The following is a 57,671-nucleotide window of genomic DNA, read 5'->3' on the forward strand; positions in this document are numbered from 1 at the left end:
AACATTTCATCCACGGAAGTGGAAGGGGTGATCTACAAGCATCCGGATGTCCTGGAAGTGGCCGTGATTGCCGTTCCGGATGACAAATGGGGAGAGGTGCCCAAGGCGCTGGTGGTGCGGAAAGAAGAATCAACCCTGACAGAGGAAGAACTGATCCGGTTTTGCCGGGACAACATGGCGCATTATAAAGCGCCCAAATCGGTGGAATTCGTGTCTTCTCTGCCGCGGACAGCCACCGGAAAACTGCAAAAGTACAAGTTGCGTGAAACCTATTGGGCGGGAAGGAAAAAGCGGGTGCAATGACGCGTGGAACTGGCGGAATGATTGCCTCCTTTTTTCACTCGGCTTATAATAAAAATAATGACGTGAAATGATCGCTGAAACAGATAAAGGAACGACGACGGCTATACAGGGGACTGGAACGGTCCGGAAAGACGGCGTTCCCCTCTTTTTTGCCCAATCATTTAGGGGAACGAAATGTTGAACCGGCATGTGGTGAGGAGTGCGGTGGATGGAACAGTGGAAGCGAAACCTGGGGATTCTCTGGGTCGCACAGTTTTTTGTCATGGCTTCGATGAGCATGATCATTCCTTTTCTCCCTCTGTACGTTCAGGAACTGGGAGTGCGTGATCCGGCTGCTGTTACACGATGGGCCGGGTTTATTTTTGGCGCCAATTTTTTTTCTGCTTTTCTGTTTGCTCCTTTTTGGGGTGCATTGGCTGACCGGCATGGAAGAAAGATTATGTTGCTCCGTTCCGGGTTTGGAATGGCGATCACGATTTCCTTGATGGGATTGGCTGCCACGCCGTTGCAACTGTTGCTGCTGCGTTTTCTCAATGGGATGATTTCCGGGTTCATTCCAGCGGCAACCTCGCTGATGGCTGTGAACACGCCGAAGGATAAAACGGGTCAGGCTCTCGGGATTCTCCAGTCAGGAACGGTGGCCGGGACGATTATGGGGCCGTTCCTTGGCGGGCTTTTGGCGGAGTGGATCGGCTTTCGCCAGATGTTTCACTATACGGGCATGGTCATTTTGGCGATGGCGGTTCTGGTATGGATCGGCGTAAGGGAGGATTTTGTCAAACCGACAGAGGGACAGCAGAAGGCGATGAAGGGAAGCTTTTCCGCGGTGATGCGCACGCAGCCTCTGCTGGCTTTGTTTGCCGTGGGATTTATGATCCAATTTGCGATTATGAGCGCGCAGCCGTTGTTGCCGCTTTTTGTCCAGGAAGTGCATCCAACCACACAATATGTGGCATTTTACGCGGGGCTGGTGCCGGCAGTGACCGGTATGGCCAATATGTTGGCGTCGCCGTTTTTGGGACGATTGGGAGACCGGAAGGGAACCCAGTACGTCCTGTTTTACTCATTGCTCGGGGCGACCCTGTTTTGTATTCCCCAGGCATTTGTCCACTCGATCGGCGCGTTATTGGTGACCCGGTTTTTACTGGGGTTGTGTATTGGCGGGCTTTTGCCTTCGGTCAATGCTTTGATTCGAAAATTTTCTCCCCCCGGGCAGGAAAGCACGACATACGGATACTGCAACAGCGCGCTCTTTATGGGCAACATGTTGGGGCCCATCCTGGGAGGGGTGCTGGCTGGAGTCATCGGCATCCGCGGTGTCTTTTTGTTGGGCGCGGTCCTGTTTGCGATCAATACGATGTGGGTCAAATATGTGTTTGAGCACCGGGTAGATGAATCACGGCGGCTTCGCTTGCGGAAAAACCTGCTGCCCAGATAGCGCCGATGAACGCGCTTTTTTTGATGTGACAGCATGCCTGGCGGAAGGATGGCGGGTGAAAAATTTTGTATTCTCACTTGATCACTTGGATTAATATGAATAAAATGTATCTCAAGTTCGTTTTCCCGCCGTTGTCTATGTCTATTTGAGTCAAGGATTGGTTTTAGCAAAAGAAGGAATAACACTGCGGGAACGGCGGAGGGGGGGGATTGCGTTTCAAGAAGCGGATGAGATGGTTTTGGTGCGGCATGCGCGGGTACTATCCTGTTACTATACCTAACCAGCATGGAACATGCGGTACAACATACTGGACACAAGCGGCTGGGAGGCGAGGAGATTGATCCAAAACAAAATTGATCAGGAATGGCTCGAACGGATCATCCGTTCACTGGAAGGCTTGGAATACGGATCGGTACAAATTATCGTGCATGATTCTCAGATTACGCAAATCGAGAGGCTGGAAAAATTTCGTTATCCTCTTGAGAAAAAAACATTCCCCTTAAAGGAGGGAAGCCGAAAAGTAAAATAGTCATGAAAAGATACAGAAATTGCCGATCGGTTCACCGAAGGCTCCTTTCATCTTGCTTGTGCATGCATTGAGATGAAGGAGCCTTTTTGACATCTGTTTGTCATGACGGGGTTGACGCGCTGGGTGCTGAAATTTATAATCAAAATACCTATTATTTTTATAAGAAATATAAGGAATGCCGACCGTTCAAACGGAGGCCCCTGTTCCTGCGTGCTGCAGGAATCGGGGCTCATTTTTTTCGAGGGAGGAGTAGCGATGAGCCGCGTGGTAGCCATTTCCGGGAGTCCGTCCCGTATTTCAAGGACTGCGCACGTTTTGGAGCATGCGGGAAAATTGCTGGAAGACAGGGACATTTCGGTGTCTATTGTGAATGTGTTGGACATTCCTGCCGAAGATTTGGTGCTGGGCTCTTACGACAGCGAGGCAGTACAATCTGTGTCCAAACAGATCCAATCGGCTGATGGCGTTATTTTCGGAACACCGGTGTACAAGGCGTCCTATACAGGCGTTTTGAAGTCCTTGCTCGATCTTCTGGACAGGGATGCGCTGGCGGAAAAGGTGATTTTGCCGATCGCATTGGGAGGCTCGCCCGCCCATTTTCTGATGATCGATTATGCCTTGAAACCTGTATTGAACGCCTTGGGGGCACGGAATATTTTAGGTGGCGTGTATATTCTGGACACGCAGGTGAGTTTGGAAGAAGGGAAGCAGGTGAAGCTGGCGGATGAGGCCGAAGTCCGGTTGCGCAAGTCGCTCTACGAGTTCAGCAGTATTTTGGAGCGAAAAGATGTCTCATTATCGGGTATCCGGTGAGAGAAAGGGGCGTGCAGGATGATGCGGGTCTAAACGAATGACCTTCCGCATTTGCCCTGAGCAAATGTCGCTGCTGCATGTCGCTGCACGGAAGGTGAATCTGTCATAGGGGCCTTTTGGCGAGGTGGCGGCCAGCGATCATCTGCCGGAAAGAAAGGAGAGTGTTTGGATGAAAAAAGCCATCTTTCTCGACCAGGCGGCCAAAAGGCTGGTCCCCTGGTTGTTGCCGGTCCTGTTCATTCTTGCGTGGCAGTGGTTATCCAAGCATGGACTGCTCTCGAACAAGATTCTTCCGGCGCCGACAGATGTCCTGCGGGCGGCCGCGGAGCTGATCCTTTCTGGGGAGTTGTTTCGGCATCTCTTCATCAGTTTTCAACGGTCCATCATTGGCTTTCTTATCGGCGGAAGCATTGGCTTTCTTTTGGGATTGGCCAACGGCTTGTTTCCCGTTGCCGAGAAGTTGTTTGACACGACGATCCAAATGATTAGGAATATTCCCCATCTCGCGATGATTCCGCTGGTGATTTTGTGGTTTGGCATCGGGGAAGAAGCGAAAGTGTTTTTGGTGACGATTGGGGTGTTGTTTCCGGTATACGTGAATACACTTCACGGTATCCGTTCGGTCGACCAGGGGCTGATGGAAATGGGCAGAGTATATGGACTGCGCTCATGGTCGCTGTTCTGGCAGGTGGTTTTGCCGGGAGCGCTGCCTTCGATTTTGGTGGGCGTGCGTTATGCGTTGGGGATCATGTGGTTGACGTTGATCGTGGCCGAGACGATTGCGGCTGATGCGGGAATCGGCTACATGGCAATGAACGCGCGAGAATTTATGCAAACCGATGTGGTGCTGCTCAGCATCCTGCTTTATGCATTGTTTGGAAAGCTGGCCGATTCGATGGCGAGATCGTTGGAAAAAAGATGGTTACAGTGGAATCCCAACTACCAAAACTTGTAAACGGTATTCTTCATACTTATGGACGCGGAAACAAGGAGGAGAAGCGAAATGTCAAGCAGCAAGAAAATTGTGTTGTGGAGCCGGAAAGGATGTCAGGCCTGTCAAGAATTGAAGGCTTTTTTGGCGGAAAAGGGTTATTCTTACGAAAATGTGGATGTGGAGGGCAGGGATTACCTGCGGGACATTCTGGAATTGAAGTATGGCGTACGTCATGTGCCTGTGGTGGAAATTGGCAGTCATGGGATTTATGAAGGGATCACCGATTCGGACTTTGCGCGGATTGAGCGTTTGTTAAGCGGCAGTGAAAGAAGCGGCGGTGAATCCTAGCATCGGGTCGCCGGACGTACGAAGACTGACGGGAGGGGAAGCGAATGGTTGAATTTATTACGATGGCGCCGACGTCGGGGGATGGACGGTACGTAGGAGCCGGAAATTACAATTCCCAGAGGATGGACGGGTGGTCGGCCAGCACAGAACGACAACCGTCGCTCGAGTATATTTCACGCATCGCCCAGGCGGCAGAGAGAGGCGGTTTTTCCACTTTATTGTTGCCCACTGGGGGGAATTGCCTGGATTCGCTGGTTGTGGCTTCTTCGTTGATCCACTATACCGAAACGTTGAAATTCCTGTTTGCGGTAAGGCCCGGGTTTACTGCGCCGGCGCTGTTCGCCAGGCAATTCGCCACCGTCGATTATTGGTCAGGCGGGCGGGCGTTGATCAATATTGTCACAGGCGGCTCGCCGACAGAATTGGCCAGCGATGGGGATTTTTTGGATCATGACACCCGTTATCGCCGAACCAAGGAATTTATCCAGGTGTTGAAACGGTTTTTCGTGGAGGAATCTTTTGATCACGAAGGAGAATTCTATCGCCTGAAAAACGCGTCGCTGTCGCTCAAGCGGGTGAATCAAACGTGCCCGCCCATCTATTTTGGGGGGGCCTCGGAAGCGGCAAAAAGGGTGGCCGCGGAAGAAGCGGATGTTTATATGCTTTGGGGTGAAACGTTGCATCATACGCAGGAGCGAATTGAAGAAATGAAGGCACTGGCGGCGGAGCAAAATCGTTGGTTGAGCTATAGCGTTTCCTTTCAGGTGGTCCTAGGCGAGACGGAGGAACAAGCTTGGGAAAATGCCAGAGAACTTGTGAGCAAGGCAGATCCGATAGCCATCCAAAAGAAGGAAGAGGAGAGCTTGAAAGGGGAGTCGGTGGGGATGAAACGGCTTCACCAGTTGATGGAATCCTCACGCGACCGTGATTTTCGCATTGGACCGAACCTTTGGGCCGGTCTCACCCAGGTGTTGAGCGGCAACTCCATTGCCCTCGTGGGCACCCCGGATCAAGTTGCAGACCGGATTGTTGAGTATGTCAACATTGGCTTCGATAAGGTGTTGTTGCGCGGTTTTCCCCATCTGGAGGTCATTGAGGCGGTAGGGCGCGATGTGATTCCCCGGGTGCGTGCCAAATTAAGGGAGAAAGTCCGGCAATGATGAGCGAACGTGCGACACGAAAGGCGGTTTTCCTTTTCTTGTGCATGGCTTTTTTGGTATTGCCTTTCGTGGGATGCAATCAAAGTCGCCCAACCGCCCAACAGCAAAGCGGTTCCGCTGTTCAAAAGGAACCAGTGAACAATAAAGGGGTCTTGCGCATCGGCTATCAAAAAACAGGGGCGCTTTTGTTGCTCAAGCACCGCAAAACGCTGGAGGAAATTCTGGAGCCTTTAGGTTATACCGTAGCGTGGTCGGAATTTAATACAGGTTTGGCGGTTGTGGAAGCATTAAGTGCTGGAAACATAGATTTTGGCAATGTGGGGGATGCGCCTTCGCTTTTCGGGTTGGCCAGAGGGTTGGATTTTGTCTATGTGGCAAGTGAGCCGTCGGCGCCTCAGGCCGAGGGGATATTGGTCAAAGAAGATTCTCCGATTCAAACCGTTGCCGATTTGAAAGGGAAAAAAGTGGCTTTCAACAAGGCGTCGATTTCGCAGTATCTGCTGACGAAGGCGTTGGCTTCCGCCGGAATGAGCATGAGCGATGTTGAGCCGGTATATTTGGCGCCTTCGGATGCGAGCATTGCTTTTGCTCAGGGAGAAGTGGACGCCTGGGTGGTGTGGGATCCGTATTTCACTGTCGCCGCGGAAAACGGGAATCGGATTTTGACGGATGGAAAGGGATTGGTCCCGTACCGTACGTTTTATTTGAGCCGAAAGGAATATGTGGACCAACATCCAGACGTGATCAAACAAGTGGTTGAAGAACTGCAAAAGGCGGGCAAACAGATTAACGAGAACCCGCGCGAGGCTGCTGATTTGCTGTCGAAAGCGACAAAAATACCTGTTTCGGTGTGGGAGAAGGTGTTGCATAAAAAGCGGTCGGATGCGAATTTTATGGATCAACAAGCGGTGGATGATTTAGAGGTGCAGGCGGATGATTTTTTGAACATAGGCTTGATAGACAAAAAAGTTCAAGTGGCGGATGCGGTATGGAGACCGTGAATGGTGAATCCGTTCTCCGAAATCATGCGTTCTCCAGTTAAAGAATGATAGTTCCGCTTCGGAGGGAAGACTTCATGACAAGTTTGAAAGAAGATGCGCCGCTTGTGGGCCTCAAGGTGATTGAATTGGGGCAAATTGCCGCGGGTCCTTTTGCGGGAATGTTGTTGGCCGATCTGGGGGCGGACGTCGTCAAAGTGGAGCGTCCTGATGGAGGCGATGGCATGCGGGGATGGCCGCCATTGATGGAGAATGAGGATGGGGAGGTATTTAGCGGAAACTTTGCTTCCCTCAATCGAAACAAGCGGAGCATCGCCATTGACCTGAAAGACCCCAATCAGGTGGCCGACTTGAAGGCATTGTGCGCACAAGCGGATGTCTTGATCGAAAATTACAGGCCGGGGGTGTTGCGCCGGCTGGGGCTGGGATATGAAGACTTAAAACACATCAATCCCCGGTTAGTGTATTGTTCCATATCCGGATATGGGCAAACCGGACCATATGCGGGAAAAGGCGCTTTCGACGTGACGGTTCAAGCGATGAGCGGCCTGATGAGCGTCACGGGCGAAGAAAAGGGATTGCCCGTAAAGTGCGGGGTACCGGTCGGCGACTTTGTCGCTGGGTTGTATGCGGCATACACCATCTTAGCCGCCTTGAGCAGGGTAAACAGAGACGGGCAAGGGACCTATATTGACTGTTCGATGTTAGGCGGGTTGCTTGGCATCTCTGCATTGCAAACAAGTGAATATTATGGAACGGGCCAGCCGCCCAGGCGCTTGGGCACGGCTCATCCGCGAAATGCGCCGTATCAAGGGTATGAGGCGAAAGACCGGATGTTCGTCATCGCTGCGGGAAACGACAAGTTATGGCGCAGTGTCTGCCAAGTGATTGGGAGGCCCGAATTGGCGGACGACGAACGGTTTGCGACCCAGGTGCTGCGCGCCAAGAACCAAAAGGAATTGACAGCCATCCTCCAGCCCATTTTTGCCACGCGGACGGCAGAGGAGTGGATGGCTGAATTGGAACGCCTTGGCGTTCCTTGCGCGCCTGTGAATGATTACCATGAGATTCTGCACGATCCGCATGTTCAAAGCATGGGCATCATTGGGGAACTACACTTGCCGAATGGTGTGGCCACCAAATACGTGGGCTTTCCAGTCTTGATGAACAACTATACATTTTCGGTATACCGGAACCCGCCCAAACTGGGTGAACATCAGGAAGAAGTATTTCGGGAATGGCTGAAAAAAGCAGAGCATTCCTGAATTTATCGTTCTGAATGGGTTGACGGAGAGAGAGGAATCATTTAAGATTCACTATAAACATAGTAATTAAATCGGAATAGTGATATGACCGGCAGCGCTGACCGGAAAACCGGAGGCCAAATCTTGCTTCATTCGTAAGATTTGGCCGTTTTTATTTCAATTTACGGATGTGAATGGATGATGAACAAAAAGGGGTGAAGCATGGGTGGCGATCGTCTTGCATGAAAAAAGGTTGTCACAGGAAAGGTTGTCACGGGAGAAAATATTGGCCTCAAACTTGACGTTTACATACGGCCAACAGGACATTTTACGAGATATCAGCCTGACTGTACGGGAAGGGGAATTTCTCGTCGTGATGGGACCGAGTGGATGCGGGAAGAGCACCTTGCTGCGTCTGTTTTCGGGACTCTCGCGGCCACACAAGGGGAAGTTGCTGATTGACGGCCAGCCTGTTACGAGTCCTTCCATAGACAGGGCGATCGTTTTTCAAGATTATTCTTTGTTTCCCTGGCTGACTGCAAGGGAAAACATTGTGGTTTCACTCAAACAGGTGGTACGGCATGCGAGAAAGAAAAGGGAACTGGCAGCCTTGGCCGAGGAATATCTTGAACTGGTGCAACTTGGCCACGCGGCCGATCAATATCCTGGACAGCTGTCAGGTGGAATGAAGCAGCGTGTAGCCATTGCACGCGCCCTGTCCCAACAACCGGACATCCTGCTCATGGATGAGCCGTTCGGAGCCTTGGATCCGATGACGAGGGTTCATTTGCAGGATTTGCTATGCCGGATCTGGGAAGAACGGCGTCAAACCATTGTTTTTGTGACGCATGATGTGGAAGAAGCGATTTACCTGGCCGATCGCATTGTTTTGTTCACGCCAGGCCCTCCCGGCGAAATTGCTGCGGTTTTGGACATTCCGTTTCCTCGGCCGAGAAACCGGAAAAAGTTGTACCTGACATCCGAATTCGGGAAACTTCGTGACCAGCTTCTTTCGATGATGAATGAGGCACTATTCTCCAAGCTGGAAGAACCGCCATCGGTTTCCGGGGAGGAATCCATATAAAAATCCTGAAAGGCAGGAGTGATGGCATTGAAAGGCAGAATCCTCGTTGCATGGTTTGTCTTGTCACTGATTGGCTTTGTTTTAACAGGATGTGGAGGCAACACGGAACGCACAACGACGGGCGAAGAGACGCCGGCAGGTCATGAACATGCCGCGCATCCGTCCGACTCCGGTGACCAGGGAGAAAAGAACGGCGCGCCGTATCAATTGCGAGTGGGTTATGCCACATCGTTGGGTACACAGCTGGGCTTTATTGCCGAACATGAAGGTTTTTTCAAAGAGGAAAATCTGCAAGTTGATTTTATCCCTTTTCAGACGACGGCAGATGGGCTGAATGCCTTGCAGGCAGGCAAGATTGATATCGGCATATCCTTCGGCACGGCCGGGCCTTTGACGTTTATTTCCAAAGGAGCTGATTTCGTCATTTTCGGCGGGCACTTGGAAGGCGGAAGTCCGATATTTTCACGTCCTGAAGATCAGGAAAAATATAAAGATATTCAATCTTTCAAGGGGAAAAAGATCGGAACCATTCGTTTATATACTGGTGACATCGTGTTCCGTGCGGCGCTGGCTGATGCCGGAATTGACTGGAAAAAGGATGTGGAAATCATCGAATTTAAAAATCCGTCGATGTTGATTGAAGCGATCAAAGCGCGAAAAGTGGATGTGGGGGTCGGGGCTCCGTCTAATCTGGGGATGGCCGAAGAGGCTGGCTTGGTTGCGGTGAACTGGAGCAACAATCTCTCCCCCGGACATGTATGTTGCCGTGTCGTGACGCGGGGATCGGAATTAAACGAAAAACAGGAGGCGTACAAACGGTTTGTCAAGGCGCTGATTAAGGCAGAGCGGGCAAAGGAACTGCAGCCTGAGGTTACGGTGACCGCAAGCCAACCGTATCTGAAAATGGATGAGGACAAGATCAGGGACATCGTCTTAGAGCCCCACCAAAACAATGATTCCGATCCAAACAAAAAAGAAGTGGAAAAAATGTGGAGCGCGATGCGACAGATCGGTTATATTCCGGCGGATGTGTCTGTGCAGCTGGAAAACCACATCAATACCGACTTGTACGCAAAAGCTTTGGATGAATTGCTGAAAGAAAATCCCGGCGATCCTTTCTACCAAAAGGCAAAAGAACGCTTTGAAAAACAGAATTTGTGACGGGGGCAAGTGTTATGGCACAGGCTATGGGGAGATATACATGGACTGGCTTGATCATTGTGCTTTTGTTTGTATTGTGGGAGGTCATGACGCATTTCGGCAAAATTCTAAATCCTGTTCTTTTTCCACGGCCGGTGGAAGTGTTTCGCGCGTTATGGGACAGCCGGATAGATTTGATGTCTGGTTTTTTGAGCTCGATGAAACTTTTTTTGCCCGCTTTTCTGCTCGCGCTGCTGCTAGGCGTTGCCGGAGGATTATATTTCGGGATGCACGATAAGGTCAGAGAGATTTTCATGCCGTTTTTTCATACGCTGAGCCCGATTCCTCCAACTATGTACATTCCGTACGCCATCGTATTGCTGCCCACATTCCAGACGGCATCCATTTTTCTGATCTTTGTCGGGGCTTTTTGGCCCATCTTTTTGGGAACGATTCAAGGGGTCCTGGTTATTGATGGGCGGTACCTGGACAATGCGCGCGCTTTGGAATTGCGCGGGAAAGAACTGATCCGGACAGTGGTCTTGCCGGCAAGTATGCCTTTCATTTTGAATGGCACAGGGATTGCGTTGGGATTCGCGTTCATCGTTCTGACCATCGCAGAAATGTTTGGGGCGAAAGAAGGGATGGGGTACTTCATTCAATATTATTCCGATTTCTCGGATTACAAAAATGTAATAGCCGGAATTTTTTTCAACTGCGCTGTGATTCTGTCCATCATGCTTTTGTTTGATCGGATCAAGAGACGATTGCTTTTTTGGACCGGCGATAAATCCTAACTATCTCAAACAATGGAGGGTGATGCACATGTCAGGCCATGATGCGTTCCGTGAATTTGATCAATCCTTGCGGGAAGTGCTCCGGAACGCAACGGAGGATAAGGAGAGGATTGAAGGCGTGCGGCCTTTGTTGCAGAAATTGCTGTCTGTTCCCGGATTGCTGCCGCCTGCGTACCGTCGGCCTCATGCCGACAAATATGCCCAATATCTGCTATACAAACCGGAGGATGAAGCTTTTTCCGTCATTGCGTTTGTCTGGGGGCCGGGGCAGCAATCGCCGGTTCATGATCACTTGGTCTGGGGACTGGTCGGGATGTATGAAGGCGCGATTGTAGAAAAACGGTTCCGGAGAGTGGATGATGGTTCGGATGCAAGCCGGGCCGTGTTGGAAGAAATTGAAACGGTGACGGCCAGCGTTGGGGATATTTCTTTTGTTTATCCCCGGCAAGCCGACATTCATCAAGTATTTAATCCGTTTGATGAGGTGGCCGTTTCGATCCATGTGTACGGCACAGATATCGGCAAGCAGAAACGACACATCTACGATTTGGAGACAGGCTCGATTCGGGAGGTGATTACCCGGCATGACAACACGCGGGCCATTTACGCCTGAACAGAAAGGGTGAAACGATTTCGCCGAAGAATTTTCTGTTGCGAAAGGTGTGTGAAAATGGAGACAATCGTTTCGTCAACAGATGCATACACAGAGAAAGTGAAACAGTTGGCGAGCGCGTTTGCCCGCACAGCGGCCGAACGGGATCGGCTGGGAGACACCCCTAAGGCAGAACGGGATCAACTGCGCGCAAGCGGTTTGCTCAAGTTAATCATTCCTTCACAGTATGGGGGAATGGGAGCGAAATGGCCGGAAGCCCTGTGGGCCGTTCGGGAAATTGCCAAGGCGGATAGCTCGCTGGCGCATGTTTTCGGTTATCATCATTTGCAATTGGCAACGCCTCATTTCTATGGCACGCCGGCACAGAGGGCGCATTATTACAGGGAAACGGCTGCAAAGAACTGGTTTTGGGGGAATGCCATCAATCCGAAAGACACGCGTCTCATTGTGTCCCGTGATGGCGATGGCTACGTCTTAAACGGCACGAAATATTTTTGTTCAGGCGCGAAAGATTCGGACGTTTTGGTGGTTAGCGCTGTGTCTGACGGAGACAGGAGGCCGCATCTATTTGTCCTGCCCTCAAATCGCACGGGGATTATTTTTCACGACGACTGGAACGGCATGGGCCAGCGCCAGACGGACAGTGGCAGCGTCAGCTTTCATAGTGTCCGCGTTCAACCGGACGAACACTTATGCCAGCTGGGGACCAATGGTTCCCCTTTTGCGACGCTGCGTACCGTCCTGACGCAGCTCATCATGACCCATATTTTTGTCGGCATTGCGGAAGGGGCTTTGGAAGAAGCGAAAAAGTATACGCATCAAACGGCGCATGTGCGAAAAGGAGATGTGCTGGAAGATCCGTATATATTGCGTCATTATGGGGAGTTATGGTCCCGGTGCCATGCTGCCGGACAAATCACGAATCATGCTGCGGAGGTTTTCCAGTGGGCCTGGGAACAGCAGTTTGATTTGACAGATGAACAGAGAGGAAAGGCCGCCGTCACGGTTTATGCCGCCAAAGTCACGGCGATAGAGGTGGCGCTTCATGTGACGAACCGCATGTTTGACGTGATGGGAGCCCGGGCCGCCGATGAGAAATACCGTTTTGACCGTTATTGGCGAAATATCCGGACGTTTTCATTGCACGACTCCATTGATGTAAAGTTGCGCGAACTTGGAGCTTATTTTTTAAATGACACGTATCCGGTCAGCGGGTTTTATTCATGACCTTGTCAGGCGAGGAAATCGTGACTGAGGCGAGGAGGTGCGAGCATTGAAATCATCTGGTTATGGTGTGCATATAAAAGTGAGGGGAGTAAAGAAAGACTTCGGGAGCCAGCAGGTGCTTCGGGGCATCGAACTCGAGATCCGGCCGGGAGAGTTTGTGGCGATCATCGGACGGAGCGGGTGCGGAAAAAGCACGTTGTTGCGCCTGATCGCCGGATTGGAAGAGCCGACGGCGGGGGAAATGATGATCAACGATGTGCCGGTTCGCGGACTGAATCCGGAAGTGCGCATCATGTTCCAGGATGCCAGGCTCTTGCCCTGGCGGCGGGTGATTGACAATGTGGCCATTGGACTGAAAAAAGGAGAGGGCGTGAAAGCGGAGTTGGCTTTGCGGCAGGTTGGCCTTCATGAGCGGGCGAAAGATTGGCCCTCGGTTCTCTCCGGTGGACAAAAGCAAAGAGTGGCATTGGCAAGGGCGCTGGCGAGTCAGCCGCGGCTGCTTTTATTGGATGAACCGTTGGGCGCCTTGGACGCGCTGACCCGTATCGAAATGCAGCGCCTGATCGAGTCGCTCTGGCTGGAGCACAAATTTACAACCGTCCTGATTACGCATGACGTGGAAGAAGCGGTTGTCATGGCTGACCGGGTGGTTTTAATTGAGCAGGGACGCATCGCGATGGATTTATCGGTTCCATTTTCCCGCCCCCGGCAACGAGGTCATGCGGCGTTTGCGGCGCTTGTCGACAAGGTGCTCAGGCGCGTGATGGGTGAAGAAGATCAGATGGAAGAAGAGGGGAAAGTGTTGCCAGCCGCTTATGTGGCACAGAAGTAATGCCAGTTCCTTGGCTTTTATAATCGAGAACGAAAGATGCAGGAAGTCTATATAACGGTAACATTTACCCGGGTAGCATTTACCCGCTGTGGAAACGCACTTCACCCTGAATCTTGTATTTTTTGAGCTTTTGGTATAGGGCCGTGCGGCTGATGCCGAGTTTTTGCGCCGCGAGGCTCCGGTTGCCGCCTGCCTGCTCAAGCGCCTGCAGGATGGCCTGCTTTTCTACATGCGCGAGCAAGTCGCGATGATTGATCGTATGCTGGATGGACGGCTGCAATGGTTCAAAAGATGCCGGTTTGGGCAATCCAGGACTTTGGATCATTTCCTCAGTCCTTTTTTCTTTTTTTGAGGATCTGGAGAAAGAGGGGGAATGGAGTTCCTGTGGAAGGTGACGGGGTTCAATCCAGGAGCCGGAACCAAGATGCATGGCCCGTTCCAGGACGTTTTCCAGTTCACGGACATTTCCAGGCCAGGAATGCGCCTGCAGCAGCTGCAGCGTTTCCGGCGTGATGCCGATGACTTTTTTGTTCATTTTTTGATTTAATTTTTTAATGAAATGCTCGCATAACAGCGGGATATCATCGAGGCGTTCACGCAGCGGCGGAATGGTGATTTGGATGACGTTGATCCGGTAGTAGAGATCCTCCCGAAATTTCCCCTCCTTGACCAACTGCCGCAGGTTTTGATTGGTCGCCGCCACAATCCGCACGTCCACCGCCCTGGTTTTGGTATCCCCGATCCGCTCAAATTCCTGCTCCTGCAAGACACGAAGCAGTTTGGCCTGTAAAGCCGGTGGCATGTCGCCGATTTCGTCGAGAAAAAGCGTGCCCCGGTCGGCCAGTTCAAATTTCCCCGGTTTTCCCCCTTTTCGGGCGCCGGTAAAGGCTCCCTCGACGTAACCAAAAAATTCTGCCTCCAACAATTCGGAAGGAATGGCCGCGCAATTGACCTTAATAAATTTTCCTGTGCGGCCTGATGCCTCGTGAATGGCCTCTGCGAACAGTTCTTTTCCCGTCCCGCTTTCGCCGCAGATGAGGATGGTAGAGAAGCCTTTGGCGGCGAGGTATGCCTCTTTTTTGACGGAATTCATTTGGCCGTTTTGTGAAACGATCCGATCAAAAGCGTTTTCCTTTGTAATCCGGTTCAGTTCTCCCCGATAATACGTGAGTTCGCTTTCCAGTTGTTCCAGCCTGCGGAACACATCTTTCCATTGATCCAGGCGATGAAAAATCAGTTTCGCAATGACCCCTTCCGATCGCCCTGACTGAACGATCGGGTGCAGGGTGATCACGCATTTCTTCCCCGCGATATCGCGGATTTCTCCTTCGATCCGCTCTTTTGCAGCCAGCACTTGTTGAACCGGCAGTTCCGGCGCGATGACAGCGGCAGGCCGGCCAACCACTGCTTCGTATTCAAGTCCATAGAGTTCCAAAAAAGCTGCGTTGACCATCGTGACGATCCCTTGTTCGTCCGTGATCAACACGCCGTCATAGGAGAGGCCCAATGCGCTCTGCAGGGTCCGTTCCAGTTTTTTTGTCGTTTCCAATTCTTTGGCTACCTGTTCAAAACTGGTGATGTCTTTCAGAACAGCCATGGCCCCCGTGATGTTTCCCCATTCCCGCAAAGGGATAAAGGATCCAATGACAGTGGCGTTTTTCAGCAGGATCTTTTTGGATTCCCGAACCTCTCCTTGTTCGATGGTAAGGGAAAAATCCGCATTTAATTCCGGCAAAATCGCTCCGAGCCAGTTGCCGATCACTTCCTCCCGCGGAATGCCGAACAGCGACTCAGCCGCTTGGTTATACGTGATGACCTTGTGTTCCAGGTCTACAGAGAGGACAGCATCCTGCAGGTGTTCCACCAACATGCTGTGCCGAGTGAGGAGCAATTCGGTTTTGTTGAGAAAGCCGCGAATGATGTCTGCTTTCCCCAAAACCCCGACCGCACGTTGCTGTTCATCCAGTACGACACCGTGCGCGACGTTGTTTTCGGTGAGAATTTCCCTTGCTCTTTCGATGGTGGTTTCTTGTGAAAAGCTGACCACTTGTTTCCGAATGGCAGGGGTTACCGGGGAGTCGATGGGCGCTCCGGATAGCAGCGAACGGTAAATCGTATATTTGGTCACGATTCCTTCCAATTTTCCTTCGGAATTGACGACGCAGGCAACGTCCGAGCGGTGTTTCAGAAAGGCTTTCAGACAATCGCGCATCGTATGACGAGGCGTGATGGAGATAAAGTTGGCCGATAAAAAATCTTTTGTTTTCATCGTCAACACCTCCCGGATCAGTGTGTTTCTTGGTTTACAAATGTAAATATAAAATCACTATGTTATCTATTATAAACAGATAGAATAATAATACAAGTAATAAATAACCTATATTAACAGTGTTTTGTATCTTGAGACAAATTGGCATGGCGATTGCTAAGAAAAAGTGACGAAATGTTGGGGTTGATCAGAACGATTGCCGGAAAGGAGTGGAGGACAGCATGCCTTATCCACCTTACTTTACAGAGGAACATGATGCGTTTCGGGAAGAGATCCGTCATTTTTTTGCGACAGAGGTGGCTCCATATGCGCCGCAGTGGGAGGAACAAGGGTATTTTCCGCTATCCATCCTCCGAAGGATGGGAGAGTTAGGGTACTTGGGCTTGAGTTATCCCGTTGAGGTAGGGGGACGTGGCGGAGATTATTTCATGAGCGTCGTGATGGCAGAGGAAAAGGCGCGATGTGGCGCAGGAGGATTCGGCATGGCGATCGCCGTCCAGACCGACATGGCCACCCCGCCGATTTACCAATTTGGCACGCCTGAGCAGATCGAACGCTTTTTGAAACCGGCCATCCGTGGTGAAAAGCTGGCCTGCCTGGGCATTACCGAACCAAACCACGGTTCTGACGTGCAGTCGATCGAGACGCGTGCCTACCGCGACGGGGATGAGTGGGTGATCAACGGCAGCAAGCTGTACATCACAAATGGCCCCCGGGCCGATTTCATTACGTTGGTGGCCCGCACATCCGATGCCCCCGGGTACAAGGGAATCAGCCTGTTTCTTGTCGAACTGGACCGGCCAGGCGTCTCGGTGGCCAAAGTGCTGGACAAGGTGGGAATGCGTTCCTCCGACACGGCGGAATTGGTGTTCGACAATGTGAGAGTTCCGCATGAAAATTTGCTCGGGGAAGAGGGCAAGGGGTTTTACCAGATTATGTGGGAACTGCAGGGAGAGCGGGTGATCAGCGCGGCCGGGTCGGTCGGTTCCGCGCAGTATGCCTTTGAGCTGGCCTGCTCATATGCCCAAGGGAGAGCGGTGGCTGGCAAACCGCTGATCCGGAATCAGGTGATCAGACACATGTTGGCAGAGATGGCGACTGAAATTGAGGCGGTCCGGCAAATGGTGTATGCCACGGCTTACCGGTTTGCACGGAAAGAAGCCACCCCTTGGGAGATTTCGATGGCCAAGCTGGCCGCTTCGCAACTGGCCCACAAGGTGATCGATCAAACGCTGCAAATCCACGGCGGAAACGGCTACACCATGGATTATCCGGTGGAGCGGATGTGGCGCGATTCCCGCCTGCCCCGGATTGGCGCCGGAACAGATGAAATCATGAAAGAGATCATCGCCAAAGGATTGCACATCATTGAAAGATAGTCCTTTGTTGAAAGCGAAACTGCCGAAGATGATTGGAGTTGAGAAGCATGTTTGAGTGGCTGTTTAGGGAAGAACATCAGATTTTTCGCAAAAGCGTCCGGCGGTTCCTGGAGAAGGAAATCGCGCCCCACGTCGCGGAATGGGAGCGCCAGCGCGCCTTGCCTCGTTCCGTGTTCAGGCGCTTTGGGGAAATGGGGTTTCTCGGTTTGGCTGTACCCGAACCGGCAGGCGGTGCTGGTGCCGACCCTGTGGCGGAAGCCATTTTTTACGAAGAGCTGGGGCGTTACGGGACAGGAGGGGTGGCAGGATCTGTCGGTTATCACGCCGGCTGCGCCCTGCCATTGGTGGCTTCATATGGCGGCACGGAGCTAAAGGAGCGGTACCTGCAACCGTCCCTTCTCGGTGAGCAGCTTGGCGGACTGGCTCTGAGTGAACCGGAAAGCGGGTCCGAGCCCGGGAAAATCCGGACGGTTGCCCGGCGGGATGGCGAGGGGTATCGCATCACTGGCGTCAAGAAATTTGTGACCAATGGCGATAGGGCAGATTGGCTGTGCGTCTCAGCGCGGATCGAAGGCCAGGATGAGGTGAGCCTTTTTCTCGTCGACACCCGGGCTGCGGGGGTTGGTCCGAAGCGAAGCTTGCGCACGCTGGGGTGGCGTGCGGCGGGGCTGGCAGAGGTGGAGATGCATGATGTCGCAGTGCCTGCCAGCCATCTGTTAGGCGGAGAGGGCCAGGGCGAAGCGATCCTCGGCCAGTTCGCTCCGCGGGAGCAATTGATGCTGGCGCTTTTCTGCATCGGACTGGCCGACGCGGCGCTGGAGGAAACGATTGCCTACAGCAAGCAGAGAAAGCAGTTCAACCGGACCCTGAACCAGTTTCAGGTCCTGCAGCACAAGATGGTGGATATGGCCGTGGAGAGGGAAAAGGCGCGCCATTTGGCTTACCGGGCTGTCTATCTGCTGCAACAGGGGCAGGAGGCGGTGACCGTAATTTCCATGGCCAAGGCTTACGCCGGCGAAATGATCAAACAGGTGACCGATGCCGGCGTGCAAATCCATGGCGGGATGGGATATATGATGGAAACACCGATTCAAAGATATTGGCGGGATGCCCGGGCGCTGTCCATTGCCGGGGGGACGACACAGTCGGTGAGGGAGAAGCTCGCAGAGAGGCTTCAATTGACAGGGAATTGATGACAGGGGATGAACCAATGGCCGGATGATGGAACGGAGGCCAACCAGAGAAGGAGGTAGCGGGATGGTTCGCGACGATGAGCAACGTGCGAGGAGACGGACGGCAACAGAAGATGCAGCAGATATGACCATTGGAAGCCTGGTCGCTGAACTGGAGGAGAAAAAGGAGCGGATCCGCCGGGAGATGGGAGGGGCGGCCGCCATCGAACGGCAGCATCAACGGGGCAAGCTGACCGCCCGGGAGCGGATATCGTTGTTGTTTGATCCGGGAACTTTTGAGGAAATGGGGATTTTGGATTATCAATTGGGGGGCGACCCGGCGAAAACGGCGGCAGACGGTGTGATCACGGGAACCGGGAAGATCCAGGGCCGTCCTGCCTGTGTGGTGGCGTATGATTTTACGGTGATGGCCGGTTCGATGGGCCGCAGTGGAGGCGTCAAGGCGGCGCGGATGCGGGAGTGGGCGATGAAACACCGGATTCCTCTCATCTGGCTGATCGACTCAGCGGGTGCCCGCATCCAGGAGTCGGCGAATTCCCTCTTTGCCCAAACGGGAGACATCTTTTTTGAACAGGTGATGATGTCCGGCGTGATTCCCCAGGTCTGTGCGGTGATGGGTCCCGGGTTTGCCGGCACCGCGTATATTCCGGCCCTCTCCGACTTCGTGCCGATGGTCAAGGGAACCAGCTTTTTGGGGCTGGGCGGCCCGCCTTTGGTCAAGGCGGCGATTGGAGAGGAGATCAGTGAGGAAGAGCTGGGAGGGAGCCGGATCCACTGCGAGATTTCGGGAGTCGGAGATCTGGAGGTGGAGGATGATGCGGCCTGCATCCAGGCGGTGCGGGATTACCTGAGTTACTTTCCCCTGAATTGTCAGGAGCTGCCGCCTGTCCTCCCCACAGATGATCCGATTGACCGGTCCTGTGAGCGGATCAGTGAATTAGTGCCGTTGGCCACCAACAAGCCGTTCGACATGTTGGAACTTATCCGGGAGATCGTGGATCATGGCCAGGTGTTTGAAATCAAGCCGAAGTGGGCGCGCAACATGATCACAGCGCTCGCCCGGATTGGCGGCCATTCGGTGGGGATCGTCGCCAACCAGCCGAAATGGATGGGAGGAGCCATCGATGTCAACGCTTCGGACAAGGCGGCGAGGTTCATCAATCTCTGTGACGCGTTCAACATTCCGTTGCTGTTTCTGGTCGACACGCCTGCCTTTTTGATCGGATCGGCGGTGGAGAAGGCCGGGATCATCCGGCACGGGGCCAAATTTTTGCACGCCACTGCCTCCGCCACGGTGCCCAAGTTTACGGTCGTCGTGCGCAAGGCGTTTGGCGCCGGATATTACGTGATGAACGGCAGGGCCTATGAGCCGGACCTGTTTGTCGCCTATCCCAACGCCCAAATCAGTTTGATGGGTGCCGAAGGAGCGGTAAACATCATTTTTCGCCGCGAAATCGCGCAGGCAGAAGATCCGGAGGCCCGCCGCAGGGAATTGATCGAAGAGTATCGGCGCCGGATCTCGACAGATATGGTGGCCGGTGCGGCACTTGTGGATGAGATCATCAACCCGGCGGATACCCGTCGCATCCTGGCTTCTGCCCTGGAAAGAACGCGGGGCAAACATGTGGAACGCCCCTGGAAAAGGCGCCCTGTCCTGCCGGTCTAGCTTTCAGTGCAGTCTGAGCGAAAGGAGGGAGCGGATGGTGGTGTCAAATGCAGCATTGGAAAAGAACTTGATTCAGCGCGTCTGCGTGGGGGATATCCCTGCACGTTCCGCCAACCATTTTCCGGATAAGGTGGCGATCATCGACGAAGGGCAGCGATTCACCTATCGGAAGTTTAATGATCTTGTCAATTGCCTGGGAAATGTCTTGCTCCAGCTGGGCGCCAGGCATCAGGACGTGGTGGCTGTCATGTGCCCGAATACCTGGGAGATGCTGGTGAGTTACTTTGCCTGCGCGAAGGCCGGACTGGTCGCCATGCCTGTCAACCTCGGGCTGAAGGCGCATGAGGTGGCCTACTGCTTCCACGATTCGCAGGCGAAAATCCTGATTGCGGATGGTGCCTTTGCGGAGATGATGTCCCGTGTCATTCCGGAGTTGCCGCATTTGCAACACGTGATCTGGACCAGGGTGGAAGGTGAGCTTCCCGCTGTCGGAAAAGCGTCCCACCGGATGGAAACGTTGCTTTCATCCGGTCAGTCCCGGGAAGTGGAAACGTTGATTGATGATCGGGATATCGTCCAGTTGCTGTACACCAGCGGAACCACTTCAAATCCCAAAGGGGTGCTGACAAGCCATGTGGCCGTGACCATTGCGGCGCTTTCATCTGCCTTGCAAAACAAGACGGATCACACCCATGTCACCCTGTCGGTCTTGCCGCTGTTTCATTGTGCGATGCTGAACGCAGGAGCCATTCCCTTGCTGCTCGTCGGCGGCACCCTGGTCCTTGTGAAAAAGTTTGACCCGCTTCGGGTGGCTGAGCTGATTGAGCGGGAACAGGTGACCCATGTGGGATTGCTGCCGATGATGTACCAGGCGATGCTGGATCATCCTGCCACTCGTTCCCGCGTTTTTCCCTCTGTCAAGATGGCGCGGTATGCGATGACGCCCCTTCCGGAGAAGACGTTGCACGAATTGAAAAAGATGTTTCCCAACGCGGATCTGCTGCTGGGTTCCGGGCAGACCGAATTCACCCCGCCGACCACGTACCAGCGGCCGGAACACCAGTTTGTCAAGTCAGCCTCTTGGGGAGTGGCGACCCCGATGGTGCAGATTGAGATCATGGACGAGGAAGGAAATTTGTTGCCCAGGGGTCAAATCGGCGAGATTGTCTATCGCGGGCCGCACGTGATGGAAGGCTACTTGAATCTTCCCGAGCAGACGGCTGAATCGTTCCGTTATGGATGGTTTCATAGCGGCGATTTGGCCTGGATGGACGAAGAGGGGGTGGTGTGGTTCGCGGATCGCAAGAAGGACATGATCAAGACCGGAGGGGAAAATGTGGCCTCCATTGAAGTGGAACGGTTGTTGATGGGACATCCCGCTGTGCAAGAGGCTGCCGTCATCGGCTTGCCGCATCCCTACTGGGGGGAAGCGGTGACCGCCATCGTCATGCGCAAACCGGGAGAAGAAGTGACGGAAGAAGCGCTGATCGCCTATGCCAAGGAACATTTGGCGGGGTTTAAGGTTCCGAAAAGGGTCATCTTCACTGACGAGCTTCCGAAGACCGGCACCGGAAAAATCCAGAAGCATCTGCTGAGGCAGAAATTCCAAGATCTGTACCACGAGACATGACGCCATCGACGGGTTTTCCATCAGATGTTGCAAGAAATGACGAAGACAGAGCGGAAGAAGGGGGAGTGAAAAGATGAGAGGAAGGCAAATCATCGCCAAAATTGGATTATTACTCTGTCTGTTATCGCTTTTATGGGTGAGTGCATGCGGAGGCGGCGGGGAACCTGCCAGTTCCCAGGATAATTCGGGGAAGGATGATAAAAATTCCAACGGACAAGACGGCAATACGTATCGCCTGACGTATAACCTGACTTTTCCGCCCGCGGCCAACGATTGGGAGCCCAAGTATTGGGCGGCAGAGGAATACGCCCGGTTGGTCAAGGAACGGACCAACGGCCGGGTGCAAATTGACGTCTTTTACAGTAACCAGCTGGTTCCGCAAAACGAACTGCTGGACGCCCTCGCTTCCGGCACGGTGGACATGGGAGGCGCTTCTGCCTACTATGGACAGCTGGTTCCGGAGATTGACGCTATCTGGCTGCCCTTCTGGAACAAGGGAGAAGAGCACGCGATGCATGTCATGCGTGAAACCGAGGTCGGGAAAATATTTGAAAAGAGCCTGGAAGATTACGGGGCCAAGGTTTTGTTCTACTGGCCTACTGGGATGTATGCTTTGATGACCAAAGAACCTGTCCAAAGCCTGAAAGACTTGAAAGGAATAAAGATGCGCCTCGCCTTTGGCATTTGGAAGCAGTGGTATGAACAAATGGGCGTGGCCCCTGCCAATGTCGCCGCTGCTGAACAGTATGAAGCGCTGTTGAGAGGGACGATTGACGGCGTGATTTACCCGACCTACACCATTGAAACCTACAAGTTTCACGAAGTGATCGACTATCTGACGGTGCCCGGGTTCATCGATCCCACCTTGTGCTTCACGATGATCAGCAAAGCCAAATGGGATCAACTTCCTTCGGACATCCAGCAGATTTTGCTGGAAGTGGGCCGTGAGATGGAACAGAAAGCTGCCGAAGCTTCCAAGAAATACACCGAAAATGCGATTCAGCTGGCAGAAGAAAAAGGGGTCAAGGTGAATCGCTTAAAGCCTGAGGAGTTTGAAGAATTTAGAAGGTCGGCTGAAGTGGTTTGGGAAGAATTTGCGAAACGTAATTCGAATACGCAGCGAATCGTGGAGATTCTGAAAAAAGATTTGGAGGATTGGGCGAGGGAGAATCCTGCCGCCAAGGAATGGGAGAAACGCTGGTTGGAGCAATGAGGGATCACTGAGAACCCTGATCATGCACGTGAATGGGGAGAATAAGTGGCTGACCAGGTAAGCTGCAAACCGGTTTAGGAGGAAAATGATGAGAACATTCGCTCTGATTATCCGACGGCTCAATGAAGCGATGATGTGGGTGGTTGGTATATTGATTCTGATCATGGGGTTGACGCTTTTCTATGACGTAATGATGCGTTATTTTTTCAAGGCGCCAACGGCCTGGTCTTTTGATTTGGCAGGCTGGTTTACCGGGTTGTCCGCTTTTTTGGCGGGTGGCTACGCGTTGTTGAAAAAGGCTCATATCCGCGTCGATATTTTTTACCAGAAGTTTTCTCCGAGGGTACAGGGGGGGCTGGACGCTCTGACCTCTGTATTCCTCTTTCTCATCGTACTGATCCTGGTTTGGAAAGGCGGGGAGCGAACCCTGCACAACTTGAATATCGGCGCCGTAGCCAACACCGGGCTGAACATCTACATCTGGATCAAGTGGCTGATGGTACCTCTTGGAGGGGTGTTGTTGGGCTTGCAGGCCATCGTGAACCTGGTAGATGATGTATACCTCTTTATCACTGGCAGACATCTCATCGATGTGGCGGAGGATGGTTGATCATGACAGAAGCATGGATGATTGCGCTGATCATGTTTGGTTCACTGCTTTTGTTCCTCGCTTTGGGGGTGCCCATCGCTTTTACGATGGGCGGGCTTTCTCTGATTATCGGCTTTCTTTACTGGGGAGGATTGCCCAGCGTAGAAGCCTTTGTGCTCGGTTCTTTTGGGAAGGTGACCGAGTTTACGCTCACTGCGTTGCCCTTATATATCTTCATGGCTGCCATTCTCCAGTACAGCGACCTGGCGGATGACATGTATGAGGCGGTTTACCGCTGGCTTGGCGGGATACGCGGCGGATTGGCGGCCGGGACGACTTTCATCTCTTCGATTTTTGCCGCGATGGTGGGGATTGCCACCGTGGCGACAGCCACGCTGGGCATGACCGCCCGACCCTCGATGATCAAACGGGGGTATGATGAGAAGATGACCTTGGGCGTGATCATGGCTGGAGGTGCGCTAGGCATTCTCATTCCACCCAGCATCATCATGATCATTTATGCCACGGAGGCGAACGTCTCGGCAGGAGCCATGTTTATAGGCGGCATTCTCCCTGGTATTCTGGCGGCGGTGATCTTTATATTGTACGTGCTGATTCTTTGTTTTCTGAAGCCGGAAAAAGGACCCGCTTTAAGGAAGGAAGAGCGTTACACACTTAAGGAGAAAATCGCTTCACTCAAGTCGGTCATCCTGCCGCTGTTTGTCATTGTGCTGGTTCTCGGAAGCATTTACCTGGGCGTCGCCACGCCGACCGAAGCGGCCGCTGTCGGTGTGGTCGGTGCCCTGATCAGCGCGGCCATCAAGAGGAAGCTGTCCTTGGACAATTTCAAGAAAATGATTGAGATGACGGTCCGGATCAATGCCATGGTGTTCTGGATCATTATCGGGGCGGTTGCTTACTCCCGGATAGTCACAGTCACGGGTGTAGGTGAGTGGTTCGCTTCCTTGATTACAGGCTTGGAGATCAACCGCTGGGTGATTTTGATCGGCATGCAGCTCATCTTCTTCATCTTGGGCATGCTGGTGGATCCGGCCGGGATCATCCTGATGACCGGTCCGCTCTTTTTGCCGGTGGTCACTGAGCTAGGGTTCGATCCGGTATGGTATGGCGTGATGTTCGTCATCAATATGTGCATGGCCTACATGACGCCGCCTTTTGGATTCAATCTGTTTGTCATGCGGGGCGTGGCGCCCGAAGTGCCGATCGGAACCATTTATGCTTCGGTCTGGCCGTTTGTCGGGTTGTATATCTTGGTCTTGGCGTTAGTGATGATTTTTCCGCAACTGGTGTTATGGTTGCCTTCCTTGATGCTGAAATAAGCCTGCGCCGATACCGGGCGTCAAATGGTTTCTGGAAGCAGCATTGGCGACGAAGGACGGAACCCAGCTTTTATCAATACGGATGATGGATGGGGAGGGATGGGCCTGTGTTGGATCTGGGAGGGATTGGCCAATGGATGACAAGGCGGACGGAATTGTCATCCGATAAGGTGGCGTTGATCTTTCATGGCAGTACGTTGACTTATGCGCAATTCAACCGGCGGATAAACCGGCTCGCACACGCCCTGATGAAGAGGGGTGTGAGAAAAGGGGACCGTGTGGCCTGTCTTTTGCACAATTGTCCGGAGTTTCTGGAGACCCTCTTCGCCTGTGCCAAGATCGGGACCATGTTGGTCCCCATCAACTACCGCTTGAGCCCGGAGGAAGTGAAGTTTATCTTGCAGGATTCCGGTTCCCATGTGGTGATATACCACACGACGTTGTCCGGTTTGCTGAAGCCGATCATCCATGACACGGAAGTTCTCCATAAGATTTATCTTCCTTTTCCGCCACAGGAGGCAGTTGCAGATCTTTCGAATGACTTGCCCGCCGCTGAGTCGTATGAAGTCATTCTCCAGTCGGAAGGGGAGAGAGAGCCTTCGCTGCCTGTATCCGAGCATGATCCTCTATTGATCATGTACACCTCAGGCACCACGGGCTTGCCCAAGGGAGCGTTGCTCACCCATCGCAATATCACTTGGAACGCCATCAACAGTTTTCTCAATAAGGATTCCATACAGTCAGACGATGTGATTCTGACTGTCGCTCCTCTCTTTCACATCGGCGGGCTGAGCATTCATACCCTGCCCGCTCTCTACAAAGGAGCGACAGTGGTTCTCCTGGACAAGTTCGATCCCCAAGTCGTGTTGGAAACAGTGCAGGAGTACAAAGTGTCCGTGTTGTTCCTTGTCCCTGCGATGTGGCAGGCGCTGATGAAAGTTCCGGATTTTTCCCGCTACAATCTGTCATCTCTGCGTGATTTGGTTTCGGGAGGGGCGCCGTGTCCGTTGACGGTAATCCAGTTTTTCCAGGAACGCGGGTTCCGATTTTTGGAGGGGTTCGGGATGACCGAAACGGCACCCGGCGTCATGATCCTCACCAGTGAAGATGCGGTCCGCAAAAACGGTTCGGTAGGCCGCCCGTTGATGCACGTGAGGGCGCGTATCGTGGATGAAGAGGACAGGGATGTGCCCCCGGGCGAGGTGGGGGAACTGGTCCTTCAGGGTCCCAACATCTGCGCCGGCTATTGGCACAGGCCGGAAGCCAATGAGGAAGCATTTCGTAACGGCTGGTTTCATACGGGAGATCTGGCCCGGCAGGATGAAGAGGGCTATTTCTACATCGTCGACCGGAAGAAGGACATGCTGATCTCCGGCGGGGAAAACATTTATTCCACAGAGGTGGAACAGGTGCTGTTCCGGCATCCGAAAGTGGCGGATGTGGCGGTCATCGGCATTCCGGATGAGAAGTGGGGTGAGGTGCCGGCGGCCATTGTCGTCCTGAAACCGGGTGCGGGGCAGTTGACGATTGAAGAACTGGCCGCCCACTGTGAAGGGAAGTTGGCCAGATACAAAATTCCGAAAATGTTGAGGATTATTGAAGAGCTGCCCAGAAATGCGACGGGCAAAGTGCTCAAGCGCAAGTTGCGGGAAGAGTTGCAAACGGGATAAAGGAGGATGGCAGATTGTCGATCCTGTTTGAAAAACGTGACGGCATTGCCTATATCACAATCAACCGCCCGGAGGCGATGAATGCCTTGGATCCGGATACCCACCGGCAACTGATGGAGGCTTTTGACGAATACAACCAGGATGACGAGATGCTGGTGGCCATTTTTACCGGAGCGGGAGAGCAGGCCTTTTGCAGCGGTGCCGATCTGAAGAGGTTGATCCCCCGCTTCACGGAAGGGGAGCAGAGGCTGGAGCCCAGCGAAGAGCGGTTTTTTTCCCACATTTACAAGCCGATCATTGCGGCGGTGAACGGGTATTGCCTGGCTGGCGGGTTTGAGATGCTCCTTGGAACCGATATCCGCATCGCGGCGGAGCATGCCACGTTCGGACTGCCGGAAGTGAAGTGGGGCATTGTCCCCTTCGCCGGCGCACATGCCAGGCTGGCCAGGCAAATTCCCTGGGCGTGGGCCATGGAACTGCTGCTGACCGGAAGGCACATTACCGCCAAGGAGGCGCTGGCCATCGGGCTGGTCAACCGCGTGGTGCCAATGGACGACTTGATGCGTACGGCGGAAGAGGTGGCCGAGCGGATCAAGAAAAACGGGCCGCTGGCGGTCCGAACCTGCAAGGAGGCCGTGGTCCGCACATCCGGCATGCCTTTCCAGATGGCTTTTTACCTGGACAGCTACATGTCTGCCCGGGTCCTTTCGTCAGAGGATGCGCGGGAAGGGCCGCGGGCCTTTGCGGAAAAGCGCCCGCCCCGTTTCAAGGGGAGGTAAACAGCCGGCGGGCGGACAGTTGGATATACGATGTACAAAAGATGTACGAAAAAGGATGGTGGCGTTGGCAATGGGCTGGCGGGGGAGAGGGCATGAAAAACATGAAACATGAAAAACATGAAATGCGTGCGAGAGAAGGGAGGTTCTGGAGTGAATTTTCGTCTTACAAAGGAACAGGAGGCTTTCCGGGAAGAGGTGCGCGCCTTTCTGGCGGAGGCCTGGCCAGAAGGGAAGCGCTCATTTTTTCCTGACAATCGCCCGGAAGCGTATCAGGAAGAGGTGCGGTTTCGCAGGCAGATGGGGGAACGGGGATATCTGTCCCTGGCCTGGCCCAAAAAATACGGCGGACAGGAACGGACGCCGATGGAGCAGTTCCTGTTTCACTGGGAGATCGCGTATGCGGGGGCGCCCTTTCCTTCCACCGCCGTCGGTATCGTCGCGCCGACACTGATGCGTTACGGCAGCGAAGAACAGAAGCGCACGTATTTGCCGAAAATTTCCTCAGGCGAGATCGATTTTTGTCTCGGCTACACGGAACCGGAAGCCGGTTCCGATCTGGCTGCGCTCCAGACGCGGGCGGTTCGGGAAGGCGATCATTATGTGGTCAGCGGACAGAAGATCTTCACCAGCGGCGCCCATGAGGCCGAGTATTGCTGGCTGGCGGTCCGCACCGATCCGGATGCGCCGAAGCATCAGGGGATCAGTTTGCTGATCGCTGACATGTCGGCTCCGGGCATTGAGGTCCAACCGCTTTGGACGATGGGGAATCTGCGCACCAACATTGTCTTCTGGGATGAGGTCCGGATTCCTGTCAGCCAGCGGGTAGGAGAGGAAAACAAGGGCTGGTACTACTTGGCCACAGCACTGGACTACGAACGGATTAACCTGTTTCCCGGGCCGGTATCATCCGTTGTCCGGCAATTTGAGCGGTTTGTCCAGGTTTGCACTCAGACGCGCAGAGGCCAACAGCTTCTGAGCCAGGATCCTGGGGTGCGGCGCAGGCTGGTCCGGCTGTCCGCCGAACTGCAGGCGCTGATCCTGCTCAATTTCAAAAACGCCTGGATTGTGGACACAGGCAAGGTGCCCAATGTGGAGGCGTCGGTGTTGAAAGTGTACAACGCCGAATTCCGCCAGAAACTGGCTGATGCGGCGATGGAGGTGCTGGGACCGTATGCCCAGCTGGAGGCCTCTTCCCCATATGCCCTGTCGGAGGGGCTGTGGGAATGGTTGCCCCGGTTCAATGTGTTCATGAGCATTGGCGGCGGTGCCGACGAGATCCAACGGAACATCATCGCCCAGCGGGGTCTGGGATTGCCGAGAAGAGAGGGATAGGCGAGAGGAGTCACAAGGAGGTGGAAAGGGATGGACTTTTCTTTCAGCCAGGACCAGAAGATGCTGCGTTCTGCGGTCCGCCAATGGCTGCAGCAGATCCATTCGCCGGAACAGACGCGGCGGTTGCGGGAGAACCCGGCTGGTTTTGATGAGAAGAGATGGCAAGAGATTGGTTCATTGGGCTGGCTGGGGCTGAACGTGGCGGAGGTGCAGGGTGGTACTGGTGGTTCGACGGTGGATGCGATGATCCTGTTTGAAGAGATGGGGCGGGCTCTTTTTCCCAGTCCATTTTTGTCCCAATGGTTGTCCCTCACCGTGTTGGGTCGTTTCTGTGAGGAACCAAGAAAATCGCCACTTTGGGAGCGTCTGCTAAACGGAGAGGAAATTGTCGCATTTGCCGATTGGGAAGGCGGCAACCTGTGGGACGGGGAGTCCGGGGCATATCGAACCACCATCCATTCCCGGGGTTCGGAGTGGATTCTGACCGGAGAAAAACATTGGGTCCTGGACGGGGCTGTTGCCGATCATCTGTTGGTCACCGCCCGGGGGGATGACGGCCATCCTTGCCTGGTCTTGGTGCCCAATAACGCAGGCGGCGTCGAGGTGATTCCGCTGCAGGATGCCGCGCGGCGCAGGATGGCGGCCATCCGGTTTCATGATGTCGTCCTGAATCAGGAAGCCATGCTCACGACGGGAAAGATGTCCGATCTCATGACGGGAACGATGTCCAATCCGGCTGAGAGCGGGGAGCAGATTTCCTGGGCGCGACTCTGGGGAGAATTCGTGCATCTGGGGGCGCTGGCTGTTTGTGCCGAACTGGTGGGTGCGGGCGCCTTCGTCCTGGAGCAAGCGGTGGAACATGCCAAAAAACGGCACCAGTTTGGGCGGCCCATCGGCAGTTTCCAGGCGATACAGCACAAGTGTGCCGACATGTGGATTCATCTGGAGGCCTCGCGGAACCTGTTGTATTTTGCGGCGGCCAGGTGGGATGAACGGCATCAGGACGCATCGCTGGCGGTGGCACAGGCCAAGATCCTGGTGACGGAGTCGGTTCAGCGTGTGATCCGGGAAGGACATCAGATCTTTGGCGGCCTCGGATACACGGAAGAGCACTGGATGCCGCTGTACTTTCGTTTTGCCAAGGAGGGACGGGCCCTGTTCGGGATGCCGGATGAGTGGGACCGCCGGGCAGCCGAATGCCTCCTGGATGGCCGGTGTTTTCCCGGAAGTTTGTCCTCGAGTTTGTGCTCGGGCAACCATTCAGTGCAGGCCGGCCCGCATGCGATGTGATTGTCGACAAAACCGTGGAGAGGGGAGAAAACATGGCCTACGAGGCAATTCTGGTGGAAACGTCGGAACAGATTACAACGATTACACTGAACCAACCGGAAATGCGCAACCCCCTGACCGCGCAGATGGTCGGAGAACTGGTCCAGGCCATCCGGGAGGCCGATCAGGACCCTGATGTGCGCGTCATCGTGATCACAGGCAGTGGCGACGCATTTTGTGCCGGAGGCAATCTGAATGAATTCCGGCGGACCATGGAGAAAAGTGCCCCCACCCTTTATGACGAGGGGCATCGTTCCAGTCAGCTCTTCAAGCTGGGAGAGGAGGTGCGAACGCCGCTCATTGCCTCGGTGAACGGACCGGCTCTTGGTGGCGGTTGCGGGCTTGCCGCGATGTGCCACATCACCATCGCTTCGGATCGCGCCAAACTGGGCACAACGGAATTCCGCCTCGGGTTGGTGCCGTTTGTGATTTTACCTTGGATCCGGCGGGCAGTCGGCCACAAAAACGCCCTGGAGATGATGCTGACGGCCAAGATCATGACGGCCGAAGAGGCCAGAGAGATCGGCCTGGTACAACGCGTCGTGCCGCATGACCAGTTACAGGAAGAGACGAGAAAACTGGCGCGGCATGTGGCTTCCTTCAGCCCGCTGGCGGTAAAGCTGGGGCTGGACGCATTTTATACGACAGAGCAGATGGACCTGAAAAAATCTGTTGACTATCTCAGCACGTTGCGCATTGTCTCGTTTCTCAGCGAGGATTTGCGGGAAGGTGCGACCGCCTTTTTGGAAAAACGCCCCCCCGTATGGAAGGGTCGTTAGAAACGGTTTGTCCCGGCTTCGGCCGGCCTATAAGCACATGAACTTGAAATGGGAGGGAGTATCCAGATGCGGAAGGTACGAATTGGGGCAGCGGAAGGGTTCTATGGGGATGCAGTGGATCCGGCTGTAGACATCGCCCAACATGGCGATGTCCAGTACCTCTGTTTTGATTGCCTGGCTGAATTGACGATGGCCATTCTTCTGAAAGACCAGAAGCGGGATCCGAGCAAAGGTTACTGTCTCGATGTCACTGCCTACATGAAGGCCTTGTTGCCCTACGTCAAGGAAAAGGGAATCAAAATCCTCACCAATGCCGGCGGGATTAATCCGGAAGGGGCGCAGCAGGAAGTCATGCGGGTGGCCCGGGAGATGGGGATCAGCGGTTTGAAGGTGGCCGTCGTCACCGGCGACAACATCCTCGATCGGATCGACCGGCTGATGCAGCAGGGCGTCACCTTCCAGCACATGGAGACCGGAGAATCCCTGGAGACTGTTCGCGACCGGCTGCTGTTCGCCAATGTGTATCTGGGCGTGGGGCCGATTGTGGAGGCGTTGCGCCAGGGCGCCGATATTGTGGTGACGGGGCGGACGACGGATACGGCGCAGTTTTTGGCGCCACTGGTCTATGAGTTCGGCTGGCGGGAAGATGAATGGGATAAACTGGCACAAGGGATTTTGATGGGACACCTAATGGAGTGTTCCGCCCAGTCCACAGGGGGGAATTTCAGCGGGAATTGGTGGGACGTGCCGGATATGGACCGGATCGGCTACCCGATTGCCGAGATCCAGGAGGACGGCAGCTTTATCCTGACCAAAACGCCGACCAGCGGCGGCCTGGTGACGGTGAATACCGTCAAGGAGCAAATGCTTTATGAAATTCACGACCCTGCCGCGTATGTCACCCCGGATGTGGTGGCCGACTTTACGACGGCCGTGCTGGAGAATGTGGGGCCAGACCGTGTCTTGATCCGAGGTGCGACAGGCAAGCCCCGCCCTGATCGCCTCAAGGCGGTGATGGGTTATCAAAATGGGTATATGGGGCAGGCCATCATCGGCTATTCCTGGCCGGACGCTTTGAAAAAGGCCCGCAAGGCGGACGAAATCATCCGCAAGCAACTGGCCCGCAAGGGGATGCATTATGACGAGATCCATACCTCCTTTCTCGGGTATAACTCCCTTCATGGCCCGACGGTGGAAGAACCGAAAGAAGAGTTAAACGAAGTGTATCTGCGGATTGCCGTCCGTGCCAGGACAAAACAGGAGGCAGTGGCTTTCAGCCGCCTGTTTCCGCCTTTGGGATTGGACGGACCGCCTTCTGTGACCGGACTTGGGGGGAGATTGCAGCCGCGGGAACTGCTCGGGATGTGGGCCAGTCTGGTGCCGCGGGATTTGATTGAGAAAGATGTGCACATTCGCATCCAGGAGGTGTGAGGATGGCTCTGGTGCAATTGCGCAAGATTTCACAGGTGCGCAGCGGTGACAAAGGGAATACGGTGAATATTGCCCTGTTTGCCCCCAATGAAGCGCTTTACCAGGTTTTTTTGCGGGAGGTGACTCCCGAGAAAGTGAAGCGTCATTTTCGGGGATTGATCGAAGGCGAAGTGATCCGGTATGAGGTTCCCAACTTGCTGGCGTTAAATTTTGTCTGCAAAGAGGCGTTGAATGGAGGAGGCTCGGCCTCCATCCATGTCGACAACCTCGGCAAGTGTTTCAGTTCCAATTTGCAGCGCATGGTGATTGAGGTGGAAGATGAGCTATTGATTTATTCAACTTTTTAAACCATAGATTTTTGTAAAACAATAAAGGAGATCGCTAAGTGGAAAAACAGTGAAAAGTACCGAAGAATTTCTCAGCGACGAGAGAGATGCGTTTTATTAGCAAAAAATTGATATTCTAGGAGGTCAAATGAGCCTCTTTTTTTATTTTCTTTTTCCAAAATGTTTCTTCATTTTAAGAGTCAATTGACAAAACAAAACATCTTATTTTTTCCAGGATGGGCAGACGAGACTTCTGTAATATTCATTAAATAGATGTAAAATTTTTAATACATTTGTAAAAAGACATATTCGCGCTTTTTGCTGATTGATTTTATATGACTGTCATTTATAGCTATGATATCGCGCCTGTATTTTACAGTTTAAGATCCTCTTGTCCCGATTGGCATCAATTTTGCTAAACATTAAGATAAGAAACAAAAGAATGATTACTGGAAGAACTGCTCTCTTTTGCTGGATAACAGCAAGGAAGGGAGATGAAATGCATAAGGATGGAGAAGAATTGCCTTCGGGGTTTTGAATAGCTGTCAAAGATTGTGCGAGCTTGATGGAATCCTGACGCAAAGAACGGTGAAATCCAGTAGACATTCGTATGGTCATCGAATGAATCGTTTTTGTAAAAGGGAGGCGAGCAGCTTTGGAACAAATGATTCGAGCCATTTTACAAGCGAAAGGCGTTCAGGCGCCGGAGCAAGATTATCCTATACTTATAGCACAATGGGAATCGATCTTGGCTATGAAACAGCATGCAATGAAGGCAAAGTTAAGGGATTTCGATATCGCATTGTGCCATACACTGAAAGGAGGAATGCCGAATGAAGAGTGAACTCGCGGCTAAGTCAATCGAAGAACTGGCTCCGCTCCTTCGCGATCGGAAAGTTTCTCCCGTAGAAGTTACGGAAGCCGTCATTCATCAAACGGAAGCCCATAACAAAAAAATTAATGCATACATTCAGATGGATGCAGATGCAGCGATGGAGGCGGCCAAAAATGCGGAGAAGGAAATCATGAATGGTAATTATCGCGGTCCTCTGCACGGCGTTCCGATGGCACTTAAAGATAATCTTTATTTTAAAAATGAAGTTGTCACAATGGGTTCAAAAATTCACAGACATTTCATTCCTTCCTATGATGCAACTGTTGTTTCCAAGTTAAAGGAAGCGGGGGTTATTTTTACAGGAAGGTTAAACATGCATGAATATGCTTGGGGAGCGACAACGAACAATCCGCATTTTGGTCCATGCCGCAATCCCTGGAATTTGGAAAAAATACCGGGTGGTTCAAGCGGGGGTTCAGGTGCGGCTGTAGCAGCTGATATGACAATCGCATCCCTTGGTACCGATACGGGAGGATCGATTCGCATTCCCGCTTCCGCGTGTGGCATCGTAGGACTTAAACCCACACATGGACGGGTCAGCAAATATGGTTGTTTCCCATTAGCATGGTCATTGGATCATATTGGCCCGATGACAAAAACGGTGAAAGACGCAGCCATTTTGTTGGAGGTAATTGCGGGATATGACGATAAGGATCCGACATGCATCAATGTTCCCGTTTCTGCTTATCGTTCGGCAATAACTGGAGATGTGAACGAACTGGTTATTGGCATCAATGAAAGCTACTTTTTTCGTGATGTCGATTCAGGTGTTGAAAAAAATGTTCGCAATGGAATTAGATTGCTAGAAGAAATGGGAGCGAGGGTGACATCTGTTGACATACCTTCCATCGAATTTGCGCCATTTGCAGAAATGATAACCATTATTTCTGAAGCCAGCGCAATTCACCATCAAAATTTAATTGAGCGCCGACAAGACTTCGGAGATGATGTGCGCATTTTACTTGAACTAGGAGAACTTGTCACAGCTGTAGACTATCTGCAAGCGCAGCAAATCCGATATCAGTTGAATCATGATTTCAGGAAGGTATTCCAAAGCGTCGATGTCTTGATCACGCCTACACTTCCGTTTACACCTCCACTGATTGGGCAGGATACAGTGCTGCTAAACGGAAAAGAAGTGAACTTTTTAGACCATGTGATTCGTTTTACAGGACCAGAAAATATTACCGGATTGCCTGCGATAAGTGTCCCATGCGGGTTTAGTGAGGAGATGCCGGTTGGACTGCAGATTATTGGCCCCCCATTTAAAGAAGAAATCATCTTAAATGTAGCTTATGCCATTGAACAAACCAATCCGTTGAAAGGAAAGAAACCTAATTTAAGTTAAAACCTAATTTGAGTAAATAATGAAACGTTTTCCCTTATTCACTGCCATCACCGTTCAATCCTATCTGTCTCCGCTGCGGAAGCGAATTTCGCTTTGGATGTTGTGTTTCTTCATTTTCTGGTAGAGGGTGGCACGGCTGATGCCAAGACGCTGTGCCGCCTGGCTCCTGTTGCCCCCCGATTGTTCAAGAGCTTGGAGGATGGCTTGCTTTTCCACGTGGGCCAACAAGGTTTGGTGATTGTCTGGTGTGATTGCCGGAAACGCTTCCGGTTCCTCGGACCGATCAGTGGTTGCTGGTGAAGGAGGCATTTTCGACAGTGAAATGGATGGCGTTTTCCGTTGCAGTTCATCTGGCAAGTGATGAGGCTCAATCCAGACCCCTTCGGCGAGGTGCATGGCCCTTTCCAGGACGTTTTCCAGTTCCCGCACGTTTCCTGGCCAGTCATGCCGCTGGAGAAGTTCCAGTGTCTGCGGTGTGATGCCGATCACCTGTTTTTTCATCTTTTGATTGAGCTTTTTAATCAGGTGTTCAGCTAGGATGGGGATGTCATCCAAGCGTTCCCGCAATGGGGGGATGTGGATGTGAATGACATGGATCCGGTAGTACAGGTCCTCACGGAAGGTGCCCTGGCGCACCATCTGCCGAAGATCTTTGTTGGTGGCGGCGATGATCCGTACATCCACCTGTCTGGTTTGGGTGTCGCCCACGCGCTCAAACTTTTGTTCTTGCAGGACCCGTAGCAGTTTGGCCTGCAAGGCCAGCGGCATGTCGCCAATTTCGTCAAGGAAGAGGGTGCCCCGATCGGCCAGTTCGAACTTGCCCGGCTTACCTCCTTTTCGCGCACCGGTAAAGGCGCCCTCGGCATATCCGAAAAACTCCGATTCCAACAATTCAGCGGGAATGGCGGCACAGTTGACCTTCACGAAGTTGCCGGGCCGGCCCGATTCCTCGTGGATGGCTTCTGCAAAAAGTTCTTTGCCCGTCCCGCTTTCTCCGGTAATGAGGACAGTGGAGGATCCTTCCGACGCGAGATACGCCTCATTTTTTATTTTTGTTATTTTTTCATCTTTTGAGACGATCCGATCAAAGGCGCTTTTCTGGGTCATCCGATTCAATTCGCCACGATAATAGCTGAGTTCGCTCTCCAGTTGCTCCAGCCTGCGGAAGACGTCTTTCCATTGGTCCAATTTGTGAAAAATGATTTTGGCGATCGCGCCTTCGCACTTCCCGCTACGGATAATCGGTTGCAAGGTGACGACGCATTTTTTGCCGCGGATTTCTCTAATTTCCCCTTCGATGCGTCGTTTATGGGACAGAATTTCCTGGATTGGCAGCTCGGGTGTGACCACCGCGGCCGGGTATCCCACCACCTCGTTGTGATCCAGTTGGTAGATGTCCAGGAAAGCAGGGTTGACCTTCGTGATCTTGCCGTGTTCGTCCGTGATCATCACGCCGTCGTACGAAAGCTGCAGGGCGCTGTCAAGCGTGCGTTCCAGTTTCTTTGTCGTCTCCAGTTCTTTTGCCACATTTTCATATGAAGTGATGTCTTTCAGAACGGCTACCGCTCCGGTGATGTTCCCCCAGTCGAGAAGAGGGACAAAGGACCCGATGACGGTGACGGAGGCGAGGCGGATGCGGCATGGCTCCCGCCGTTCGCCTTTTTCCAGAGCGAGATAGAAATACTCATACAACTCGGGGAAGATGCTGTCAACCGGCTGCCCCAAAACCTTGTGGCGGGGGTAGCCGAACAACTCTTCGGCTGCATGGTTATAGGTGACCACCTGATATTGCAGATTGACGGATATGACGGCGTCCTGAAGTTGTTCGACGAGGGCGCGGGTCTGATTCAGAAGCAACTCCGTCTCGCTGAGAAAGCCGCGGATGATATCTGCCTGTCCCATGACGCCGACGACGCGGTCTTGCTCATCCAGAACCACGCCATGCGCCACGTTGTTCTCGATAAAGGTGTCCTTGGCAAATTCGAGCGTATCATCTTGGTAAAAGCTGACCACGTTGCGCCGAATCGCGGGAGCGATCGGGGCGTCCAGGGAGTGTCCGGCCAGGAGCAAACGGTATAGCGTGTATTTTGTGACAATGCCTTCCAGGTGGCCTTCGGAGTCGGTGACGCAGGCGATGCCGATCCGATGTTCAAGGAAAGCTTTCAGACAATCCCGTATCGTGTGCTCAGGCGTGATGGAGATGAATTCACGCGTCGAAAACTCCCGGACTAACACAAATTTCCCTCCTGTATAAAAAAATAGACAAATGTATGATTTTAATCTACTTGTTTATCCTATCATCCATTTGGGTGTTCTGCAAATCAAATGATTACCAAGAATCAAGACATTTTTATGAAGAATTTTTTACCCGAGAAATGATGGCGTGTTTTTTTGACGTTGGCATACTTTTTGCTGATTTTAGATGGGTGAAATACTTCTTTTATTTCATTCATCCGAGAATTTTGGAATAAACATGCAGAAGAGAGGGGAGTGCAATGGAAATTTACGGACACGAAGAATCTTTGAAGATGATTCAGCAAGCGCGCTTGATCGAACCTTCTGAGTCGATTCGCAGTGTCTCCTACGTCCGCAGTATGAATGAGTATCAACAAAAGTATGAAAAGACAAAGGCGTCTCCCGAATTGTTCTGGGAAGAGGTGGCCAAAGAGCTCCGTTGGATGGCGCCTTGGAAGGAGGTGCTTACGGGCAGTTTGCCTGATTTCCAGTTTTTTCGCGGGGGCATGATCAATATTTGCGACAACTGCGTGGATCGACACCTGGAGACGCACCGGCGAAACAAGGCGGCCATTATTTGGGAAGGAGAAGACGGAAGTTCCAAAGTTCTTACTTACCAGATGCTGCACGACGAAGTGTGCCGTTTCGCCAATGTTTTGAAAAGGCACGGCGTGAAAAAAGGGGATGTCATTTCGGTTTACATGCAAAATTTGCCTGAGACGTTCATCGCGTTGTTGGCCTGTTTCCGCATCGGGGCGGTGTACAATACGGTGTTTGCCGGGTTTTCGCCGGAGGCGCTGCGTGAGCGGATCAATGATTCCAAAGCCAAGATCCTGATCACCGCTGATGTCAGTTACCGCCGCGGGCGGGTGATTCCCCTGAAAGAAAACGCCGATAAGGCGATCGCAGAGGCGCCGACCATTGAAAAGGTGATTGTTTTTCGCAGGGGCGGCGTCGAGGTGCCGATGACCCCCGGCAGGGATCTCGACTGGTCCGAGGAAATGCAAGGAGCGGGCCGGGATTATCCATGCGAACCTGTGGAAGCGAACGAACCGGGCTTGTTGATTTATACCAGCGGCACAAGCGGGAAGCCGAAAGGGATTGTTCACGCACACGGCGGGTTTTTAGTGGGAACCTATGCCTATACCAAGTATTCCCTGGATCTGCAGGAGCGGGACATCTATTGGAATACCGCCGATATCGGCTGGTTGACGTCGCACATTTTCGTCCTGGTGGGCGGACTGGCTTTGGGCGCGACGGTGATCTTGTATGAAGGGGCGTTGGATCATCCCCATCCGGGCCGTGTCTACGAAATGATCGAACGCTACCGGGTAAACAAATTGTTTTCGGCACCCACCGCTTACCGGATGTTGGTCAAATTCGGCAAGGAGTTGCCGCAACAGTACGATCTGAGCAGCTTAGAGCTGTTCGCTTCCGTCGGTGAGCCGTTCAACCCCGAAGCCTGGGAGTGGGTGTACCGGCATCTGGGTGGGGGAAAAGCGGTCATTTCCAATACCTGGGGGCAGACGGAAACGGGCGGCACGCCGTTGTGCGGCTTGCCCGGGGCGGTGCCGATGAAACCCGGTTCTTGCGGCGTGCCGCTTTTCGGCCATGTATTGGACATTGTGGATGAAAAGGGAGAGTCCTGTCCCGATGGAGTGCCGGGAAACTTGATCATCCGCCGGCCGTTTCCCTCGTTGGCAAGGGATGTGTATGGCGATCGGGAACGTTATCTCAACACCTACTTTTCACAGGTGCCTGGGGCCTATTTCACAGGGGACGCGGCAGTGCGGGATGCGGATGGGCACTATTGGGTGCTCGGGAGGACGGATGATGTGATCAATGTGTCCGGCCACCGCATTTCGACGATGGAAATGGAAAGCGCTCTCGTCGCCTATCCCAATGTCGTGGAGGCGGCTGTGGTGGAAAAACCTGATCCGATTAAAGGAGCGGTTCCCGTTGCCTTTGTCCTGCTTGAACCGGGTACGGAGAAGTCCAAGGAACTGGAAGAGGCGCTGATGAACCAAGTGGTTCAGGAAATTGGCGCCTTTGCCCGGCCGGCACGCATCTACCTCGTCGACGCCCTGCCGCGGACACGGAGTGGAAAAATCATTCGCCGCATGCTGCGGGAGTTGGTGACGGAAGGACAAGTGAAGGGGGACAGGACTGGGCTTGAGGATGCCGACGCTTTGGAGCAGCTGATGAAAGATATCGGGAATGTGTGAAGCCAAAAGGGAAAGGAGGAAGGGAAGGCATGGAGAACCGCGATCAACGCGCGATGATCGGCATGTTGTTTATCGTTTGTGTCTTGATTGCCGGCATGTTGCTCAACCAATGGGCGGTGGTTCTGTATGCGGGCCTGGCGTTAATCGGAGTGAGTCTTGTCGCCGGCATGCGAACCACTCTCTTGCCGGCGATGGTCGCCCTCATCTATGCATTGTTGTTTTCTCTCACGGTCTGGCTGAGCTTTTTGCAACCCGACGCTTACATCTTGGGCTGGCGGCCCGCAACGTTTATCGTCGTTTACCTCATCTGGCCGCTCGGTTCCATCCTCGGGGTCTTTTACGCGGTGCTGTTCTCCAAGGAACAGCGAACATTGTCCAACCGGGCCAGGGGATTGGAAGGATAGGCTGAGCATGGGAAGGGGGATATCTAGATGAACAGTATCATTCTGGTGATTGCCATCCTTTATTTGCTTATAACGATGGGGATTGGAATTTGGGCGGTCAAGCGCACCAAGAGCAGCGGGGATTTCTTTATTGCGGGCCGCAATATCGGGATGTTGACGATGGCCATCGCCGCCTTCGCTTCGATTCAAAGCGGCTTTGGTGTCGTCGGCGGGGTTTCGCAAACCTTCAGCAACGGATTGGGATTTGTGGTGGGAGTGATGTTTGCCGCGCCGCTCGGGTTTGCCCTGACGTGGTTTCTTGTGGGAAGAAAAATTTGGCGGCTCGGGGGTTTGGGCGAGATTTACACGTTAGGGGATCTGGTGGCCAAGCGTTACAATAGCGAATCCGTGCGCTTTTGGCTTTCCGTCGCCATTTTTCTCGGTGTGATCGGGTATTTGGGCACTCAGGTGCAGGCAATGGGTGTGGTGATGCAGGCTATCTTCGGGGGGCCGCTGTTGCTCGGTTCTTTCATTGGTTTGGCGATCATGGCCATTTATAGTGCCATCGGCGGCATGGTGGCGGGAGTTTACACCGATTTGTTCCAGGGAATTCTGATGGTGCTCGCGGCGGTCGTCGTTTTTTTCTCCGCGTTGCGGGCAGGCGGAGGGGTGCTTGAGATCAACCAGACGCTGCATGCAGAAAATCCGGACTTGACGTCGCCGTTCGGGATGATGCCGCTCATCACCATCTTTTGCTGGTTTGTGTTATTCAGCCTCGGTGCGGCCGGACAACCGCATTTTTTGACCAAGTTCTTGATGGTGAAAAACGAAAAGGAGTTGAAATGGGGCGCTTTTACATCATCGTTCGCCTACATGCTTTCGACCTTGATCGCGATCGGGATTGGGTTGGCCGCCTTGTCGCTGTCGATCAAAGGGGAATTTCCGAAGATTTCTTCCCCGGATCAGACATTGACCACCTTTTTGCTGGAATACGCTTCGCCTGTCGTGGCGGGCCTGGTGATGGCCGGTCTGATGGCGGCGATCATGTCGACGGGCAGCAGTTTTGTCAATTTGGGAGCGGCTTGCATTGTCAGGGATATTCCGAAAGCACTGGGGATTCAGGTGAAGAATGAGCTGTTCTGGAGCCGGATGGTGACATTGTTGTTGTTTGTGCTCTCATTTCTCTTTGCCGTGTATATGGATACGCTGGTGGCGCTTTTAGGCGTGTTTGGTTGGGGAACCTTCGCCACCACCATTTTTCCTGCGGTGGTGCTGGGGCTGTTATGGGAGGGCGCGACGGCCGCGGGGGCCGTGAGCAGCATTGTGGTTGGATTGGTGCTGAGTTTTGTTTTGGAGGTCGGCGGAAAGTATGGACTCAAGGTGCTTCCTCCGGGCGTGATCAATGGTGCCTTTACGTTTGCCGTTTCGATTGCGGTGTTTATCGCTGTCTCCATGTTGACGCAGCAGCGGCAAGCGGAACTGGATCATGAGGTGCGCAAGATTGTCAATGAGGCGTGACCGTGATGAAGTCATCTGGGATGAGAGGGGAATGAGGCATGGATGTGGGTTACCTGTTGCGGCGAATCACTGGCGAGACATGCGGCATTGATGCGCAACAAGTGGCCTTGCAGTTGGAGGATGGCCCGCGCTGGACGTATCAGGAGCTGCATGAGGTGAGTAACCGGTATGCCAATGCGTTTTTAAGCATGGGTGTGCAAAAAGGGGACCGGATAGGGATCCTGTTATACAACTGTTTGGAGTACTGGGCCGTTTACTTCGCCGCCGCAAAAATCGGGGCGATTGCGGTGCGGCTCAACTTCCGCCTTGTCAGTGAAGAGCTGGAGTACGCGTTAAACGACTCGGGGACGAAGATCTTGTGTTTGGAGCCGGCTTTCGTGGAACGGATTGAGCCGATTCGCGACCTGGTGCCCGTGACGAAATACATCTGTTTGTGCAGAGAAGGGGAATCTTGCCCGGACTGGTGCGAACCTTGGGAAGTGTTGATGGAAGGGGAGCCCGTTGTAAGCGCTTCGATTCCGATCGATGCACAGGATCCGGTGATGTTGATGTATACCTCGGGAACGACCGGAAGACCCAAGGGAGCTCTGTGGACCCACGCCAACACGCTCTGGTTTTCTTCGATGCAGGTGATGAAATGGGGACTGTGCGCGACCGATGTCAGCATGACGACGGGACCGTTGTATCACGTCGGTGCAATGGAGGACTTGGCGCTGCCGACGTTGCTGGCAGGCGGGCGGGTGATCATCACCAAGAGCGGCGGGTTTGACATCCGGCGTGTCTTGAGGGTCATGGAAAAAGAGAAGGTGACCTATGCGTTGTTGTTTCCCTTCATGATATACGACATGTTGAATCTGGAGGATTTGGCTGCCTATTCGTTGCCCGGGATGAAAGCCATCCTCTCCGGCGGCGATCCGGTGATGCCCTGGGCGATTGAGCGGTTAAATGAGCAATTTCCGCATGTCGGCTTGATCCAGATCTACGGTCTGACAGAAGGCACGCCCATTGCGGCTTCCCTAGACCCGCAGGATGCGGCTGTCAAAGGGCACACCGTCGGCAAACCGTTGCCATTGGTGGAGATCAAGATCGCAGATGATTCTGGGCGCACGCTGAAGCGGGGTGAGATTGGCGAAATCTGGATCAAGAGTCCCGCTGTCGCCAGGGAATACTGGGGCAAGCCGGAGGCGACGCGGGATACTTTTGTTGACGGCTGGTGCAAGACGGGCGATCTGGGCCGGATCGACGAAGAGGGGTACCTGATCATTTCAGGACGGAAAAAGGATATGATCCGCAGCGGGGGAGAAAATATCTATCCGGCGGAACTGGAGGATGTGCTGATCCGTCATCCGGGAATCAAAGATGTGGCCATCATCGGAGTTCCCGATCCAAAATATTTGGAAGCGGTCTGCGCCGTGATTGTCCCCAAGCCCGAAGCTGAATTGACGGAAGAGGAAGTGATCCGCTACAGCCGGGAGCATCTGGCTGGATATAAAACGCCCCGGCATGTGGTATTCGTGGAGGAATTGCCCCGAACGCCATCCGGAAAGATTACCAAGTACAAGTTGCGGGAAGCGTATCGCCATCTAGGCGAACGGTGAGTATCGCCGGGCAAGATGTTTGACGGTAAACAAGTGTATATTTTTGCTTACAAATGTATAGTTCTCTTGCTGGTTTTCATCACGTCGATTCCCGTGTTTAACGTCAGAAAATGGAATGAAAGTATTGGCACGGAATTTGCTTCTTAAACATCAATGAATGGCACAAGCGATCTTTGGCGAGAAGCTGCCATGATTCGATGGATGTTCATGCAACAAGCGCTACGGGCTAGAACGAGGAGGACAGTGAATGGCTCAGACGAATGAAAAACTGCTTGCCGAAAAAGAGCGGATACTGCGTGGAGGTGCGCAGAAATATCACGAAAAAAACGCGGAACAGGGCAAACTGTTTGTCCGCAAGCGCCTGGAACTGCTGTTTGATCCCGGATCGATCGTGGAAGATGGACTGTTTGCCAATAACGAGGATCCCGATTTGCCTGCCGACGCCACGGTGACAGGCATCGGAACCATCGGGGGGCGGCCGGTCTGCTTTTTTGCCGCTGATTCAACCGTGAAGGCCGGTTCCTGGGGAGCCAAATCGGTCGAAAAGAACATCCGGATTCAAGAGAAGGCCATGGCTTTGAAAATCCCGATTCTCTATCTGATTGACTCAGCCGGTGCCCGGATTACCGATCAGATTGAAATGTTTCCTGGCCGCCGTCATGCTGGAAGAATTTTTTACAACCAGGTGCAACTGTCCGGAGTGGTGCCGCAGATCGCGATTCTGTTCGGTCCATCGCCGGCCGGCGCCGCTTATGTGCCCGCCTTTTGCGACTTGGTGATCATGGTGGAACACAATGCCAGCGCCTATCTCGGTTCGCCGCGGATGGTCGAGGTGGCGATCGGGGAAAAGGTGAGCATGGAAAAGATGGGCGGCGCCAGGATGCATTGTACCGTGAGCGGTCTGGGGGATGTGCTGGTGCAAACGGAGGAAGAGGCCATCGAGGTGTGCAAACAATACCTTTCTTACATGCCCCAGAACTTTCGTGAAAAACCGGCTGTCGTCGAGGCCCGGCCGCCGGCAGAAGGGCGCCGGATTGGCGAGATCATCCCGGAGAACCAGAATGCGCCGTTTGACATGTACGAGTTGATCGATCGGATCATCGACCGGGACAGCTGGTTCGAAATCAAGAAATTGTATGCCCCCGAGATCATTACCGGCTTGGCGCGGATGGATGGCAAGGTGGTCGGTATCGTCGCCAACCAGCCCAAGGTGAAAGGCGGCACGCTGTTTATCGATTCGTCGGACAAGGCGGCACGGTTTATCTGGTTGTGCAACGCTTTTTCCATTCCGCTGTTGTTTTTGGCGGACGTGCCCGGTTTCATGATCGGCTCGCAGGTGGAGCGGGCGGGGATCATCCGCCATGGCGCGAAAATGATTTCTGCCGTCTCCGAGGCGACGGTGCCCAAACTCTCGGTGATCGTCCGCAAGTGTTATGGCGCCGGTCTGTATGCCATGGCAGGGCCAGCCTTTGAACCGGACGCTTGTATCGCTTTGCCGTCTGCCTCCATTGCCGTCATGGGCCCGGAGGCGGCAGTCAACGCGGTGTACTACAACAAAATACAGGAACTTCCCGAGGAGGAGCGGGCGGAATTTATTGCCCGGAAACGCCAGGAATACGCGGCAGATATTGATATTTACCGCGTTGCTTCCGAGCTGATTGTGGATGAGATTATTCCTTTTGACCATTTGCGCCAGGAAGTCATTCGCCGTTTCCGCCTGTACGAGAGCAAAAGCGTGACCCTGCCTGAAAAACGCAATCCGGTTCATCCCGTTTAGATGATCTTGCCGGTTCCTTTGCTACATGCGATTTGGCTTGCGAGTTTTGTGATTTAAAGATAAATGCACAGATAAATTCTTGTGATGCCATGCTTTCAACTAAAATACTCTAAACTTATCCGATAAGGGAGATGTGTTCGCATGAATGTGACATCCAGCATGAGTGGGACTGTGTTTCGGATTCTGGTTCAGCCGGGGGATCAGGTAAACCCGGGTGACGAGGTGATGATTTTGGAATCAATGAAAATGGAAATCCCGATTGTCGCTGAGGAGGGCGGTACTGTAAAAGAAGTCCGGGTCGCGGAGGGAGAGTTTGTCCAGGAAGGTGATGTGGTGGTCGTGCTCGGGTAACGAGCGGGCATGGGCTCGGATTGGGGCTGAAGGCGCAGGGGAAGAGTCTATGGTGAAACACGTGCTGCGGACACCGACAAGTGACTGTGTTCGGGAAGTGGGGGAAGGAGTGGAAAGAGATGTCATACTTTAAGAAAATTTTGATTGCCAATCGCGGTGAGATTGCCCGCCGTGTCATCAAAACGTGCCGAAAGCTGGGCATTCAAACGGTGGCCGTTTATTCGGAAGCGGACAAAGAGATGCCCTTTGTCAGGGAGGCGGATGAGTCGGTCCTGCTGGGACCGGCCCCGGCCGCCAAAAGTTACATGGACATTGAGAAAGTCCTGGATGCCGCCATCGCTACGGGTGCCGAAGCGATCCACCCGGGTTACGGATTTTTGTCGGAAAATCCGGCGTTTGCCCGCCGCTGTCTGGAAAAAGGGCTGGTCTTTATTGGGCCTCGTCCGGAAGTGATTCAAGCGATGGGCAGCAAGATAGCATCGCGCCGCAAGATGCGGCAGGCCGGGGTTCCGGTCGTCCCCGGATGGGATGAGGACATTCCTACGGTAGAGGAAGCGAAACGCATCGCGGCGGAGATTGGGTATCCCTTGATGCTGAAAGCCAGCGCCGGCGGCGGCGGGATCGGCATGCAAGTGGTCCGTACGCCGGAGGAGTTGGAGAGGGCATTTGTTTCCACCAGGCAGCGGGCGCAAACCTATTTCGGCAGCGGGGAAGTGTTTCTTGAAAAATGGATCACCCAGCCGCGGCACATTGAGGTGCAGGTGGCGAGGGATGCGCATGGTCAAGGCATTCATCTGTTCGAGCGTGAATGTTCCATTCAGCGCCGGCACCAGAAAGTGCTGGAGGAAACCCCTTCCCCCTTCCTGGACGAGAGGATGCGGGAGGCGCTGTTTGCAGCGGCGCTCCGGGGCATGGAGGCGATTGATTACACCAATCTGGGCACGATGGAATTCATTTTTGACGGTGAGGGCAATTTTTATTTCCTCGAAATGAACACCCGCCTCCAGGTGGAACACCCGGTCACCGAAGAGACGACCGGGTTGGACCTGGTGGAGTTGCAGCTGCGGATTGCGGCGGGCGAGCCCCTTGGCTTGGCGCAGGAGGCGATCAGACAAACGGGCCATGCCCTGGAATGCCGGATTTACGCAGAAGATCCGAAAACCTTTCTTCCTTCTCCGGGCAAGGTGGAGCGATTGGTATTGCCGGAAGGCGCGCGGTATGATTTCGCGGTAGAGGAAGGAAACCAGGTGACGCCGTTTTACGATCCGATGATCGGGAAGGTGATTACCTCCGGTGCGACGCGGAAAGAAACGATTGAGAAGATGATCCGTGTGCTTTCAGAGATGATGGTGGAAGGTTTGAAGACCAATCTGCCATTATTGCTTGAGGTGTGCCGGAATGAAGCGTTTCAGGAAGGACGGTTTGACACCGGTTTTTTGGCGCACATGGGAAAATAACCTGTAACTTGACGGTAGACGATGCCCAAGCGAGGCTGGTTGGAGAAAGGGGAGACGAAGGTGAACATCGACAAATACTTTGAGGAATATGAAATTGGGGAGCGTTTCGTATCGCGCGGCCGGACGATCACGGAAGCCGATCTGGTCAACTTCTCCGGCATTTCGGGAGATTGGTATCCGTTGCACACCGATGTGGAATATGTGAAGACGACACCTTTCAAACAGCGGATTGCACATGGCATGTTGGTCCTGTCTATCGGCACGGGCCTATGCAATTTGCAACCAGGATATCTCATCGCCTTTTACGGGATGGATCGGGTGCGCTTTGTCAATCCCACTTTTATCGGCGACACCATTCATGTTGAGTCCGAGGTGACGGAGAAGACAGATAAAGGAGAGCGGGGCGGCGTACTGACCTTTCGTCAGGAGATTAAGAAGCAGACCGGTGAAGTGGTGGTCAGCGCGATGAAGAAAATCCTGGTGGCCAAAAAACCGGCTTGCTAATTGATCGTTCCATGACGGACAGATTTGTCTGAAGGCGGGCCGGACGGTCATGAAGCCAGAGAAATGGGGGGTCAGAGGTGCGTTATCCGCCGTATTTTCAAGAGGAGCACGAAGCGTTGCGGAAAGTGATCCGCAGGTTTGTCGCAAATGAGGTGACGCCTTACATCGAAGAGTGGGAGGAGAAAGGAGAGTTTCCGCGGGAGATTGTCAAACGGATGGGAGAGTTGGGCTTTTTAGGCTTGCGCTATCCGGAAGAGGTGGGCGGACAAGGGGGAGATTATTTTTCCGTTATTGTCTTGGCAGAAGAGATGGCCCGTTGCGGAGCCGGAGGGTTCCCGATGGCGATTGCGGTGCAGACCGACATGGCAACGCCGCCGATCCTGGAATTTGGCACGCCGGATCAGATCGAGCGTTTTCTGAAGCCGGCGATCCGCGGGGAGAAATTGGCGGCCATCGGGATTACCGAGCCCAACCACGGGTCTGATGTGGCGGGTATCCAAACGCGGGCCGTGCGTGACGGGGATGACTGGGTGATCAATGGCAGCAAAACGTTTATCACCAATGGCCCGCGGGCTGATTTTATCACGATGGTGGTCCGCACATCGGATAAACCGGGATACGAGGGGCTGAGCCTTTTTCTCGTGGAACTGGATCGTCCCGGTGTCTCGGTCAGCCGGAAGCTGGATAAAGTAGGCATGCGTTCTTCGGATACGGCTGAGATCGTTTTTGACAATGTACGGGTGCCGCAGGAAAACCTCCTTGGCGAAGAGGGGAAGGGATTTTACCAGATCATGTGGCAATTGCAGGGAGAACGCCTCATCGGGGCGGCCGGTTCAGTCGGCATGGCACAGTACGCCTATGAACTGGCCCGCGATTACGCCAAAGAGCGGAAGGCGTTTCAACGGCCGCTCAGCCAATTTCAGGTGATCGCCCACTTGCTGGCTGAGATGGCGACCGAAATCGAGGCGGCGCGTCATCTGACGTATGCGGCAGCCTATCGTTTTGCACGTGGCGAGGTGCCGACGAAAGAGATTTCCATGGCGAAACTGGTTGCCGCCCAAGTGGCCCATTGGGTGGCGGATCGGGCGCTGCAGATTTTCGGCGGGTATGGTTATATGATGGAATATCCGATCCAGCGTATCTGGCGTGATACGCGCTTGTATCGGATTGGCGGCGGGACGGATGAGATCATGAAAGAAATCATCGCCAAGCAAATGAACATCTGAGGCTGGTTGAAAGGGGGGATGTAGGTGTCTCACTGGATTTTTACGGAAGAGCATCAGATGTTTCGGAAAAGTGTCCAGAAATTTGTGGAAAAAGAGATCCTGCCTCATGTAGAGGAATGGGAACGGGCCGGCGAGGTGCCGCGCCAGCTTTTCCGCCGATGCGGTGAATTGGGTTACCTGGGCCTGAAGTTTCCGAAGGAGTATGGGGGAGCGGGGGCAGATCTCGTCACAGAGGCGGTCTTTATTGAGGAACTTTCCAAGTGCGGCGCAGGTGGCGTGGCTGCGGCCATCGGCGCACATGCCAATATTGCCATGACGCCTGTCTGGAAATACGGCAACGAGCAGCAGAAACGCAAGTACCTGGAACCGGCGATTCGGGGCGAGATGATCGCCGCGCTGGGCATCACCGAACCCAATACGGGATCCGATGTGGCCGCCATTGCCACAACAGCCAGAAGAGAAGGAGACCACTATGTTCTCAACGGCAGCAAAATGTTCATCACCAACGGTGTCCATGCCGATTACGTGTGCGTCGCGGCGAAAACCGATCCATCACGCGGGTACCGCGGCATCAGCCTGTTCATCGTCGAGAGCAAGTGGCCGGGGTTTCGAGTCGGAAAGAGTTTGCGGAAGCTGGGGTGGCGTTCATCGGACACCGCTGAGCTGGTTTTTGAAGATGTGCGCGTACCGGCAGAAAACCTGCTGGGGGAAGAGAACCAGGGCTTCTACTATATCATGAAGAACTTTCAGTGGGAGCGCATCTGGCTTGCCCTGTCCAGTGTGGCCCTTGCGGAAAAGGCCCTGGAAGATGCGATCCGCTACAGCCAGGAACGCACGCAATTTGGCCGGACGCTCAGCCAGTTTCAGGCGCTGCGGCACAAAATGGTGGATATGGCGGTCGATTTGGAAAAGGCGCGTCACTTGACCTATTACGCCCTTTATAAATACGCGCAAGGGGAAGACGCGGTGATCGAGACGACGATGGCCAAAGCTTACGCCGGCGAGATGGTCAGCCGGGTCACGGATATGGCTCTGCAAATTCACGGTGGGAACGGATACATGATGGAGTATCCGGTTCAACGTTATTGGCGGGATGCCCGTATCCAGTCGATTGGCGGCGGCACAACCCAGATCATGAATGAGATCCTGGTAAAGCGATTGGGAATCGTTGAGAACCAGTGAGAAAGGGTTGCGGGCAAACGTGACGACGAGAAGGCTGATCCTTGAACAGATGAGCGCACCTGTCTGACACGGCAGTCAGGATGCGCTTTATTATTTTGGAAAAAATAATTAAAAAATTATTTCAAGAAAATACTTTAAGATATTCACTAAATATATTATGATATAATTATGAATTTTATCCTGTATATCCTGTATAGAGGAGGGGTCGTTGTGAATTCCGTGACGTTGATTAACCGGGTTGCCATTGGCGACATTATCCGTCGCAGCGCGAGGAGGTATCCCAGCAAAACCGCCATCGTGGATGGAAAGCGGCGAATGACCTTTCAAGAATTGGAGGGACAATCCAACCAATTTGCCCACTATCTGCTCAGCCAGGGATTTCGGAAGGGGGACAAGATTGCGACCATCTGTCAAAATTCTGCAGACTTTGTTGTCGCAATGTTCGGAATCCATAAGGCGGGAATGGTGTGGGTCCCCATTAACCCGGGGCTTGCTCCTGCGGATATCCAGTATATTCTTACCCATTCCGAAGCCCGGTTGGTGATCGTGGATGATCAATTATTCGCCAATCCTTCCCTGCGGAATCTGCTGATGGAGACCGTGGACAAGATGGTGATCATCCCGTATGCGGGTCTGCCGTCTGAGGATGGTCTGCCAATTATTGAAAGCGCTTTAGCGCTTCAGCCGACGGAAGAGCCTCTCCTGGAAATCGCGGAACGGGACGTGGCGCAGATCATGTACACCAGCGGGACCACCGGACGGCCAAAGGGCGTGATGCAGAGCCATCTTGCCGTCTACATTGCGTCATTGGGGAACATTATCGAAATGAATCTGAGAGCGGACGATGTTGCGACTGCGATGATGCCCCTTTTTCACTGTGCGCAGCACAGCATGCTCACCTCGTTTCTTCACATTGGCGCGACCAACGTGATTCTTCGCGGCTTTGATCCGGTAACGCTGATGGCAACTATCGAACGGGAGAAGATCACGTGGGTGTTTGCCTTGCCGATGATGTACCGCGTGCTGCTGGATCACCCGGAACGTGCGAGCTACGATTTGTCCAGTCTGAAATTTTGCCTTTATGCGATGGCACCCATGGACGAGAACACCTTGCGGCGCGCGATTGCGGAGCTGTGCCCCAATTTTGCGCTGGGCAGCGGACAGACGGAGATGTATCCGGGCACCACGTTTTTCAAGCCGGAAGAACAGTTGCGCCGTTTCGGATCTTACTGGGGAAGCCCTTCAATTATCAATGACACCGCGATCATGGATGAGGAAGGAAACTTGCTTCCGCCCGGACAGGTCGGAGAAATTGTCCACCGCGGTCCCAATGTGATGGAGGGATACTACAAAAATCCGGAGGCCACTGCCGAGAGTCGCCTGCACGGTTGGCATCACACGGGTGATCTGGGGATGTTTGATGCCGATGGGCAACTTCTTTTTGTCGATCGGAAGAAAGACATGATCAAAACCGGCGGTGAGAATGTCCCCTCGATCAAGGTGGAGCAGGTATTGCTCAGCCATCCTGCGGTGGCCAATGCGGCGGCGGTCGGCCTGCCCCATCCCCGGTGGTCCGAGGCGGTCACCGCATTTGTCACCCTTAAGCCCGGCGCTCGGGCAAGCGGGGAAGAACTGATCCAATTCTGCAAAGGACATTTGGGGGGCTTTGAAGTTCCGAAAGCGGTTCAAATCATTGAACAGTTCCCGATGACAACAACGGGGAAAATCCAGAAACACGTATTGCGCGACACGTACCGTGATTTCTATGCGAAGGAATCTGTCTGAATCATCAAAAACCATGATCGGATGGAGGCGACAGAAGGATGAAGCAGCGTACTGTCAGCGAAGCGCTGCGGGATGCCGCCCGCCGGGCGCCCGGCAAACCCTTTTTCTACTACCGGAATCAGAAGTTCAGCTACAGAGAACTGGACGAACACTCGGATCGCCTGGCTACTGCGTTGATGGAACAAGGGATACGAAGGGGGGACAAGATCGCCATCCTGGCCCTGAATCAACCGGAGTGGCTGATTGCCTTTTTTGCCGCGGCCAAGATCGGCGCCGGCGTGGTGGCTTTAAATGCTCGCTATCGTGAGACGGAACTGGAATACATGCTCAATCGATCAGCGGTCAAGTTGCTGATCAGTGTGGATGAAACACCGGAGTTCAATTTTCGCGACTTTTTCTATGCCTTTCGCGAGAAAATCCCGACGGTGGAGCGGTTTGTCTTTATCGGCGAAGGGTTTCCCGGAAGTTTGTCATTTGAGGAATTGCTGGCATCCGACGCGCGTACCGACCTCCTGGCAAGTGCCGGCCAGGAGGTGGCCGAAGATGACACCATGATCATCATTTACACTTCGGGTACCACAGGCCGGCCTAAGGGGGCGATGCTGACGCACAAAAGCATGCTGGCTTCCGCCAGGGCGCAAGCGGAACACCTTCGGATCACGGAAGAGGATATCGGTACAGGGCATCTGCCCCTCAACCATGTCGGAGGGATTACCTGTGCCGTGATGGTCGCGCTCGTCAGCAACAGTTCGGTGGTCCTGATTCCCCATTTTCGTCCCGATCTGGTTCTGCAGGCCGTTGAGAAGCACCGGATCACGATCTTGGGCGGCGTTCCGACCATGTTTGTGATGATGTTCAACGTGCCTCAGTTCGATAAGTACGACATTTCTTCGGTCCGCCTGTGCGTCGCCGGCGGTTCCAACGTCGAACCGCAGTTGTGCCGATTGATCAACGAGCGATTTCCCGGTGCGAAACTGGTCAATCTGTACGGTGCCAGTGAAACATCAGGGGCATGTGTGATATCGCGGCTGGATGACACACCGGAAAAGGTGGCCCAGAGTATTGGGGTGATCATCGGCGATTTCCAGATGAAGGTGGTAGGGCCAGGGAAGGAGGAATTGCCGTTAGGCGAGATCGGAGAGCTGGCCATCAAGGGAGATTGCGTGGCCAAAGGGTATGACGGTTTGGAGGCAGAGACGAAAGAGGCGTTTTCTGCGGACGGCTGGCTGTACACCGGTGATTTGGCCTATCTGGATGAAGAAGGATACATCTACCTGAAAGGCCGGAAAAAAGAGATGTACATCCAAGGGGGATTCAACGTCTATCCCGCTGAGATTGAGAATCTCCTGATAACGCATCCGAAAGTGGCCATTGCCGCCGGAATCGGCATTCCGGATCCGGTGTTTGGAGAGGTGGGGAGGTTTTATATCCTGCCCAGACCGGGGTGCGAGGTGACGGAAGAGGAGTTGAAGGCGTTTTGCCGGAAACACCTGGCCGATTACAAAGTGCCGAGGGAATTTGTCATTGTGAATGAGCTGCCATTGACACCGGCTGGAAAGGTGCAAAAATCGGTGCTGAAGCAGCAGTATGAAGCAAGCAAAAAAACACTCTAAAATATTTTGTGAAAAATGGATCTTTAAATTACAATCCGAACATTGTATGATAATCATTGTGAAAGCGCTATCCTTTTGGGCGGGCGATTTCTTACAGCGATATTCATGGAGGTGTCGGCAGTGAACATTGGGAAAACGCTTTCAATCAATGCCATCAGGATTCCTGATCACGAGGCCCTGGTCTGCGAGGGAAGGCGGTACACTTACCGGCAGCTGAACGAACAGGTGAACCGGCTGGCCAACGGTTTGCTGAAACTCGGAATCCGGAAAGGGGACAAAATCTCCCTTGTGATGACCAATTCCGATCATTTCGTGATCAGTTATTATGCGATTCTCAAGGTGGGTGGCGTCGTCGTGCCCATCAACTTCCGCCTCACGGCACCCGAAATCCAGTACATTCTGGACCACTCCGACAGCATTCTGGCGATTGCCGATGGGGCGCTGGCTGAAACGGTTCTGACAGCGGCCAGGGAGGTCCCGGCTATCCGGTCAGTCTATGTCGTCGGTGATCAGCCGCCGGAGGGAAGCCTGCCATGGACCAGCCTGCTGGATGAGTCGGCGGCTGAGCCAGAGGTGGAAGTAGAGGAATCGGATGACTGTGAGATCCTGTACACCTCGGGGACGACCGGCCGGCCGAAAGGGGCGCTGTTTGATCATCACCGGATTCTGTACGTGGGGATGAACATCATCGCCAGTATGAGCGTCAATCCGCGAGACCGGTTGTTGCATGTGGCGCCGCTGTTCCACAGCGCACAATTAAACCTTTTTCTGGTATCCGGAACATACGTGGGGGCTACCCATGTGGTGATGCGCGAATTTCATCCGGTGGAAGTGATGAAAACCATCCAGGAGGAAAAAATCACTCTCTTTTTCGGGGTGCCGACGATGTATTCCTATATGCTGCAAGTGCCCGCAGGCACATTTGACCTGACTTCGGTGCAGCGTTGCGCCTACGGTGCGGCGCCGATGGCGCCCGAGGTGGTCAAGCAGAGCATGGAGATGTTTCAGACCGACCAATTTTACAACTTATGCGGTTTGACGGAGGGAGGGCCAGGAGGCGTATACCTGCCGCCTGAACGGCATTTGGACAAACTGGGTGCCGGTGGTATTCCGGTCATCAACACGGAAGTGCGCGTGGTGGATGACGCCGGAAACGATGTGCCGACTGGCGTAGTTGGGGAGATGATCATTCGCGGCGAGACGGTGATGAAAGAGTATTACAAGAATCCCCAGGCCACGGCGGAGGCCATCCGCGACGGCTGGCTGTACACCGGGGATCTGGCCGTGCTGGATGAAGACGGCTACCTCACGCTGGTTGACCGGAAGAAAGACATGATCATCTCCGGCGGGGAGAACGTGTACTCCACAGAGGTGGAACAAGTGTTGTATGCCCATCCGCATGTGTTGGAGGCGGCTGTGATTGGATTGCCGCACCCGGTCTGGGGGGAGGTGGTCACGGCGGTGGTGGTTCCAAAACCGGGCCATGGGATCAATGTGGACGAGTTGCAGGATTTCTGCCGGAAATCCCTGGCAGGATATAAAATACCGCGGAAGATTTTCTTTGTCGAGCAGCTGCCGCGAAATGCGTCAGGAAAGGTTTTGAAATATCAATTGCGCCAGACTTACAAGCATGCCGCTCAACAAGATCAATCCGTATAACCATAACAAAGAATAAAAAACGACTCTGAAGGAGGGAAGCCTTCAAGGCGGCAAACGATGATGATGGTCGTTCCTTTGACGATGCGTTCCATTCTGGAGAGGGCCAATCGCTTCTTTCCGAAAAAAGAAATTGTCACCCGCACAGAAAATGGACTGTTTCGCTACACGTATCGTGATTTTTACCAGCGGACGGTTCGTTTGGCCAGCGCGTTGCAACGTCTGGGGATCAAAAAGGGGGAGAGAGTGGCCACCTTTGCCTGGAATCATTACCGTCATCTGGAAGCCTACTTTGCCATCCCTTGCATGGGGGCCGTCCTGCATACGGTGAACATCCGGTTGTCGGGGGAGCATATCGTTTACATTCTCAATCATGCGGAAGATCAGCTTCTCCTGGTGGATGAGTCCCTGGTGCCGCTCATTGAGGCGATTCAGGATCAGCTCAAGACGGTGAAAGGGTATATCATCATGACGGACAAGGAGGAGTTGCCTGCGACCAAGCTCCAGCCAGCATACCATTATGAACGCCTGCTGGCGGAGGCCGATCCCGATTACCGTTTTCCCGATGACATCGATGAAAACGATCCGATGGGGATGTGCTACACTTCCGCCACCACCGGCAATCCCAAAGGGGTGGTCTACACGCACCGGGCCATCTATTTGCACAGCTTGGCCGTCGGTTTGGCCGACACCATCGGACTTTCCGAACGAGATACCATTTTACCGATAGTGCCGATGTTCCACGCCAATGCCTGGGGGATGCCGTTTGCCGCGACGCTGTTCGGCACGAAACAAGTCTATCCGGGTGTCGGGCCAACCCCGAAAGATTTTATCCAGCTCATTCAGGATGAGAAGGTGACGATTTCTGCGGGCGTGCCGACCATCTGGATCGGAGTATTGCAGGAGCTGGAAAAGGGAGATTATGACATTTCCCATCTGAAAACGGCGTTATGCGGCGGTTCTGCGGCTCCGAAGTCACTCATCCGGACGTTTGAGGAGAAATATAACGTGATCATGATGCATGCCTACGGAATGACAGAAACCTCTCCTTTGGCCACCGTTGCCCGGCTGAAAAGTTATCAGGAGGAACTGCCGTTTGAGGAGCGTCTCAATATCCGGGCGTCACAGGGGATTCTCGTGCCTGGCCTTGAAATTCGGGTGGTGGGTGAAAACGGCGATGTCGCCTGGAACGGAAAAGAGATGGGTGAAATATACCTGCGAGGGAACTGGATCGCCAGCGAATATTATCAAGATGAGCGAACGAAGGATACTTTTGTCGACGGCTGGCTGCATACCGGCGATGTGGCCACCATTGACGAGGAAGGGTACATCCGTCTGGTGGACCGGACCAAGGATTTGGTGAAAAGCGGCGGGGAGTGGATCTCCTCGGTCGACCTGGAAAATGCCCTCATGGCCCATCCTGCCGTCCTTGAGGCGGCGGTTATCGCGGTGCCTCATCCCAAGTGGCATGAGCGGCCGCTCGCCTGTGTCGTTTTGAAGCCCGGCCATGAGGGAAAGGTGAGCAAGGAGGAGCTGCTGGATTTCCTGCGGCCGCAGTTTGCCAAATGGTGGATTCCGGATGACGTGGTCTTCTTGAAGGAAATTCCTAAAACCAGTGTCGGCAAATTCTTAAAGCGGGGGTTGCGCGAACAATTCAGCCAGCATTATCAATCTGCCACGTAACGGACGTTTAGGTTTGGTGGATGGCTTCTTGGCCTTTGCCGTTTTTGGGGCGGCCTGCTTGATGGCGGGCCGCCTTTTCATTCTTGAAAAGGATGCCGGAAGCTCTTTGGAAAAATCATGTTTGCAGTTGCAAAACCGGGATAGTCAGGTAAGATGGATATTATAGAAGAAAAAATCGCCTGTTGAGGAAGGTATTGGTATGGAGAGTCTCAACCGGTTGGAAGGGTGGTTTTCACCTGTCAGCATGTTGCAGTCGGGAGCGCTGACAGCCACCTCCATGTACAACCTGGCCCAGTTCAAACAGCTCTTGATGAAGCAACTGGCTGCACAGCTCGTTGAAGCACAGGATATTGACATGGTGCAAAACAGCGGAAACGCCTCCGCACCCGTTTCAGGATTGTCAGCGGCAGATTGGCTCGGAATGAGACGCCTGTTGGAGAACGCTGCAGCCTCAGCTGACCCCGGAAAGGATGTGCCTGCACCATCTGCCTTTTCTGGGATCATTGCTGCCGCATCCAAGCGCTACGGCGTACCTGCTCGCCTGATCGAGGCGGTCATTCGGCAGGAGTCCGGCTTCAACCCGTGGGCCGTATCACCTGCGGGAGCCCAGGGGCTGATGCAACTGATGCCAAAAACGGCAGCCTCCCTTGGTGTGACCAATCCCTTTGACCCGGTACAAAATATCGATGCGGGCACCCGATACCTGAGACAGTTGTTGGACCGCTATGGCGGCAATGTGAGGCTGGCGCTGGCGGCATACAATGCGGGGATGGGCAATGTGGATCGGTATGGCGGGATTCCTCCGTTTCGCGAGACGCAACAATATGTTGACCGGATTATGAGGATGCTGGGCGCTTGAAACCAAACATACTTGTTGATTTAATCTCTTTTTTGGTCCATAATTAAATATGTGGGAAGTATGGGTTCATTCCCCAGATGAGAAAATAGATGCCAGAGGACGGCTTTCATGAAGGAAAGAACGCTTTGTGGAGAATGGACAGCCTTCTGGTTGGTTTGACATGAATGTTTGTTGGAAGACGTCCTTCCAAAAAACAGAGGAGGTATGGGAGATGGCAAAACACGAACTTCCTGCATTGCCATACGCATTTGATGCGTTGGAGCCGCACATTGACGCGCAAACAATGGAAATTCACCATGGCCGCCATCATGCGACCTATGTGAATAACCTCAATGCGGCGCTGGAAGGACATCCGGAGCTGCAGCAGAAGTCCGTTGAAGAACTGATCAGCGATTTGAACAGCATTCCTGAGTCGATTCGCACGGCTGTACGAAACAATGGCGGTGGACACGCAAACCATTCCCTGTTCTGGGAAATCATGAGTCCCCAGGGTGGCGGCGCGCCGACGGGAGCTTTGGCTGAGGATATCAACAAGACGTTCGGGAGCTTTGAAAAATTCAAGGAAGAATTTACAAAGGCTGCAACCGGCCGCTTTGGAAGCGGTTGGGCCTGGCTGGTGGTAGATGGCGGAAAGCTGGCCGTCATGAGCACCCCCAATCAGGATAACCCGCTGATGGAGGGCAAAACGCCCATTCTCGGTCTGGATGTCTGGGAGCACGCCTATTATCTGAAGTACCAGAACCGCCGTCCGGATTACATCGCCGCTTGGTGGAATGTGGTCAACTGGGATGCTGTCAATGAGCGTTACGCGAAGGCCAAATCGTAATGGCCCTCATACAAGACAAGCAGCGAAAGAGGGAATCTGCGCAAGCAGGTTCCCTTTTCTGATCGTGCGTGCCCATGTGACACATGCTCATACGGGATTGCCGGTTTCGGGCAAGCTTGCTGCCGCGTTTGCCGTTGCAGTTGTCTTTTTCAGTCAGGGTATGAT

General features: G+C 53.5%; 48 protein-coding genes and 1 pseudogene. 47 read left to right on the plus strand and 2 right to left on the minus strand.

Annotated features, from left to right (window positions below; all coding sequences use genetic code 11):
* The 15 genes and pseudogenes from BAA01_15395 to ssuB all read left to right on the plus strand — a co-directional run bounded on the left by BAA01_15395 (position 1) and on the right by ssuB (position 13,460).
* Positions 1-303, plus strand: a pseudogene (locus BAA01_15395) (o-succinylbenzoate--CoA ligase).
* 208 nt (positions 304-511) lie between these two features.
* Positions 512-1,741, plus strand: coding sequence for a multidrug transporter (locus BAA01_15400; GenBank protein OUM86816.1), 1,230 nt, complete (start codon positions 512-514; stop codon positions 1,739-1,741).
* Between the two features lie 337 nt (positions 1,742-2,078).
* Positions 2,079-2,270 carry a DUF2292 domain-containing protein gene (locus tag BAA01_15405; protein OUM86817.1) on the plus strand — a complete coding sequence of 64 codons (192 nt, stop codon included), beginning with the start codon at positions 2,079-2,081 and terminating at the stop codon, positions 2,268-2,270.
* Between the two features lie 255 nt (positions 2,271-2,525).
* Complete coding sequence (locus tag BAA01_15410) at positions 2,526-3,083, plus strand: FMN reductase (NADPH) (GenBank protein OUM86818.1); 558 nt, start codon at positions 2,526-2,528, stop codon at positions 3,081-3,083.
* Positions 3,084-3,252: 169 nt separating this feature from the next.
* Entirely contained in the window at positions 3,253-4,038 is a 786-nt protein-coding gene (gene ssuC, locus BAA01_15415) for an alkanesulfonate transporter permease subunit (GenBank protein ID OUM86819.1), read from the plus strand.
* 48 nt (positions 4,039-4,086) lie between these two features.
* On the plus strand, positions 4,087-4,365 hold the full coding sequence (locus BAA01_15420) for an NrdH-redoxin (protein OUM86820.1): 279 nt from the start codon (positions 4,087-4,089) through the stop codon (positions 4,363-4,365).
* A 44-nt stretch (positions 4,366-4,409) separates the two neighbouring features.
* The gene (locus BAA01_15425; protein OUM86821.1) at positions 4,410-5,525 is read left to right on the plus strand and encodes an alkanesulfonate monooxygenase; all 1,116 of its coding nucleotides are present in this window, start codon (positions 4,410-4,412) and stop codon (positions 5,523-5,525) included.
* Positions 5,522-6,526: a sulfonate ABC transporter substrate-binding protein gene (locus tag BAA01_15430; GenBank protein OUM86822.1), complete on the plus strand. Its 1,005-nt coding sequence runs from the start codon at positions 5,522-5,524 to the stop codon at positions 6,524-6,526. The genes BAA01_15425 and BAA01_15430 overlap by 4 nt, the downstream gene beginning before the upstream one ends.
* A gap of 74 nt (positions 6,527-6,600) precedes the next feature.
* Positions 6,601-7,788 (plus strand): carnitine dehydratase, encoded by a 1,188-nt coding sequence (locus BAA01_15435; GenBank protein OUM86823.1) that lies wholly within the window; start codon positions 6,601-6,603, stop codon positions 7,786-7,788.
* Positions 7,789-8,035: 247 nt separating this feature from the next.
* Entirely contained in the window at positions 8,036-8,851 is an 816-nt protein-coding gene (locus tag BAA01_15440; protein ID OUM86867.1) for a nitrate ABC transporter ATP-binding protein, read from the plus strand.
* 27 nt (positions 8,852-8,878) lie between these two features.
* Positions 8,879-10,012 (plus strand): hypothetical protein, encoded by a 1,134-nt coding sequence (locus BAA01_15445; protein OUM86824.1) that lies wholly within the window; start codon positions 8,879-8,881, stop codon positions 10,010-10,012.
* 14 nt (positions 10,013-10,026) lie between these two features.
* The gene (locus tag BAA01_15450; GenBank protein OUM86825.1) at positions 10,027-10,788 is read left to right on the plus strand and encodes an ABC transporter permease; all 762 of its coding nucleotides are present in this window, start codon (positions 10,027-10,029) and stop codon (positions 10,786-10,788) included.
* Between the two features lie 28 nt (positions 10,789-10,816).
* Positions 10,817-11,401, plus strand: coding sequence for a hypothetical protein (locus BAA01_15455; GenBank protein OUM86826.1), 585 nt, complete (start codon positions 10,817-10,819; stop codon positions 11,399-11,401).
* A 57-nt stretch (positions 11,402-11,458) separates the two neighbouring features.
* Positions 11,459-12,628, plus strand: a complete 1,170-nt coding sequence (locus tag BAA01_15460) for a hypothetical protein (protein OUM86827.1) — start codon at positions 11,459-11,461, stop codon at positions 12,626-12,628.
* A gap of 46 nt (positions 12,629-12,674) precedes the next feature.
* Positions 12,675-13,460, plus strand: coding sequence for an aliphatic sulfonate ABC transporter ATP-binding protein (gene ssuB / locus BAA01_15465; GenBank protein ID OUM86828.1), 786 nt, complete (start codon positions 12,675-12,677; stop codon positions 13,458-13,460).
* A 79-nt stretch (positions 13,461-13,539) separates the two neighbouring features.
* On the opposite strand, the gene BAA01_15470 is transcribed toward ssuB, so the two are convergent.
* The gene (locus BAA01_15470) at positions 13,540-15,729 is read right to left on the minus strand and encodes a hypothetical protein (GenBank protein ID OUM86829.1); all 2,190 of its coding nucleotides are present in this window, start codon (positions 15,727-15,729) and stop codon (positions 13,540-13,542) included.
* A 221-nt stretch (positions 15,730-15,950) separates the two neighbouring features.
* On the opposite strand from BAA01_15470, the gene BAA01_15475 reads away from it, so the two are divergent.
* From BAA01_15475 to BAA01_15550, 16 genes are all read left to right on the plus strand, one after another.
* Positions 15,951-17,108 carry an acyl-CoA dehydrogenase gene (locus tag BAA01_15475; protein ID OUM86830.1) on the plus strand — a complete coding sequence of 386 codons (1,158 nt, stop codon included), beginning with the start codon at positions 15,951-15,953 and terminating at the stop codon, positions 17,106-17,108.
* A gap of 47 nt (positions 17,109-17,155) precedes the next feature.
* Positions 17,156-18,301, plus strand: a complete 1,146-nt coding sequence (locus tag BAA01_15480; GenBank protein ID OUM86831.1) for a hypothetical protein — start codon at positions 17,156-17,158, stop codon at positions 18,299-18,301.
* A gap of 124 nt (positions 18,302-18,425) precedes the next feature.
* On the plus strand, positions 18,426-19,967 hold the full coding sequence (locus tag BAA01_15485) for a propionyl-CoA carboxylase (GenBank protein ID OUM86868.1): 1,542 nt from the start codon (positions 18,426-18,428) through the stop codon (positions 19,965-19,967).
* Positions 19,968-20,001: 34 nt separating this feature from the next.
* Entirely contained in the window at positions 20,002-21,597 is a 1,596-nt protein-coding gene (locus BAA01_15490) for an AMP-dependent synthetase (GenBank protein ID OUM86832.1), read from the plus strand.
* A gap of 73 nt (positions 21,598-21,670) precedes the next feature.
* Positions 21,671-22,810 (plus strand): hypothetical protein, encoded by a 1,140-nt coding sequence (locus BAA01_15495; protein ID OUM86833.1) that lies wholly within the window; start codon positions 21,671-21,673, stop codon positions 22,808-22,810.
* Between the two features lie 88 nt (positions 22,811-22,898).
* A complete protein-coding gene (locus tag BAA01_15500; GenBank protein ID OUM86834.1) occupies positions 22,899-23,420 on the plus strand; it encodes a hypothetical protein in 522 nt (173 codons plus the stop codon).
* 2 nt (positions 23,421-23,422) lie between these two features.
* Entirely contained in the window at positions 23,423-24,739 is a 1,317-nt protein-coding gene (locus tag BAA01_15505) for a hypothetical protein (GenBank protein ID OUM86835.1), read from the plus strand.
* A gap of 110 nt (positions 24,740-24,849) precedes the next feature.
* Positions 24,850-26,409: an O-succinylbenzoate-CoA ligase gene (locus BAA01_15510; protein OUM86869.1), complete on the plus strand. Its 1,560-nt coding sequence runs from the start codon at positions 24,850-24,852 to the stop codon at positions 26,407-26,409.
* Positions 26,410-26,423: 14 nt separating this feature from the next.
* Complete coding sequence (locus BAA01_15515; GenBank protein OUM86836.1) at positions 26,424-27,188, plus strand: enoyl-CoA hydratase; 765 nt, start codon at positions 26,424-26,426, stop codon at positions 27,186-27,188.
* 150 nt (positions 27,189-27,338) lie between these two features.
* Positions 27,339-28,520 (plus strand): hypothetical protein, encoded by a 1,182-nt coding sequence (locus BAA01_15520; protein OUM86837.1) that lies wholly within the window; start codon positions 27,339-27,341, stop codon positions 28,518-28,520.
* A gap of 30 nt (positions 28,521-28,550) precedes the next feature.
* Positions 28,551-29,810 carry a hypothetical protein gene (locus BAA01_15525; GenBank protein OUM86838.1) on the plus strand — a complete coding sequence of 420 codons (1,260 nt, stop codon included), beginning with the start codon at positions 28,551-28,553 and terminating at the stop codon, positions 29,808-29,810.
* A 32-nt stretch (positions 29,811-29,842) separates the two neighbouring features.
* Positions 29,843-30,628: a hypothetical protein gene (locus BAA01_15530; protein ID OUM86839.1), complete on the plus strand. Its 786-nt coding sequence runs from the start codon at positions 29,843-29,845 to the stop codon at positions 30,626-30,628.
* A 66-nt stretch (positions 30,629-30,694) separates the two neighbouring features.
* Positions 30,695-32,059 carry a hypothetical protein gene (locus BAA01_15535; protein OUM86840.1) on the plus strand — a complete coding sequence of 455 codons (1,365 nt, stop codon included), beginning with the start codon at positions 30,695-30,697 and terminating at the stop codon, positions 32,057-32,059.
* 2 nt (positions 32,060-32,061) lie between these two features.
* Positions 32,062-32,406 carry a hypothetical protein gene (locus BAA01_15540; protein OUM86841.1) on the plus strand — a complete coding sequence of 115 codons (345 nt, stop codon included), beginning with the start codon at positions 32,062-32,064 and terminating at the stop codon, positions 32,404-32,406.
* Positions 32,407-33,040: 634 nt separating this feature from the next.
* A complete protein-coding gene (locus BAA01_15545; GenBank protein OUM86842.1) occupies positions 33,041-33,229 on the plus strand; it encodes a hypothetical protein in 189 nt (62 codons plus the stop codon).
* On the plus strand, positions 33,219-34,628 hold the full coding sequence (locus BAA01_15550) for a glutamyl-tRNA amidotransferase (GenBank protein ID OUM86843.1): 1,410 nt from the start codon (positions 33,219-33,221) through the stop codon (positions 34,626-34,628). Before BAA01_15545 ends, BAA01_15550 begins: the two co-directional genes overlap by 11 nt.
* Before the next feature lie 60 nt (positions 34,629-34,688).
* Here BAA01_15550 and BAA01_15555 read toward each other — a convergent pair whose 3' ends face one another.
* Complete coding sequence (locus BAA01_15555; GenBank protein OUM86844.1) at positions 34,689-36,863, minus strand: hypothetical protein; 2,175 nt, start codon at positions 36,861-36,863, stop codon at positions 34,689-34,691.
* Positions 36,864-37,123: 260 nt separating this feature from the next.
* Here BAA01_15555 and BAA01_15560 point away from each other — a divergent pair, with 260 nt between their 5' ends.
* From BAA01_15560 to BAA01_15635, 16 genes are all read left to right on the plus strand, one after another.
* A complete protein-coding gene (locus BAA01_15560; GenBank protein ID OUM86845.1) occupies positions 37,124-39,088 on the plus strand; it encodes an acetate--CoA ligase in 1,965 nt (654 codons plus the stop codon).
* A 29-nt stretch (positions 39,089-39,117) separates the two neighbouring features.
* Positions 39,118-39,492 (plus strand): hypothetical protein, encoded by a 375-nt coding sequence (locus tag BAA01_15565; protein ID OUM86846.1) that lies wholly within the window; start codon positions 39,118-39,120, stop codon positions 39,490-39,492.
* A 27-nt stretch (positions 39,493-39,519) separates the two neighbouring features.
* Positions 39,520-40,989 carry a hypothetical protein gene (locus tag BAA01_15570; protein OUM86847.1) on the plus strand — a complete coding sequence of 490 codons (1,470 nt, stop codon included), beginning with the start codon at positions 39,520-39,522 and terminating at the stop codon, positions 40,987-40,989.
* A gap of 38 nt (positions 40,990-41,027) precedes the next feature.
* Entirely contained in the window at positions 41,028-42,587 is a 1,560-nt protein-coding gene (locus BAA01_15575; protein ID OUM86848.1) for an AMP-dependent synthetase, read from the plus strand.
* Between the two features lie 247 nt (positions 42,588-42,834).
* A complete protein-coding gene (locus BAA01_15580; GenBank protein OUM86849.1) occupies positions 42,835-44,364 on the plus strand; it encodes a carboxylase in 1,530 nt (509 codons plus the stop codon).
* Positions 44,365-44,505: 141 nt separating this feature from the next.
* The gene (locus BAA01_15585) at positions 44,506-44,715 is read left to right on the plus strand and encodes an acetyl-CoA carboxylase biotin carboxyl carrier protein subunit (GenBank protein ID OUM86850.1); all 210 of its coding nucleotides are present in this window, start codon (positions 44,506-44,508) and stop codon (positions 44,713-44,715) included.
* A gap of 119 nt (positions 44,716-44,834) precedes the next feature.
* Complete coding sequence (locus tag BAA01_15590) at positions 44,835-46,172, plus strand: biotin carboxylase (GenBank protein OUM86851.1); 1,338 nt, start codon at positions 44,835-44,837, stop codon at positions 46,170-46,172.
* Between the two features lie 21 nt (positions 46,173-46,193).
* On the plus strand, positions 46,194-46,676 hold the full coding sequence (locus BAA01_15595; protein ID OUM86852.1) for a dehydratase: 483 nt from the start codon (positions 46,194-46,196) through the stop codon (positions 46,674-46,676).
* Between the two features lie 77 nt (positions 46,677-46,753).
* A complete protein-coding gene (locus tag BAA01_15600) occupies positions 46,754-47,902 on the plus strand; it encodes an acyl-CoA dehydrogenase (protein ID OUM86853.1) in 1,149 nt (382 codons plus the stop codon).
* A gap of 57 nt (positions 47,903-47,959) precedes the next feature.
* Positions 47,960-49,084 carry an acyl-CoA dehydrogenase gene (locus BAA01_15605; GenBank protein ID OUM86870.1) on the plus strand — a complete coding sequence of 375 codons (1,125 nt, stop codon included), beginning with the start codon at positions 47,960-47,962 and terminating at the stop codon, positions 49,082-49,084.
* Between the two features lie 168 nt (positions 49,085-49,252).
* Positions 49,253-50,869, plus strand: coding sequence for an AMP-dependent synthetase (locus tag BAA01_15610; GenBank protein OUM86854.1), 1,617 nt, complete (start codon positions 49,253-49,255; stop codon positions 50,867-50,869).
* A gap of 38 nt (positions 50,870-50,907) precedes the next feature.
* A complete protein-coding gene (locus BAA01_15615; protein OUM86855.1) occupies positions 50,908-52,482 on the plus strand; it encodes a long-chain fatty acid--CoA ligase in 1,575 nt (524 codons plus the stop codon).
* A 120-nt stretch (positions 52,483-52,602) separates the two neighbouring features.
* Entirely contained in the window at positions 52,603-54,141 is a 1,539-nt protein-coding gene (locus tag BAA01_15620) for a long-chain fatty acid--CoA ligase (protein OUM86856.1), read from the plus strand.
* 60 nt (positions 54,142-54,201) lie between these two features.
* Positions 54,202-55,821 carry a fatty-acid--CoA ligase gene (locus BAA01_15625; protein OUM86871.1) on the plus strand — a complete coding sequence of 540 codons (1,620 nt, stop codon included), beginning with the start codon at positions 54,202-54,204 and terminating at the stop codon, positions 55,819-55,821.
* Positions 55,822-56,020: 199 nt separating this feature from the next.
* The gene (locus BAA01_15630; protein OUM86857.1) at positions 56,021-56,680 is read left to right on the plus strand and encodes a hypothetical protein; all 660 of its coding nucleotides are present in this window, start codon (positions 56,021-56,023) and stop codon (positions 56,678-56,680) included.
* 211 nt (positions 56,681-56,891) lie between these two features.
* Complete coding sequence (locus tag BAA01_15635) at positions 56,892-57,506, plus strand: superoxide dismutase (GenBank protein ID OUM86872.1); 615 nt, start codon at positions 56,892-56,894, stop codon at positions 57,504-57,506.
* Positions 57,507-57,671 lie beyond the last annotated feature (165 nt).

It is taken from the genome of Bacillus thermozeamaize, from assembly GCA_002159075.1.
GTDB lineage: Bacteria > Bacillota > Bacilli > ZCTH02-B2 > ZCTH02-B2 > Bacillus_BB > Bacillus_BB thermozeamaize.

Excerpts from the sequence above, each read along its gene's own strand:
- BAA01_15530 (OUM86839.1), top strand. The coding sequence starts at position 29,843 with ATGGCCTACGAGGCAATTCTGGTGGAAACGTCGGAACAGATTACAACG.
- BAA01_15585 (OUM86850.1), top strand. The coding sequence starts at position 44,506 with ATGAATGTGACATCCAGCATGAGTGGGACTGTGTTTCGGATTCTGGTT.
- ssuC (OUM86819.1), top strand. The coding sequence starts at position 3,253 with ATGAAAAAAGCCATCTTTCTCGACCAGGCGGCCAAAAGGCTGGTCCCC.
- BAA01_15605 (OUM86870.1), top strand. The coding sequence starts at position 47,960 with ATGTTTCGGAAAAGTGTCCAGAAATTTGTGGAAAAAGAGATCCTGCCT.
- BAA01_15580 (OUM86849.1), top strand. The coding sequence starts at position 42,835 with ATGGCTCAGACGAATGAAAAACTGCTTGCCGAAAAAGAGCGGATACTG.
- BAA01_15560 (OUM86845.1), top strand. The coding sequence starts at position 37,124 with ATGGAAATTTACGGACACGAAGAATCTTTGAAGATGATTCAGCAAGCG.
- BAA01_15610 (OUM86854.1), top strand. The coding sequence starts at position 49,253 with ATGAATTTTATCCTGTATATCCTGTATAGAGGAGGGGTCGTTGTGAAT.
- BAA01_15535 (OUM86840.1), top strand. The coding sequence starts at position 30,695 with ATGCGGAAGGTACGAATTGGGGCAGCGGAAGGGTTCTATGGGGATGCA.
- BAA01_15595 (OUM86852.1), top strand. The coding sequence starts at position 46,194 with ATGCCCAAGCGAGGCTGGTTGGAGAAAGGGGAGACGAAGGTGAACATC.
- BAA01_15500 (OUM86834.1), top strand. The coding sequence starts at position 22,899 with ATGAGAACATTCGCTCTGATTATCCGACGGCTCAATGAAGCGATGATG.
- BAA01_15615 (OUM86855.1), top strand. The coding sequence starts at position 50,908 with ATGAAGCAGCGTACTGTCAGCGAAGCGCTGCGGGATGCCGCCCGCCGG.
- BAA01_15460 (OUM86827.1), top strand. The coding sequence starts at position 11,459 with ATGGAGACAATCGTTTCGTCAACAGATGCATACACAGAGAAAGTGAAA.
- BAA01_15425 (OUM86821.1), top strand. The coding sequence starts at position 4,410 with ATGGTTGAATTTATTACGATGGCGCCGACGTCGGGGGATGGACGGTAC.
- BAA01_15485 (OUM86868.1), top strand. The coding sequence starts at position 18,426 with ATGACCATTGGAAGCCTGGTCGCTGAACTGGAGGAGAAAAAGGAGCGG.
- BAA01_15570 (OUM86847.1), top strand. The coding sequence starts at position 39,520 with ATGAACAGTATCATTCTGGTGATTGCCATCCTTTATTTGCTTATAACG.
- BAA01_15410 (OUM86818.1), top strand. The coding sequence starts at position 2,526 with ATGAGCCGCGTGGTAGCCATTTCCGGGAGTCCGTCCCGTATTTCAAGG.
- BAA01_15450 (OUM86825.1), top strand. The coding sequence starts at position 10,027 with ATGGCACAGGCTATGGGGAGATATACATGGACTGGCTTGATCATTGTG.
- BAA01_15625 (OUM86871.1), top strand. The coding sequence starts at position 54,202 with ATGATGGTCGTTCCTTTGACGATGCGTTCCATTCTGGAGAGGGCCAAT.
- BAA01_15400 (OUM86816.1), top strand. The coding sequence starts at position 512 with ATGGAACAGTGGAAGCGAAACCTGGGGATTCTCTGGGTCGCACAGTTT.
- BAA01_15470 (OUM86829.1), bottom strand. The coding sequence starts at position 15,729 with ATGAAAACAAAAGATTTTTTATCGGCCAACTTTATCTCCATCACGCCT.
- BAA01_15630 (OUM86857.1), top strand. The coding sequence starts at position 56,021 with ATGGAGAGTCTCAACCGGTTGGAAGGGTGGTTTTCACCTGTCAGCATG.
- BAA01_15575 (OUM86848.1), top strand. The coding sequence starts at position 41,028 with ATGGATGTGGGTTACCTGTTGCGGCGAATCACTGGCGAGACATGCGGC.
- BAA01_15525 (OUM86838.1), top strand. The coding sequence starts at position 28,551 with ATGGACTTTTCTTTCAGCCAGGACCAGAAGATGCTGCGTTCTGCGGTC.
- BAA01_15475 (OUM86830.1), top strand. The coding sequence starts at position 15,951 with ATGCCTTATCCACCTTACTTTACAGAGGAACATGATGCGTTTCGGGAA.
- BAA01_15635 (OUM86872.1), top strand. The coding sequence starts at position 56,892 with ATGGCAAAACACGAACTTCCTGCATTGCCATACGCATTTGATGCGTTG.
- BAA01_15480 (OUM86831.1), top strand. The coding sequence starts at position 17,156 with ATGTTTGAGTGGCTGTTTAGGGAAGAACATCAGATTTTTCGCAAAAGC.
- BAA01_15590 (OUM86851.1), top strand. The coding sequence starts at position 44,835 with ATGTCATACTTTAAGAAAATTTTGATTGCCAATCGCGGTGAGATTGCC.
- BAA01_15435 (OUM86823.1), top strand. The coding sequence starts at position 6,601 with ATGACAAGTTTGAAAGAAGATGCGCCGCTTGTGGGCCTCAAGGTGATT.
- BAA01_15550 (OUM86843.1), top strand. The coding sequence starts at position 33,219 with ATGAAGAGTGAACTCGCGGCTAAGTCAATCGAAGAACTGGCTCCGCTC.
- BAA01_15455 (OUM86826.1), top strand. The coding sequence starts at position 10,817 with ATGTCAGGCCATGATGCGTTCCGTGAATTTGATCAATCCTTGCGGGAA.
- BAA01_15495 (OUM86833.1), top strand. The coding sequence starts at position 21,671 with ATGAGAGGAAGGCAAATCATCGCCAAAATTGGATTATTACTCTGTCTG.
- BAA01_15565 (OUM86846.1), top strand. The coding sequence starts at position 39,118 with ATGGAGAACCGCGATCAACGCGCGATGATCGGCATGTTGTTTATCGTT.
- BAA01_15420 (OUM86820.1), top strand. The coding sequence starts at position 4,087 with ATGTCAAGCAGCAAGAAAATTGTGTTGTGGAGCCGGAAAGGATGTCAG.
- BAA01_15540 (OUM86841.1), top strand. The coding sequence starts at position 32,062 with ATGGCTCTGGTGCAATTGCGCAAGATTTCACAGGTGCGCAGCGGTGAC.
- BAA01_15490 (OUM86832.1), top strand. The coding sequence starts at position 20,002 with ATGGTGGTGTCAAATGCAGCATTGGAAAAGAACTTGATTCAGCGCGTC.
- BAA01_15430 (OUM86822.1), top strand. The coding sequence starts at position 5,522 with ATGATGAGCGAACGTGCGACACGAAAGGCGGTTTTCCTTTTCTTGTGC.
- BAA01_15505 (OUM86835.1), top strand. The coding sequence starts at position 23,423 with ATGACAGAAGCATGGATGATTGCGCTGATCATGTTTGGTTCACTGCTT.